The organism is Micromonospora sp. C31 (assembly GCF_018070575.1).
Taxonomy (GTDB): domain Bacteria; phylum Actinomycetota; class Actinomycetes; order Mycobacteriales; family Micromonosporaceae; genus Micromonospora.
This window is the reverse complement of record NZ_JAGPXN010000005.1, coordinates 1-57,671: the sequence shown is the minus strand read 5'-3', so window position 1 is coordinate 57,671 and position 57,671 is coordinate 1. Positions and strand designations below refer to the sequence as shown.

Annotated in this window: 38 protein-coding genes, 1 tRNA gene and 2 pseudogenes (1 of these 41 running past the window's edge); 23 read left to right on the top strand and 18 right to left on the bottom strand. The window is 71.3% G+C overall.

Going from position 1 to position 57,671, the window contains the following annotated elements; genetic code table 11:
* Both KBX06_RS09120 and KBX06_RS27695 read right to left on the bottom strand, forming a co-directional pair.
* Positions 1-1,203: the start of a fibronectin type III domain-containing protein gene (locus tag KBX06_RS09120; protein WP_374225597.1), read on the bottom strand. The gene continues 1,431 nt to the left of window position 1, outside the view; 1,203 of the gene's 2,634 nt are visible here — the first part of the coding sequence; it begins with the start codon at positions 1,201-1,203; its stop codon lies off the left edge, out of view.
* Positions 1,204-1,359: 156 nt separating this feature from the next.
* Positions 1,360-3,609, bottom strand: a complete 2,250-nt coding sequence (locus KBX06_RS27695) for a tetratricopeptide repeat protein (protein ID WP_307854530.1) — start codon at positions 3,607-3,609, stop codon at positions 1,360-1,362.
* A gap of 221 nt (positions 3,610-3,830) precedes the next feature.
* On the opposite strand from KBX06_RS27695, the gene KBX06_RS09110 reads away from it, so the two are divergent.
* A tRNA-Leu gene (locus KBX06_RS09110) sits at positions 3,831-3,914 on the top strand.
* Here KBX06_RS09110 and KBX06_RS09105 read toward each other — a convergent pair.
* Entirely contained in the window at positions 3,896-4,198 is a 303-nt protein-coding gene (locus tag KBX06_RS09105) for a hypothetical protein (RefSeq protein ID WP_210833800.1), read from the bottom strand. The two genes, KBX06_RS09110 and KBX06_RS09105, sit on opposite strands and share 19 nt — an antisense overlap.
* 50 nt (positions 4,199-4,248) lie before the next feature.
* Positions 4,249-4,632: a zinc ribbon domain-containing protein gene (locus KBX06_RS28685; RefSeq protein ID WP_210833799.1), complete on the bottom strand. Its 384-nt coding sequence runs from the start codon at positions 4,630-4,632 to the stop codon at positions 4,249-4,251.
* On the opposite strand from KBX06_RS28685, the gene KBX06_RS09095 reads away from it, so the two are divergent.
* The 4 genes and pseudogenes from KBX06_RS09095 to KBX06_RS09080 all read left to right on the top strand — a co-directional run bounded on the left by KBX06_RS09095 (position 4,599) and on the right by KBX06_RS09080 (position 8,074).
* Positions 4,599-5,198, top strand: a complete 600-nt coding sequence (locus KBX06_RS09095) for a hypothetical protein (RefSeq protein ID WP_210834215.1) — start codon at positions 4,599-4,601, stop codon at positions 5,196-5,198. The two genes, KBX06_RS28685 and KBX06_RS09095, sit on opposite strands and share 34 nt — an antisense overlap.
* Positions 5,199-5,303: 105 nt before the next feature.
* The gene (locus tag KBX06_RS09090; protein WP_247685542.1) at positions 5,304-5,687 is read left to right on the top strand and encodes a hypothetical protein; all 384 of its coding nucleotides are present in this window, start codon (positions 5,304-5,306) and stop codon (positions 5,685-5,687) included.
* A 552-nt stretch (positions 5,688-6,239) separates the two neighbouring features.
* Complete coding sequence (locus KBX06_RS09085) at positions 6,240-6,788, top strand: DUF1062 domain-containing protein (protein WP_307854529.1); 549 nt, start codon at positions 6,240-6,242, stop codon at positions 6,786-6,788.
* 174 nt (positions 6,789-6,962) lie between these two features.
* Positions 6,963-8,074 (top strand): annotated as a pseudogene (locus KBX06_RS09080) (transposase).
* A gap of 333 nt (positions 8,075-8,407) precedes the next feature.
* Here KBX06_RS09080 and KBX06_RS28435 read toward each other — a convergent pair.
* On the bottom strand, positions 8,408-11,764 hold the full coding sequence (locus tag KBX06_RS28435) for a cellulose binding domain-containing protein (RefSeq protein WP_307854528.1): 3,357 nt from the start codon (positions 11,762-11,764) through the stop codon (positions 8,408-8,410).
* A 333-nt stretch (positions 11,765-12,097) separates the two neighbouring features.
* On the opposite strand from KBX06_RS28435, the gene KBX06_RS09070 reads away from it, so the two are divergent.
* Positions 12,098-12,928, top strand: coding sequence for an NAD(P)-dependent oxidoreductase (locus KBX06_RS09070; protein WP_210833796.1), 831 nt, complete (start codon positions 12,098-12,100; stop codon positions 12,926-12,928).
* Here the strand turns inward: KBX06_RS09070 and KBX06_RS09065 are convergent.
* A complete protein-coding gene (locus tag KBX06_RS09065) occupies positions 12,925-13,839 on the bottom strand; it encodes an IclR family transcriptional regulator (protein WP_210833795.1) in 915 nt (304 codons plus the stop codon). The genes KBX06_RS09070 and KBX06_RS09065 overlap by 4 nt on opposite strands.
* A 220-nt stretch (positions 13,840-14,059) precedes the next feature.
* On the opposite strand from KBX06_RS09065, the gene KBX06_RS09060 reads away from it, so the two are divergent.
* From KBX06_RS09060 to KBX06_RS09025, 8 genes are all read left to right on the top strand, one after another.
* Positions 14,060-15,298: a sugar ABC transporter substrate-binding protein gene (locus KBX06_RS09060; protein WP_247685541.1), complete on the top strand. Its 1,239-nt coding sequence runs from the start codon at positions 14,060-14,062 to the stop codon at positions 15,296-15,298.
* 128 nt (positions 15,299-15,426) lie between these two features.
* Positions 15,427-16,308: a carbohydrate ABC transporter permease gene (locus KBX06_RS09055; protein ID WP_210833793.1), complete on the top strand. Its 882-nt coding sequence runs from the start codon at positions 15,427-15,429 to the stop codon at positions 16,306-16,308.
* Between the two features lie 110 nt (positions 16,309-16,418).
* Positions 16,419-17,246 carry a carbohydrate ABC transporter permease gene (locus tag KBX06_RS09050; RefSeq protein WP_210833792.1) on the top strand — a complete coding sequence of 276 codons (828 nt, stop codon included), beginning with the start codon at positions 16,419-16,421 and terminating at the stop codon, positions 17,244-17,246.
* A 76-nt stretch (positions 17,247-17,322) separates the two neighbouring features.
* Positions 17,323-18,294, top strand: a complete 972-nt coding sequence (locus tag KBX06_RS09045) for a 5-dehydro-4-deoxyglucarate dehydratase (protein WP_210833791.1) — start codon at positions 17,323-17,325, stop codon at positions 18,292-18,294.
* 34 nt (positions 18,295-18,328) lie between these two features.
* Positions 18,329-19,597: a glucarate dehydratase family protein gene (locus KBX06_RS09040; RefSeq protein ID WP_307854527.1), complete on the top strand. Its 1,269-nt coding sequence runs from the start codon at positions 18,329-18,331 to the stop codon at positions 19,595-19,597.
* A complete protein-coding gene (locus KBX06_RS09035) occupies positions 19,591-20,742 on the top strand; it encodes a hypothetical protein (protein ID WP_210833790.1) in 1,152 nt (383 codons plus the stop codon). Before KBX06_RS09040 ends, KBX06_RS09035 begins: the two co-directional genes overlap by 7 nt.
* On the top strand, positions 20,735-22,138 hold the full coding sequence (locus KBX06_RS09030) for an aldehyde dehydrogenase family protein (RefSeq protein WP_210833789.1): 1,404 nt from the start codon (positions 20,735-20,737) through the stop codon (positions 22,136-22,138). Before KBX06_RS09035 ends, KBX06_RS09030 begins: the two co-directional genes overlap by 8 nt.
* Positions 22,135-22,902 (top strand): sugar phosphate isomerase/epimerase, encoded by a 768-nt coding sequence (locus KBX06_RS09025; protein WP_210833788.1) that lies wholly within the window; start codon positions 22,135-22,137, stop codon positions 22,900-22,902. The genes KBX06_RS09030 and KBX06_RS09025 overlap by 4 nt, the downstream gene beginning before the upstream one ends.
* 597 nt (positions 22,903-23,499) lie before the next feature.
* Here KBX06_RS09025 and KBX06_RS09020 read toward each other — a convergent pair.
* Positions 23,500-24,360, bottom strand: a complete 861-nt coding sequence (locus tag KBX06_RS09020) for a hypothetical protein (RefSeq protein WP_210833787.1) — start codon at positions 24,358-24,360, stop codon at positions 23,500-23,502.
* A 143-nt stretch (positions 24,361-24,503) separates the two neighbouring features.
* Here KBX06_RS09020 and KBX06_RS09015 point away from each other — a divergent pair, with 143 nt between their 5' ends.
* A complete protein-coding gene (locus KBX06_RS09015) occupies positions 24,504-27,548 on the top strand; it encodes a BTAD domain-containing putative transcriptional regulator (protein WP_210833786.1) in 3,045 nt (1,014 codons plus the stop codon).
* A gap of 343 nt (positions 27,549-27,891) precedes the next feature.
* Positions 27,892-31,080 carry a penicillin acylase family protein gene (locus KBX06_RS09010; protein WP_210833785.1) on the top strand — a complete coding sequence of 1,063 codons (3,189 nt, stop codon included), beginning with the start codon at positions 27,892-27,894 and terminating at the stop codon, positions 31,078-31,080.
* Here the strand turns inward: KBX06_RS09010 and KBX06_RS28430 are convergent.
* The 4 genes and pseudogenes from KBX06_RS28430 to KBX06_RS08990 all read right to left on the bottom strand — a co-directional run bounded on the left by KBX06_RS28430 (position 31,068) and on the right by KBX06_RS08990 (position 35,776).
* Positions 31,068-34,184, bottom strand: coding sequence for a hypothetical protein (locus KBX06_RS28430; protein WP_307854526.1), 3,117 nt, complete (start codon positions 34,182-34,184; stop codon positions 31,068-31,070). The genes KBX06_RS09010 and KBX06_RS28430 overlap by 13 nt on opposite strands.
* Positions 34,185-34,327: 143 nt before the next feature.
* A complete protein-coding gene (locus tag KBX06_RS09000) occupies positions 34,328-34,639 on the bottom strand; it encodes an N-acetyltransferase (protein WP_210833784.1) in 312 nt (103 codons plus the stop codon).
* Between the two features lie 37 nt (positions 34,640-34,676).
* Positions 34,677-34,922: pseudogene (locus tag KBX06_RS28680) on the bottom strand (ATP-binding cassette domain-containing protein); the annotation flags it as partial.
* Positions 34,923-35,041: 119 nt separating this feature from the next.
* Positions 35,042-35,776, bottom strand: coding sequence for a phosphotransferase enzyme family protein (locus KBX06_RS08990; protein ID WP_210833783.1), 735 nt, complete (start codon positions 35,774-35,776; stop codon positions 35,042-35,044).
* A gap of 184 nt (positions 35,777-35,960) precedes the next feature.
* On the opposite strand from KBX06_RS08990, the gene KBX06_RS08985 reads away from it, so the two are divergent.
* A complete protein-coding gene (locus KBX06_RS08985; protein ID WP_210833782.1) occupies positions 35,961-36,773 on the top strand; it encodes a nucleotidyltransferase domain-containing protein in 813 nt (270 codons plus the stop codon).
* Positions 36,774-37,069: 296 nt separating this feature from the next.
* On the top strand, positions 37,070-41,107 hold the full coding sequence (locus KBX06_RS08980; RefSeq protein WP_210833781.1) for a S8 family serine peptidase: 4,038 nt from the start codon (positions 37,070-37,072) through the stop codon (positions 41,105-41,107).
* A gap of 173 nt (positions 41,108-41,280) precedes the next feature.
* Here the strand turns inward: KBX06_RS08980 and KBX06_RS08975 are convergent, their stop codons facing one another.
* The 7 genes from KBX06_RS08975 to KBX06_RS08945 form a co-directional block, all read right to left on the bottom strand.
* Positions 41,281-42,471 (bottom strand): M20 family metallopeptidase, encoded by a 1,191-nt coding sequence (locus KBX06_RS08975; RefSeq protein WP_307854525.1) that lies wholly within the window; start codon positions 42,469-42,471, stop codon positions 41,281-41,283.
* Positions 42,472-42,526: 55 nt separating this feature from the next.
* The gene (locus tag KBX06_RS08970; RefSeq protein ID WP_305798280.1) at positions 42,527-43,336 is read right to left on the bottom strand and encodes an amino acid ABC transporter ATP-binding protein; all 810 of its coding nucleotides are present in this window, start codon (positions 43,334-43,336) and stop codon (positions 42,527-42,529) included.
* A complete protein-coding gene (locus KBX06_RS08965) occupies positions 43,333-44,187 on the bottom strand; it encodes an amino acid ABC transporter permease (RefSeq protein WP_210833780.1) in 855 nt (284 codons plus the stop codon). Before KBX06_RS08965 ends, KBX06_RS08970 begins: the two co-directional genes overlap by 4 nt.
* A 120-nt stretch (positions 44,188-44,307) precedes the next feature.
* On the bottom strand, positions 44,308-45,252 hold the full coding sequence (locus KBX06_RS08960) for a transporter substrate-binding domain-containing protein (RefSeq protein WP_210833779.1): 945 nt from the start codon (positions 45,250-45,252) through the stop codon (positions 44,308-44,310).
* 100 nt (positions 45,253-45,352) lie between these two features.
* Positions 45,353-46,288, bottom strand: a complete 936-nt coding sequence (locus KBX06_RS08955) for a MurR/RpiR family transcriptional regulator (protein WP_307854524.1) — start codon at positions 46,286-46,288, stop codon at positions 45,353-45,355.
* 166 nt (positions 46,289-46,454) lie between these two features.
* Positions 46,455-47,891 (bottom strand): pre-peptidase C-terminal domain-containing protein, encoded by a 1,437-nt coding sequence (locus KBX06_RS08950; RefSeq protein ID WP_210833778.1) that lies wholly within the window; start codon positions 47,889-47,891, stop codon positions 46,455-46,457.
* Positions 47,892-48,065: 174 nt separating this feature from the next.
* Complete coding sequence (locus KBX06_RS08945) at positions 48,066-49,319, bottom strand: cyanophycinase (protein WP_210833777.1); 1,254 nt, start codon at positions 49,317-49,319, stop codon at positions 48,066-48,068.
* Positions 49,320-49,972: 653 nt separating this feature from the next.
* On the opposite strand from KBX06_RS08945, the gene KBX06_RS08940 reads away from it, so the two are divergent.
* The 5 genes from KBX06_RS08940 to KBX06_RS08920 all read left to right on the top strand — a co-directional run bounded on the left by KBX06_RS08940 (position 49,973) and on the right by KBX06_RS08920 (position 57,126).
* Positions 49,973-50,536, top strand: a complete 564-nt coding sequence (locus tag KBX06_RS08940; RefSeq protein WP_210833776.1) for an alpha-L-arabinofuranosidase C-terminal domain-containing protein — start codon at positions 49,973-49,975, stop codon at positions 50,534-50,536.
* 170 nt (positions 50,537-50,706) lie between these two features.
* Positions 50,707-52,191 (top strand): family 43 glycosylhydrolase, encoded by a 1,485-nt coding sequence (locus KBX06_RS08935; RefSeq protein WP_210833775.1) that lies wholly within the window; start codon positions 50,707-50,709, stop codon positions 52,189-52,191.
* Positions 52,192-52,424: 233 nt separating this feature from the next.
* A complete protein-coding gene (locus tag KBX06_RS08930; protein WP_307854523.1) occupies positions 52,425-53,834 on the top strand; it encodes a family 43 glycosylhydrolase in 1,410 nt (469 codons plus the stop codon).
* 102 nt (positions 53,835-53,936) lie between these two features.
* Positions 53,937-55,607 (top strand): RICIN domain-containing protein, encoded by a 1,671-nt coding sequence (locus tag KBX06_RS08925; protein WP_374225596.1) that lies wholly within the window; start codon positions 53,937-53,939, stop codon positions 55,605-55,607.
* 76 nt (positions 55,608-55,683) lie between these two features.
* Entirely contained in the window at positions 55,684-57,126 is a 1,443-nt protein-coding gene (locus KBX06_RS08920; RefSeq protein WP_374225595.1) for an RICIN domain-containing protein, read from the top strand.
* The last annotated feature ends 545 nt before the right edge of the window (positions 57,127-57,671 follow it).

Here is a 57,671-nt window from a genome sequence, read left to right as displayed (position 1 = left end):
CGGCGGCGGGTCGCCGCCGAGCACGTCGTTGGCGTACTTGTCGACCTCGCGGACCTGGTGCCTGTCGTCGACGACCTGCGCGGTGGCCGAGTCGGGAGCGTTGATGAACAGGTGGTTCTCCCGCACCTCCAGCTCCAGCGGCCCGGTGCCCCGGCCCCGGACGGTGTCGACGAGCTGCCCGCCCGAGTCGAAGGCGTAGACCGTGCCGGACGCCTCGTCGGCGCAGTAGTAGCGGCCGGCCCACGCCACGGCCGGGCTGAGCTCGTCGCCCGTGCCCGGCACGGTGAACGCCCGCACCGCGCCGCCGTCGTCGACGACGTGCACCCGCCGCTCGCCGGGTACCGTCACGGGCACGTCCGGTCCACTGGTGCGCGCCGGCAGCGCACCCGGCGCGGTCATCGTGAGCGGGGTGGTGCGGACCTTGCCGCGCTGCACGGTCACCAGCGCCCCGGCGGTGCGGTCGAGCACCGCGACGCCGTCGTCCAGGGTGGAGACGACCAGCTCGTGGCTGGCGTCCGCGACGTCGTACGTCTCGACCTTCTTCGGGCTGAGGCCGCCCCCGGCGGGGGCCGCGGACGCGGGCGCGGAGGGCAGCGGCGCGGCGGTGACCGCCGAGACGGTGCCCTCGCTGGGCACCGCGATCCAGAGGCGCCCCTCGCCGTCGAAGGACCCGCCGGTGATGCCCGGCGGGTAGCGCAGCGGCTCGCCGACCGGCGTCAGCGACCGCGGGTCGAGCTGCCGGACGACACCCTGCACGGCGTCGACGACGAACGCCGCGTCCTCGTGCAGGGCGACGTTGACGCCCAGCCCCGGGGTCGTCCGGGTGGTCGCGGTGATCTGGAGGGTGGCCAGGTCCAGTGAGCTGACCTGCCCGGTGTTCAGGTCTCGCAGGACCAGCAGCCGGTCGGTCTGGGTGACCTGCACCGGGTGCCGGCGGGCGCCCGGGATCCCGACCCGGGTGTCGACCCGCGCGGTGATCCCGTTGACGCGGGCCAGCTCGCTGCGCGCGGCGCTCCACAGCCAGGAACTCGCGTCGTGGCTCGCCACCGCGTTGTCCGCCGCGCCGAGGCCGTGGATGGTGAGGCCCATGGCGGCCAGCAGCGCGGCCACGGTCGCGATGGTGACGACTCCGCCGCGCATCCGGCGGGGCCGGCGACGCGGGGGGCCGGTGCCGGCGTGCCCGGCGTCATCGATGGTGGCCACTACCGGCTGCCTCCCGTGTCGTCGCTGGCAGGTGGCGCGCCATGTGCGGCGACCCTCCCCTGAGCCGGCTGCCATCATATGGCCCGGTCGGGGGCGGGGGAACCCGCACCGTCCCTCTGTGGATACCCAGCGTGTGCGCCACGCCGCGATGGCCGGTCAGCTCGACGGCGTGTCGCCCTCCCGTTCCGTGCAGACCTGCCCCGACGTGGCGAACGAGTCCGTCGAGTAGACCGCGAGCACCGTGAAGCAGTAGTCCACCCGCGAGTTCAGCCCGTTGACCGTGTAGCTGGTCTGGCCCGGGTCCACCGTGGCCAGCACGCCCAACGTCTGCCCGGCCCGACCGCCGGCCACCATGAAGGGGACTCCGCCACCCGCCGGGTCCGTCCACGTCAGGGTGATCGTCGCCGACCCGTCCTTCAGGGTCAGCCCGCCGGGCGCAGGGCCGGCGGCCGACGCGGACGGCAGGGCGGCCGACGGCGCGGCGGGCCCCGTCGGCGCCGCCGCGTCCCGGCTGAACACCAGCACGCCCACGCCGATGAGTGCCACGGCCAGGACCGCGATGACCACCGCGGCGACGACCGCCGTCCGGTTCCGGCCGCCCTCCTCGGGCTCCGGCCCCATCGCGTACGCAAGCGGCGGGCGGAACGCCGACGCCTGCTGCTGCGCGGGGTGCCCGGCCGTCGACCGGGCCCGTCCGGGCTGCGCCTCCATCGGGAACGTCTCGTCGATGTCGAGGTACGCCGGCGGCAGTTCGTCGACCGGATCCCGTTCCGGCTCCGCCCGCTCCACCTCCTCCCGCTGGCGTTCCCACTCCGCCCGCGGCGGTGGCACCACCGACGGTGGGGGCGGGACCGGCGGCGTACTGACGCCCCGCGGCGGGGCGCTGACCGGTGGGCTGCTCGTGGGGTGGGCGGGCGGCGCGCTGACGGGGGGCGCCGATGGGGCGCTGACCGGTGGCGCACTGGTCGGCGCGGCGTGTGCCGCTGCCGGTGGCGTGCCGGGCGGTGGCGCCTCGGTCGACCGGGCGGGGCTGACCGGAGTCGGCGCATCCGGTCCGGCGGAAGTGCCGGCGGCGCGGGCGATCTCCTCGGCGAGCAGCGGTTCGATCTGCCTGACCTGGATGGTCGGCTCGGCCCACCCGGGTGCCGGCCCCGCCGGACGCTCCGGTGCCGGGGCCGTCGCCTCCGGCAGGGGTGGGCGGGGGGCGTCGACGGCCTGGTGCCGCGGCGCGACGGCGGGTCCGGTCGGCGGCGTCACGGCCCTGGCCTGCGCGGACTCGGCGTCGGTCAGGGAAGGGGCGGATGGCTTCGGCGGGGCCGACGGCGCAGCCCTGGGGGCCGGAACGACCGGGGCCACCCCGGCCGTCGCCGGCGGAGCGGGGCGCGGCAGCGCCGGTGGTTGGGGCGGCCCGGAGGAGGGCGCCCAGGCAGACTGCGACGACGCCGGTACGGGGCGTTGCGTCGGGACGACCGGGGGTGGCGGCACGGGCGCCGACGGCACCTGAGGCTGCGGCGGTGCGGCGGTGGACGCCGACGGCACGACCGGGGACGGCGGTACGGGCACCGCCGGGGTGTGCGGCGGCTGCGCGGGGGCGGCCGACGCGGCCGGAACCTGGGCGGCCCAAGGCGGCGCCGGGTACGGCTGCGGCGGTGCGGGCGGCACCTGCGGTGCGTGGCCGGCCGGGTGCTGCGGCTGCGGGGACGCCGCAGGGTGCGCCGCCGGGGCGACCGGGGTGGCACGTCCCACGCCGCGCACGCCCGCACCGGGTGGAGGCGACGGGATCTGCGGGGGCGTCGGCGCGGCTGGCAGGCCGCCCGCGACGTGCGGCGTCGGCTGCGCGGCCAGCGGCTGCGGGGGGCCGACCGCGGTCGGCTCGTGCGGCCGCCAGGCGGTCGAGAGCACCGCCAGCGACATCGTGGGCTCCGAGAGCGCCGACATGTCCGGTCGCGCGGCCGGCGGCGCGGGCTGCGGGGCGGGGGCGGCGTCGCCGAGATACTGCCTGGCCGTGCGTACCGCCGGATGGTCGACGCCGAGCACGGCGGGCCCGAGGGTGGCGACGCGGGTGTAGTTGCGGCGGGCCTCGTGCCGGTTGCCCAACTCGTCCGCCACCGCGGCCAGCTCGAAGGCGAGCGCCAGCATCAGCGGGTCGGACGGTGGCCAGAGGCGTTCGCCGGCGGCGAACGCCTCCTCCAGTACGCGTCGGGCGCTAGCCGGGTCGTCCGCCTCCCGGTGCAGGTGGGCCAGCAGGTGCGCGGTGCTCAGCACATCCGGGTGGTCCTTGCCGTACGGCGGCCGGGCGTAGCCGACGGCGTCGGTGAGCAGCCGGCGGGCGGAGGTGAGATCGCCCGCGGCGCGCAGGGCGAGGGCCCGGTGCTGCACGGCGGCCAGGGGAGAGGGATGGGACACGTGGCCATGCTGCCGCGCGAGGTCCGTCGGACGCTACCCAGGCCCTCCGGTCTGTCATGGTTCGCCCGGGGCGGGAACCAGTCCGACCTGCACCGACTCATCGGCCGGAAGTCGATGTGCATGATCCACCCGGGCCGTGTACAGTAACTCCCCGTGCGGCCCACCAGGGCGGCCGACGGGTGGATGGTCACCTCGGTCGACACGGTAGGCTGGACGAGCAGGTCCGGGTGGCGGAATGGCAGACGCGCTAGCTTGAGGTGCTAGTGCCCGTATAGGGCGTGGGGGTTCAAGTCCCCCCTCGGACACGAACCGAATCCCAACGGTGCGCGGCAAGGTCAACACTTGCCCGCACCGTTTGTGTTTCCGGCTCGTACGACAGGTGCAGTCCGAGGCTGCGGTAGACCTCCAGCTTGTGTTCCGGCTCTGCGTCCCGCAGGGCGTCCACGAGGTCTCCGAGTTCCTCGACAACGGTGATGATCTGATCCTCGCTGAGGCGAGCGGGTGTGCGGGGTTCTTCCTCGGCCGGCGCTTGGTGGCGTTGCATGGCGCGTTGCCGTTCTGCCTGGGTCTCGGCGATCCAGCCGGCCACCACGGCGGGGTCAGCGCCGGCGTCGAGTGCCGCGCGGTAGCGAGAGAGCTTTACGTCGCATTCGGCGACGCTAAGTCCTTCTGGTGTGACTGCGGACCGCGGCTGGCATGTCGGTGTGGGCCTGGTCGAGGAGCATGGCGATGGTGTGCCGGCGGTGCAACGGCCCCGAAGCCCTGGACCAGCCAGGTATCCAAGGGGTCTATCAGAACGTCTTCGCGCATGATCACGTTGCGGGGGTGGTCGACCTTGTTGGTTGGGGCGTACTCCTGCGGGAAGCGGCAGCGGTAGTAGGCGACGCCGTGGGAGTGCTGCCCCCGCATCTTCCGGCCGCAGATGCCGCAGTGAACCAGGCTCTTGAAGATGTAGGGGTGGCGGGATCGGTGGGTGCGCTTCGGCGGGGGTGGCTCAGATCGAGGTACCGGCCGATCGCACACTGCCTGTCACCGCTGTCCCCGGCGAAGACGGGTGGCAGCACATGCGGATCGCGTTCAATGACTCGCCGGTGGCCGACTCATGGGTGTTCGGGGAACTCGGGGTCGATCATGCACGATTCGTCTTTGTCGACGCGGACGCGCTGAGCTGTTGGGAGCATCTCCGGCCACTGGACGGGCTGGCCGACCTGGTCCTCTTGGGCCGCGACCAGGAGCAGGTCGCCGCTGAGTTCGGCGCGCCCCGGCTCGGCGATCCGGCCGACGTCGAGTACGGATGGGTGGACCTGCCCGTCAAAGACGCATATCAGCGTGGGCTGGCCATCGAGCAGCGGCGCAACGAACCCGGCGGGCCGAAATTTGCGTTCGACTTCCGCCCGCACTCGCATCATTGGCAAATGATGAGGGCGGTCAGGGAGTCCGATCACGAGGCCGGGGTGATCCGGGTCGGCGAGGCGGACATCCTGATGGCGATGACCTCAGTCGGTGACGGCTTCTTCCCCGTCCATCTGGACGTGGATGCCGATGGCCTGCCAGTCGCCCTGCGCATCGATATCGCCCGCGAGGACTGAGTCGACGTCGGCGAACACTCGTCCGGTCCCCCGGATTCGACGGCGTACGGGGATTCATCCGGTACCTGGGGACATCAACCCGTACGCCGAGAGCGGCAATAGCGGATGCTGACCGCCGCCCTCGCTGATGGGATGATCATCGGCATGGACGCGAGGCCGCTGAGTCAGCGAGAGCGAGCGGTGCTTGAGGCGCTGCTGGCTGTTGAATTCCCAGGCGTTGAAACCCTGCGGCGCCAGGCGAGGGAAGTGGTCGTCGTCGGCACGTGCGGCTGCGGGTGCCCGTCCATCGACTTCCAGCACGGGCACAGCCTCGGGATGGCCATAAGAGTCAATGCGGGCGTTCGAGGCTCCCATGACGGTCTGTTCCTATACACGATCGAGGACCGCCAGCGGGGGAAAGTCCTCGGCGGCATCGAGTGGGTCGGCGTCGAGGAGACGGATCCAGATGAGCTTCCATCGCCCGAACTGCTCGACATCCGGGCTGCTTGATTCGCCAGCCCACCCACCGCTCGCTCATCGGCAGATCCGCGAAATGTCCCGAGAGGTCACGGCTCAGTCTGTGTTGCCGAACCATGCTACGTCCACCCGTCACCTGTGCGCCGCCGCGCACGGTCGGCGGCATGAGCGTGCAGCCGACCTGGCCTTCAAGCTGCCCGGGGAAACGCTGCTCGACGACCTCGGCCACGGCTTCGCTGTCGCCGCTTTCCCGCCACCGTGAGTAGGGCACGGTCTTGGTCTAACGAGATCCCGACGTGCCGGCCTCGCAGGCGGATCGCTGTTCGAGCCGGAAAACCGTTTGAGTCCTCCTTCCACGTTCCCGTAGGTTGCCGATGCCCCGTCGCAGCTAGGACAGAGGACAAACCGCGTGACCCCGCCCGCTCTTTAGACCTGACGCCTTCTTCCGCGCATCTACAGGCCGACCCTCCCGTCGGTTCTGCCGGGCTGCCCGCGTGCGCCCGTCCATGCAGCGTTTGAGGCCGCGCGCAATCGGCCTCGTGTCAGGTCTTCAGAGAGATCATCATGTCTTCACAACCTCATACTGTGCTGCCCTGGATCGTTCGCCGAACCAGGCTGCCTCTGCTGTCGTTGCGGTGCGTGGACTGCCGGTCGGAGTCGGCTACCACCGGCGGAGGCAGGTTCCGCGTCAACGCCAACGGCAAGCTGCTGGACGTGTGGCTACTGGTCCGTTGCGTCTCCTGCAATCGGACGAGCAAACTCACCGTGCACGAGCGATCGTCCGTCAGATCCCTCGATCCGGCGTTACTCGACGGTTACCACGCCAACGATCCAAAACTCGTGGCGGCCACGCTGCTGGATCCGCTGCTCGCCCGGCGCAACCGGTACACCCTGGACTGGCAGGGGGCCTGGCATCTGGACACCCCGCCAGCACAGTTCGACGAGGCGTGGCCCCTGCAGGTGGAGGTCGACTTCCAGGATCCGGTGCCGGTCCGCCCGGAGCGGCTCATCGCGCAGGGGCTCCACCTCAGCAGAAACGAGGTACTGCGCCGGATCAAGTGTGATATTTCCCTGCGCCGTCCGACGAGCACCGGATTCACTTTTGTCGTGATGATGAGGGACTCGACGAACTAATTTGCACTCCCAGCGGTGCGAGTCGCAGCCGCTACCACGTCACATACGCATACAGCGGGAATCAGAAGTGGGGACATGGGCCGGCTCGCCTATGTCCCCACTTCCGGTCTGTGAATCTAAAGGTGTTTCCGGCCTCACCTGCCGGGCGTTGTGCCTGGTGAGGAGGGTGCCGTGATGACCGCGACACTGAACGACCAGACCGGACGGAAGAAGCGGCCCGAGCCGTCGGCCGAGGCGAAAGCGGCGGCCGAGTTGGTCCGGGCGGCGAAAGAGCAGGGCCTGTCGCTGACGGGCCCGGACGGGCTACTGAAGCAGTTGACCAAAACGGTCCTGGAGACCGCGCTGAACGAGGAGATGACCGAGCACCTCGGCTACGCCAAACACGACCAGGCCGGCGCCGGCGCGGGCAACATCCGCAACGGCAGCCGGCCGAAGACAGTGCTGACCGATGCGTCGGGGCCGGTGCAGATCGACGTGCCGCGGGACCGGGCCGGCACCTTCAGCCCGCAGATGTCCGCAAGCGGGAGCGCCGCCTGTCGGGCGTCGACGAGGTCGTGTTGTCGCTGTATGCCAAGGGCTTGACGACCGGGGAGATCAGCGCTCACTTCGCGGAGATCTATGGCGCCTCGGTCAGCAAGGAGACGATCTCGCGGATCACCGGGGCTGTGGGCCGGCACCGGTGGTGAAGGCGCGAAGTTCTGGATGAGTGTGCTGACCGACCTGCGTAACCGGGGCGTCAAGGACGTGTTCTTCCTCGTCTGCGACGGCCTGAAGGGCCTGCCGGAGGTGGTCACGAACGTGTGGCCGCAGACCTGCGTGATCCACCTGATCCGCAACACCTTCCGCCTCACGTCACGCAGGTACTGGGACGAGTTGAAGCGCGACGTCAAGCCGATCTACACCGCCGTCAACGCGGACGCGGCCAGAGCGGCGTTCGACGAGCTGGCGGAGAAGTGGGGCGGCCGGTATCCGGCGGTGATCCGTCCGTGGGACAACGCCTGGGCCGAGTTCATCCCGTTCCTCGACGACGACCTGGAGATCCGCACCGTCATCTGCTCCACCAACGCGATCGGATCACTGAACGCCCGCTACCGGCGGGCCGTGAAGGCCCACGGCCACTTCCCGAACGAGCAGGCCGCGTTGAAGTGTCTGTACCTGGTGACAAGGTCCCTGGACCCCACCCCACCGGAGCAGGCAGGACCCGATGGACGATGCGCTGGAAACCCGCGTTGAACGCCTTCGCCATCACCTTCAGCGACCGCTTCCCGGCCGCTGAAACCTACTAACCAAGATCGCCGGAAACACCGTTGGCGAGACAGGCCCGCCGGCGACAGGCACGAGGGTGTGCAGCGGCACCGGCCGAGGTGACCAGCGCAGGTTGAAGGCCAGCTCGCCGGTGCATCCAGCGATCGCCGGTGCTTCCTCGCGTGACACGCGTTCCGCCTGCCGGACGATCCGGCAGGCGGAACGCGGCGCCGACGTGCATGGCACCTCAGGGGCAACTGCCCATCGAGCGGACGGGGTCACCCGGTCCTGCAGGCGGCGGGCTTCCGGCCGGACGACATCGAGGAGAGAGGTCAGGCCGGGAGCCCGTTGGATCCGCGGTGCCGAAGGTCGGGTTACCCGGTGGTGGGGATGTTGGTCAGCCCGTTCACCGCGTTGGTGACGGTGTTCGAGGAGTACACGACGTTGGGGTTGGAGGTGCATTTCGACGTCGAGGTGACGTAGATGGCGTACCGGCCGACGCCGCCGAGGTCCGACGTGTTGTTGCGCCAGGTGTTGCCGCAGCCGTAGCCGTCGATCAGGTTGTGCGTCTCGTAGCCGTTGGCGAAGGTGCCGGGCGTGCGGAAGGTGCCGGTGTTGCCTTCGATCAGATAGCCGTTGCCCTTGACGTCGACCCACGAGTCGGCGGAGTTGGATCCCGAGATGCCCTGCCCGTCGAACCGGTTGCCCCGGATCACGCCGCCCACGGTTCCCTCCTTGGCGTCCACGTGCTCGGCGGCGACGTTGGGGCCGATGGTGTTATTGAGCACCTGTACCCGGTCCGAGCGGTCCATGCCGCCGGAGTTGCCGTGGCAGCCGAAGTTCGACCTGGCGGAGCCGATGTAGACGGCCTCGCCGTAGCCGGCCTGCACCCGGCCGGTGTCCCTGATCGTGGAGTTGCGGATGACGCCGTCCGCGGAGGAACGGCGGAAGTGCACCGCTTCCTCGTCGGTGTGGTGCACGTACACCCCGTCCATCGTCACGTGGTGGGAGTTGTCGAGCACGATGCCCTTCTTCGACTGGGCCACGGTGAAGCCGGTCAGGTTCCAGTACGGCGCGTTGGACAACCAGAGGCCGTAGCCGGAGTCCCAGCCGGCGGTCGGCGCGGGGCAGGACGGGGCGGTGCCGGAAGGGCCGTCGTTGACGAGGACCGCGGTCCTGGGGCCGGTCAGCGTGATCCTGGCGGAGGCGGTGCCGGCCTGCTGGGTGAGGAACATCCCGCGATAGGTGCCGGATGCGAGCCGGATGGTCTGGCCGGGCCTGGCGGCGGCCAGGGCGGCCTGGAGTTGGGCCGCCGTGGCGACGTCCACGATCGACCCGCTGGGCGGCGGTGCCGTCGGGGACGGCGACGTGGTCGGCGGCGTGGTCGGGGACGGCGACGTGGTGGGTGACGGCGACGTCGTCGGGGCCGTGCCGTTACAGGGTCTTCCGTTGATGGTGCAGTTGAGGGGGAGGCCGGTGCCGGAGGCGTTGAAGCCGAAGTCCTCGGAGGCGCCGGGGGAGATGTCGCCGTTGTAGCTGAGGTTGGTGAAGCGGTAGTGCTGCCCGGTCTGGGTGCGCGTGGCACTCCACGACTTGGTGATCGTGGTGCCGCTGGGCAGGTCGAACTCGACGACCCAACCGGTGGTCTTCGTACTGCCGTTGTTGGTGATGACGTAGTCCGCGCCGTAGCCGCTGCTCCACGAGGAGGTCTTGACGAGCTTCGCGGTCAGCCCGGCGGACGGGGGCGCCGTGGTCGGCGGCGCCGTGGTCGGCGGTGCGGTGGTGGGCGGTGCGGTGGTGGGCGGCGGGGTGACGCCGCCGACCCGGGTCAGGAACAGCGACGGCCCGTTGTCGGTACGGGTGGCGTCGACGCCGTGCCCGCCGGTGTAGTCGCGCTGCTCGTTCTGCGCCCAGTCGGCGATCGGCGTACCGTCGATGTCGAGGTGGCGGTAGCCCGTGCCGCTCCAGCCGAACTGGTAGATCCGGGTGCGGTCTGGGTAGTAGGCCGTGTAGGGGGCGGTGTTCGAGCCGAGCTGCTTGCTCATCGCGTTGTTGAAGAAGACGTTGCGGGGACCGGTCGCGCCGGACCACTTGACCGCCTTCTTGCCGGCACCCCACCAGATCGGGAACCAGTTGGAGTTGTCCGGTCCGCCGCCGCCCTCCTCGCCGCAGTTGGCCGAGCAGTTGGCCGAGCGGTGGGCGTACGGAATGCGTACCGTGTTGAGCTCGAAGAGGTTGTGGCGTTCCCAGCCGCCGTGCAGGTTGAGGTCGGAGTCGAAGTCGTTGCCGATCACCACGTTGCCGGACGCCGACCACTGGAACGTGAAGTGGCGCAGGTTGCGCGAGACGTTGCCGGCGTAGAGCGAGTCCCAGACCCGGGAGCCGCGGAAGTATCCGTTGCCCCCCTTGCCCTTGTTCCATGCCCCGTCGAGGTGGTTGTCGACGATCTGGAGGTTCTTGGCCTCCTCGGTGACGATCGGGTGAGAGCCGGTCATGTCGGTCCGGATGCCACGGACCCACGAGTTGGCAACCCACTTGAAGACTAGGCCGTGCATCTGCGCGGCCGGGTCGAGGTTGCCGTAGTTGTGCTTGGCGTCCGCCGGGGACAGCCCGGGAATCTCCTGAGTGAGGAAGAGGGACTCGATGCCCACGCCGAGGACCGGGTCGACCAACGGCGCGGCCTTTGAGGCGTACACGGTGCCGTCGATCGCTGCCGAGCCGTCCGACGTGGAGTTGACGGGTACGTCGTACTCGAGCGGCTTGTCGAGGGTGATCGTGCGGTTGTTCGTGTCGGCGGCGGTGATCGTGAAGAGCTGCTGTCGCATGTGCAGGTTGAGCAGCGGATGTGAGGTGGGCAGCGCCTGCTGCTGGGCGTAGAAGTTCATCGAGTTCGCGGCCCGGATGTTGACCAGCGCGCCGGCAGTCAGATTGATCATGGAGGCGTTGCTGGCCAGGTGCACGACGGTGTCGCCGGCCCGCGCCGCGTACGCGGTGTCACCGGACTTGCCACGCAGCGCGACCCCGGCCTTCCAGTGCACGTTCACCGTGCCTTCGAAGATGTCCTTGCGGTTGGTCGGGGCGGCGGCGTGATCGCTGGCGTAGCTGGTGTGCACGCCTCGGGACTGCACCCGGAACAGGCCGCGGCCCGGCCAGAGCCAGCCGCCCTTGCCCTGCCCGAAGGTCATCGCGTCCTCGTCCCAGTCCGATCCGTCGGGGGTGAGGGTGTCGTAGCGGGTGTTCGCGTCCGGCCGGTAGACGACCCGGGTGCCGGTGGTGGGGTCGGATCCCGCGCCGCGGATGACGAGGTAGTCGGCGTCGACGTGCAGTTCCCGACTGACGTTGAGCACCCCGGCGGGCAGGCTGATCAGGCTGAGCCGGGTGTAGCTCGCGCTGCCGGAGCAGTTGGACCTGACCGCGTCGATCGCCGCCTGCAGGCCGGCGGAGTCGTCGACCCCGTCACCGGGGCGTACCCCGAAGGTGCCGGAGAGTTCGGCGGGGGTCACCTGGCAGGCGGCGTCGGAGTTGAGCTGACCGCTGCCCGGCAGGGCGGTGCCGCCGCGGTATCCGGCCCGGCTCCAGTTGTAGAGCCCGTTCAGGGGAGCCCGGCGGTTGGCGGAGGAGAGGTCGAGCGCGAGCGTCGCGTCGGCCGACGCGACGCTCGTCGAGGGGGACTGCTGGCCGGTCGCGGCGAGCGCGACCGGCATGGTGGCGAGGACCGCGGCTGTGCCCACCAGGGGCACGAGCCAGGGTACGCGGGAACGGGACACAGGACCTCCGGGTGTATGTCGCCGTCGGAGAACCGGCGGGGACGGCTGAGCGTTGGGGTCAGGCTTGCGGATGGCGCGCCGGACATCGACGAGGGTTGCTGGTCAGTTAACTGAACGGTCGCCAACCCGTCAATACTTGTCTGCTCTGTAACATGGCTGCCACGTATGTGGACAGCGGTCGTTAGTCGTCTACGTACGTGGACGACGTACTGTGGTCGAGATGCAATCCTCATATCGGAACCCGCAGGGTTATGCTGTGGCGCCCCGATTCCACGACAGACCAACGGGAGGCATGGCATGGCGAAGGAACGCATCCTGATCACCGGAGGGGCCGGAAAGGTGGCGACCCTGCTCCGGCCACTGCTGGCTCGCCCCGGCCGTACGCTTCGGCTGCTCGACGTCAGGCAACCAGAACCGACCACGGAACCTGCCGACGGTGGGGAAGAGGTGGTGGTCGCCTCGGTCGACGATCTCGACGCGATGGTGGAGGCCTGCCGCGACGTCGACGCGATCGTCCACCTCGGGGGGCAGAGCCGTGAGGCCGGCGTCGAGGAGGTGCTCCGGCTCAACGCGTACGGCACGTACTGCGTGCTGGAAGCGGCCCGGCGCACCGGCGTGAAGCGGGTGGTGCTCGCGTCGTCGAACCACGCGGCCGGCTTCCACCAGCGGCAGGGGGCGCCGGCGGGTGGTCTGCCGGCGGACGCGCCCGGTCGACCTGACACGTTGTACGGGTGGAGCAAGGTGGCCGCCGAGGCGGCCGGGCAGCTCTACGCCGACCGCTTCGGCATGGACGTGGTCTGCCTGCGGATCGGGCTGTGGTTCCCCCGGCCGCCGGGGCTGCGCGGCCTGGCCCTGTGGTTGTCCCCTGACGACGGGGCGCGGCTGGTGGAGGCCTGCCTGACCGCCGACTCACCCGGCTTCCGCATCGTCTGGGGGATCAGCCGAAACACTCGCCGTTGGTGGTCGCTGGCCGAGGGCGAGGCCATCGGCTATCACCCGAAGGACGACGCGGAGAAGTACGCCGACGAACTCGTCGCCGCCCACGGCGAGCCCGACTTCGACGCCGACCCGGTGCTCGACCGGGTCGGCGGCCAGTGGTGCGACGTGCCGCTCGGTGAGCGTTACTAGCGAATCCCCTTTCGGCGGAGGGTGGCGGCGAGCCGCTGGGTGTGCATCACCACCGCTTTGACCACCCGGTCCAGTTCCTCGCCGTCGGCCAGCTGGGCGGGCATCGAGCAGGAGATGGCGTCCGTGGCCGGGATCCGGTAGCCGACCGGAGCGGCCACGCACGCCACATCCTCGGTGCCCTGCTCCCGTTCGAAGGCCCAGCCCCGCTGCCGCACCGCGTCGAGTTCGGCGTGCAGCGCCGCCCGGTCGGTCATGGTGTGCGCGGTGGCCTTCTCCAGGTCGGCCGGGAGGATCTGCGCCACCTCGTCGGTGGTGAGTTCGGCGAGCAGCGCCTGGCCGAGGGCGGTCAGGTGGGCCGGCAGGCGCCGGCCGACCCGGGAGACGATCCGGACGGAGTCGCGTGACTCCCGGCTGGCGAGGTAGAGCACGTGCGCGTCGTCGCGTCGGGCGTAGTGGATCGTGTACCCGACCTCTGCGCGCAGGTCCTCCAGCGCCTCGTTCGCGTACGGCAGGGCGCGGTCGCGGTCGAGGTAGGCGGTGCCGGAGAGCAGCGCGTGCGGCCCGACCCCGAACGCCATTCCGGTGTCGTCGGACTCCACCCACTTGAGTTCCCGCAGCGTGCGGACCAGCGCGTGCAGGCTGGAGCGCGGGTAGCCCATCCGTTCCTGTAGCTCCGAGATGGTCAGGCGGGTGGGCGATGCGGCCAGCGTCTCGAGAATGCGCACGGTGCGCTCGGCGGACTTGACGGGGGAGGACTCGGCCGAGGCGGTGGCAGGGCCAAGCCCGACCGCCCGCCCGTTCCTTCCTGTCCGTCCGCTTTCCTGGGCGCCGCCGCGCTGGCTGGGACCGTCCTGGCGGTCAGCGTGGTCAGCGCCGTCGGGTCGTTCGATGCGCGAGCGGTTGCGGGGCATGGCTCCACCCTGACGGTCATTTGTTTCCGGCCTGTTGACCGCCATGGTACCGGAAGCTAACTTGTTGATGCCCGAGTGACACAAACCAAGAAAGCTTCCACATATGTAGACAGGAGGCAGTCTCGTGGCTGTCCGTCCAGGCTCATCCAGATTTGTGGCCCTGTTCGTCGTCGCTGTAACGGCCCTGGGGGTGACCGCCTGTGGAGCTGACGGCTCCGACATGGGGCAGGACACCAAGGCGCCGCTGGAGATCTGGGTCCGCAAACCCCCGGGAGCGACCGAACAGACCGCCAAGGCGCTGGCCGCCAAGTTCACCGAGACCAGCGGCATCCCCACCAACGTCACCGCCCTCTTCGAGGACTTCGAGACGAAGCTGCAGCAGGCCGCCGCGCAGAAGCAGCTTCCCGACATCGTCATCAACGACACCGGCCAGCTCGGCACCCTTGTCAAGCAGGGCCTGGTCCGCGAAGTCGACCGCACCGACATCGCCGGCGCGCAGAGCCTGACGCCGGTGGCCTGGGACGCCGCCAAGGCGGCGGACGGTAAGCACTACGCGGTGCCCTTCTCCGCCCAGTCGTTCGCCCTGTTCGTCCGCAAGGACTGGCGGGAGAAGCTCGGACTGCCCGTACCCACGAGTTGGGCCGACCTCGACACGCTCGCCACCGCCTTCACCACCGGGGACCCGGACGGCAACGGCAAGGCCGACACGTACGGCTACGCCGTACCCGCCTCCACCAAGCGCGGCTACACCGCCTGGTACTTCTCCAGCTTCCTCTGGGCCGGCGGTGGAGATTTCCTCAACGGCAGCCCGGGCGCCTTCACCCCCGGTATCGCCAACCCCGAGTCGGTAGCGGCGGTCGACTGGTTCAAGGCCCAGTTCTGCACCGCCAAGACCGTCGCGCCGGGCGCGGTCACCATGGAAACCACCCAGGCGCACCCGGTGTTCGAGACCGGCAAGGCCGGCATCTACCTCACCGGGCCCTACAACATGGCCCGCTTCGACAAGAACCTCGGCAAGGACAGGTACGAGGTGGTCCCCGCGCCGCCCGGCCCGAGCGGCAAGGCCGCCTCACTGGCCGAGGGGGAGAACGTCTACCTGATGGCCGGCTCCGACAACCAGGCCGGTCAGCAGAAGTTCGCCGAGTTCGCCGTCTCCGTCGAGGGGCAGACCATCGGGATGGCCGGCGACACCGCCGGCAACTTCGTCCGCCTCCCGGTGAACGCGGAGGTCAAGCTCGCCGACGTCCGTACCGATCCCCGGTGGCAGACCTTCGACGAGATCTACCGGACGGTCGGGCGGTACGTCCCGGCGGTGCCGGAGTGGACGCCGTTCCAGCAGAGCGCAGCCGAGGCGATCAACGCGATCGTCGCCAACTGCGGCTCCGACACCAAGGGCGAACTCGAGAAGCTCGCCGCGACGTTCGCCAACGAGTTGACCAAGCAGGGAGTGAAGGCGTGAGTGGGACCCGGGCGGCACCGGCCCGGCAGGGTGCGCCGGTGCCCGCCGCGCCGGGCCGCCCGGGCCGCTCGCCAGCTACGCCGGTCCGCCCGGGTCCGCCCGATGGGCGCGGCGGGCTCCCGGTAGGGATGGTCGGCCCGGTCAAGCGGCACCTGGTGCCCTGGCTCTTCCTCGCTCCCGCGCTGCTCATCTTCACCGCCTTCAAGTTCGTGCCGATGGCCCGGGCCGTCGAGATGAGCTTCCACGACGTCCGCCCCTACCTCGGCGACCAGTGGGTCGGTCTGGCCAACTACCGGCAGGTGTTCACCGATGACGCCTTCCTCGCCGCGATCTGGCACACGGTCCTGCTCGCGGTGGGCCAGACCGGCGGCTCGATCCTGCTCGGGCTCGGGCTGGCGCTGGTGCTGGAGGGCGCCACACGAAACTTGTGGCTCGTGCGGACCGCCGTGTTCCTGCCAACGATCGCGGCGATGGCCGTGGTCGCCGAGGTCTGGCGCATCCTCTACTACCCCGCCCCGGACGGCATGGTCAACGGACTGCTCGGCTGGGTCGGGCTGGGCCCGTCACAGTTCCTCAACGCCGAGGACACGTCGCTCTGGTCGGTCATGGCGGTCGGCATCTGGCGAGGCGCACCGTACGACATGATGATCTTCCTCGCCGGCCTGGCCGGCGTCGACCGCGCCCTGTACGAGGCCGCGGCCGCCGACGGCGCCGGGCCGTGGCGACGGCTCTGGCACGTCGCCTTCCCGGCGCTGCGCCCCGTCTTCGCCATCCTGATCACGCTGGCCGCCATCCGCGGGTTGCGGGTGTTCACCGAGATCTTCCTGCTGACCAACGGCGGGCCCAACGGCTCCACGGAGGTCCTGATGACCCTGATCTACAAACTCGGCCTGGAACGCAACGAACTCGGCGTGGCCGCGGCCGGGTCGATGGTGCTGCTCGCCGCGACCGTCGTGCTCACCCTCGCCGTACAGGCGGCGCGGCGTGGCGACCGGGGAGCAGCCCGGTGACCGCCGATACCACCGCACGTCGGGCCGCGTCCCGGGCCGGTGCACCACGTCGCCCCGGTACCGGAGCACAGCGCCCGCAGCGACTCGACACGGCACTCGGATTCGCCGCGATGTCCGGGCCGGTCGCGCGGATCGTGCGCTTCCTGCTCTACGCCGTGCTCGTCGCCGTCTTCGCCGGCCCGCTGCTGGCCCTGCTGGTCAGCGCGTTCACCCCGGTGCCCGATCCGAGCCGGTTGACGCTGTTGCCGACCCGCCTCACCCTGGACAACTTCACCGCCGCGATCGAACGCGACGTGCTGCTCTACCTGCTCAACTCGTTCATCGTGGTCGGGGTCGGGCTGCTGCTGCAGATCATGGTGAGCATCTCGGCGGCGTACGCGCTGGCCCGCAAGCGGTTCCCCGGCATGCGGCTGGTCTTCCTGTTGATCCTCGCCACGATGATGCTGCCCGAGGAGATCCTGGCGATCCCGCTGTCGCTGGTGCTCGCCGACGTGCCGGTGATCCACGTCAACCTGGTCGGCAGCCTGGTCGGGATGATCGTGCCGGTTGCCGCCTGGGGCTTCTCCATCCTGGTCATGACCGAGTTCATGCGGGAGATTCCCGTGGAGCTGGAGGAGGCCGCCCGTATCGACGGTGCCGGCGACCTGCGGATCTTCTGGTCGGTGGTCCTGCCGCTGTGCCGACCGGCGCTCGGCGTCATCGGCATCTTCGGCTTCACCATGATCTGGGACCAGTACATGCTGCCGCTGCTGGTCGCCCAGGACGCCAGTCAGTTCACCCTGCCACTGGCGCTGCGCACCCTGCGCAACGACGAACAGGTCGGCGTCGGCGTCCTGCTCGCCGCGTCCCTGCTCGCCCTGCTGCCCTCGGTCCTCGTGTTCCTCGCCATGCAGCGGCAGTTCATGCGTGGCCTCACCTCCGGGGCGATCAAGGGCTGACCCCGAACGCCTTCCGGGCCGTCGTCCTGAGCCCCACCCCGCGCTACCCCTCGAGACCGCACAGACAAGGATTCCCATGCGCCTGCACGGCCTGCTCTCCTTCCCGCTGACCCCGTTCACCTCCGACGACACCGTCGACCTCGCCGTGTTCGCCGAGCACGTCGCACAGCAGGTCGCCGCCGGCCCGTCGGCGCTCTTCGTGGCCTGCGGCACCGGAGAGTTCACCGCCCTGCACCGCGACGAGTACCGCGAGGTCGTCAGTACGGCGGTGCGGGTGGCCGGGGGCCGGCTACCGATCTTCGCCGGCACCGGCGGCGGACCGCAGTGCGCCCGGGAATTCGCACAGATCGCCGCCGACTGCGGCGCGGACGGTCTGCTGCTGCTGCCGCCGTACCTGGTCACCTCCACCCCCACCGGTCTGGTGCGGCACGTCGCGTACGTCGCCGGCGGCACCCCACTGCCGATCATGGTCTACCAACGGGCCAACGCCCTGCTCGACCCGGCCGCCGCCGTCGCGCTGCTCGACATCCCCACCGTGACCGGAGTCAAGGACGGCCGCGGCGACGTCGACGCGATGCTCCGGCTGGTCACCGCGGTACGGACCAGCGGCCACCCCCGCGCCGGCGAGTTCGGTTTCCTCAACGGGCTGCCCACCGCCGAGTTGTCCGTGCAGGCGTACGCGGCGATCGGGGTGGAGAGCTACTCCTCGGCGGTGCTGTGCTTCGCGCCCGACATCGCCACCGCATTTCACCGGGCGGTGCGGACCGGCGACGACGAGACGGTGACCGCCCTGCTGGCCGAGTTCTACCTGCCGCTGGTGGCGCTGCGCGACGAGGTACCGGGCTACGCCGTCGCGCTGGTCAAGGCCGGTGCCCGCCTCAACGGCCTGCCGATGGGCCCGGTGCGTCCCCCGCTGGTCGATCCCAGCCCCGCGCACGTCGAGCAGTTGGCGGGGATCCTCGACCGTGGTCGTAGCGTGCTCGCCCGGCTGAGCCCGGGTGATGCCCCGGAGTCCGTCCACGCCGCCCCCGGGCCGGTGGCGGCGTGACCGGGCCGCGTGCGGGTGAGTCGAGGAGACTGCCGTGCCCGACCTGCTGACCGTCACCGGCGTGACGGTCACCCCTGTGGCCTTCCCCGATCCGCCCCTGCTCAACTCGGCCGGCGTGCACCAACCGTGGGCACTGCGCGCGATCGTCGAGGTCCGCGGCACGGACGGGCTGGTCGGCCTCGGTGAGACGTACGGTGACGCGCCGCACCTTGCCCTGCTGCGCCGGGCCGCGGCCGAACTGACCGGTCTGGACGTGTTTGACGTCGCCGCGCTGACCCGGCACGTCGCGGCTGCGGTGGGGGCGGCCGACACCCCCGACCGGCACGGCCTCACCGGCGGCTCCAGCACCGCGAAGACCCTGGCCCGGGTGCTGTCCCCGTTCGAGGTCGCCTTCCTGGACCTTCAGGCGCAGGCGATCGGCCGGCCGGTGTACGCGCTGCTCGGGGGCAAGGCCCGGGACGAGGTGCCGTTCGCCGCGTACCTGTTCTACAAGTGGGCGGCCCACCCCGCAGCGGAGCCGGACGAGTGGGGCGGGGCCGTCGACCCGGACGGCATCGTGGCCCAGGCCCGGAGAATGGTCGACAGGTACGGCTTCCAGTCGATCAAGCTGAAGGGCGGGGTGCTGCCGCCGGAGGAGGAGATCGCGGCGATCCAGGCGCTACGGGCCGCGTTCCCGGAACACCCGTTGCGGCTGGACCCCAACTGCGCGTGGACCGTCGACACCTCGCTGCGGGTCGCCGAGCAGACCGCCGGCCTGCTGGAGTACCTCGAGGACCCCACCCCGGGCATTCCGGGGATGGCGCAGGTCGCCGCCCGGGTGCCGATGCCGCTGGCCACCAACATGTGCGTGGTGTGCTTCGCCGACCTGCCGCAGGCGGTGGCCCGGGGCGCGGTCGGGGTGATCCTCGCCGACCACCACTACTGGGGTGGCCTCACCGCGTCCGCGCGACTCGCCAGCACCTGCCAGACCTGGGGCATCGGCCTGTCGATGCACTCCAACAGCCATCTCGGCATCAGCCTGGCCGCGATGACGCACCTCGCCGCGGCGACCCCGAACCTGGCGTACGCGGTCGACACACACAGCCCCTGGCAGTGCGGCGCGGACGTGGTCGAAGCCCCGTTGTCCATCGTCGACGGGGCCGTGACGGTGCCGGACACCCCCGGCCTGGGGGTCACCCTCGACCGCGACGCCCTCGCCCGGATGTCCGAGGACTACCAGCGGTGCGGGATCCGCGAACGGGACGACACCGCCTACCTGCGGCAGTTTCAGCCCGCCTACGAGAAGCGGAGGCCCCGATGGTGACCGTCGCCGGACACGCCTATCCCTGGGACGTCATCGGCGACCCGTCGTTCCCCGACCGGGTACGCGATCTCGGCCTGACCGGCGTGACCCTGGCCGCCAGCTACCACTCCACCCGGGCGGCGACCCCGTTGCACCCCCGGCACCAGCTCGTCGACGCCCGCTGGGCCGCCCTGTACCGCCCCGTCCGCGACCGCGTCTGGGCCGCTCACCGCCTGCGTCCCGGGGTTGCCGAGTGGACGACCGAAGCGGACCCGTTCGGCGTCGCGGCCGAGGCGTTGCGCCGTGCCGGCGTACCGGTCACCGCCTGGATCGTGCTCACCCACAGCACCCGGTTGGGCAGCGCCCATCCGGATCTCGCCGTCACCAACTGCTTCGGCGAGCGCTACCCGTACGCGCTGTGTCCGGCGAACCCGGAGGTGCGAGACTACGCGGCGGCGCTCACCGCCGAGGCGGTGCAGGACGCCCCGGTGGACGCGGTGTCCCTCGAGGCGTGCGGCCAACTCGGCCTCGCCCACCTGGGGCACCACGAGAAGACCGACGACGCGTGGACGCCCGATGCCGCGCGGCTGCTGTCGATCTGCTGCTGCTGGGCGTGCCAGTCGGCGTGGCGGGAGCGAGGGCTCGACCCGGGCGAGGTGATCGACAGGCTGCGTGCGGCCGTACGCGCCGAAGCCGCCCGTGGCGCCGACCCGTCGCCCACACCGCTCCCCGAGCAGATGGCCGACCTCATGCTCGACACTCGTCACGCGACCACCGACGCGTTGCGGACGCAGGTGCTCGCCGCGCTGCGGGAGGTGCTCCCGCACGCGCCGGTGACCCTGCACGCCAACCCCGACCCCTGGGCCACCGGCCCGTCACCGGGGCTCACCCCGACCGCTGCCGGCGACGTCGACGCGCTGCTCGTACCGGTCTGGCCCACCGTGCCGGCCAGCGCCGAGATCGTGACCCGCGCCGCCGGGAGCGGTCGTCCGGTCGACGCGTACGTGACCGTCCTCCCTCCGGCCGCCCCGGACGCGCTCGCCGACCATGTACGGCGGCTACGCGACGCCGGGGCCACCCGGTTCAGCCTCTACCACCTGGGCCTCGCGCCGGCATGGCGCCAGCGGCTCTTCGTCGAGATCCTCAAGGCGGTACAGAATGACTGACCCGCAGACCATCCACGAGTACGCGACCCGCGCCGCCGAGGCCGCGCGCGTGTTCGCCACCTGGACCGGCGTCCAGCGTCGCGACCTGCTGCACTGCTGCGCGGACACGCTCGCCGCCGCCGAGGACCGTATCGTCGCGGTCGCCGCCGCGGAAACCGGGCTGACCGTGGCGCGCCTCGCCGGTGAGCTCGCGCGCACCACCGGCCAGCTCCGCCTGCTCGGCGACTTCGTGGCTGCCGGTCGGCACCGGGAGAACCTCGTCTCACCGGGTGCCGCGCCGAACGGAACCGACGTGGTCGCGGTACCGGTCCCGATGGGGCCGGTGGCCGTCTTCGCCGCCTCCAACTTCCCGCTTGCCTTCGGTGTGGTCGGTGGGGACACCGCGTCCGCGCTCGCCGCCGGCTGCCCGGTGGTGGTCAAGGCGCACCCGGCCCAGCCGCGGACCTCACGGTTGCTCGCCGAACTGCTGGCCGCCCCGCTCGACGTCGCCCCGCCGGGCACCTTCGCCCTCGTCGAGGGAGGACCGGAAGTCTCGCTCGCACTGGTCACGAGTCCGCCGATCCGAGCGGTCGGCTTCACCGGGTCGCTGCGCGGCGGCCGGGCGTTGATGGACGCGGCGGCGGGTCGCCCCGACCCCATCCCGGTCTATGCCGAGATGGGCTCGCTCAACCCGGTGCTCGTGCTGCCCGCTGCGGCCGACCACGGGCAATGGGCGGCGGCCCTGGCGGCGGCGGTCACCGCCTCGGTCGGGCAACTGTGCACCAAGCCCGGACTGGTCCTGGTCCCCGCCAATCCGGCCGGCACGGCACTGGCCGCCGCGCTCGCGGCCGCCGTCGTCGCGGCACCGACCCACCCGATGCTCACCGGCGACATGGCCGCCGATCATGCCGGTTGGCTGGACCGGGCCGCCGACCTGCCCGGCGTGACAGTCACCAGCGCCCCGCCGCCGGACGCTGCGGGCCCGGAGCACGCCCGGATGCCGCGACCGTTCGTCGTTGAGGTGACCCCCGATGAGCTCAGCGGCGAACTTCTGGAGGAGCACTTCGGGCCGGCGGTCGTGGTCTGCCCGGCGCCCGTCGAGGCGTACCCCCGGCTGGTCGCCGGGCTGGCGGGCAGTCTCACCGCGACGCTGATCGTCGATGACAACGACCCGTCGGACCGCGACCTGGCCGTCGCCCTGCTGCCGGCCCTCGCCGAGCGTGCCGGCCGGATCGTGGTCAACGGAGTGCCGACCGGAGTGGCGGTCTGCGACGCGATGCACCACGGAGGGCCCTGGCCGGCGACCTCGGCGCCCTGGTCGACCAGCGTCGGCACCGCCGCCGTGCGCCGGTTCCTGCGTCCGGTGGCGCTGCAGGGCGTACCCGCCGACCTCGCGGCCACGGTGTTCCCTTCATGACCCTCCGACCCGGCCTGGTCTCGGTGACCTTCCGGCACCTCGCGCCCGTCGAGGTGGTGGCCCTCGCCCGGCTGGCCGGACTGGGCGGCATCGAGTGGGGTGGCGACGTGCACGTGCCGCCCGGCGACGACGAGACGGCCCGGCGGGTCGCCGCGCTCACCACGAGCGCCGGGCTGGAGACCGCCGCTTACGGGTCGTACTACCGGTTGGGTCACTCGGCAGCCGAGGGCCTGTCGCCCGAGTCGGTCGTGCGGACGGCCGGGCTGCTCAACGCGCCCGTCGTCCGGGTCTGGGCCGGGCGCCGGCCCAGCAGCGAAGCTGACGCGCTCTACCGCGCCAGGGTGGTCGAGGACGCGCGGCGCATCGCCGACCTGGCCGGGGCCGTGGGGCTCACCGTCGCCTTCGAGTATCACCGCAACACGCTCACCGACACCCGCGAGTCGGCGGTGTGGATGCTGGAGGCGCTGGCCGGCCTGCCGGTCCGGACGCTGTGGCAGCCGCAGCCCGAGCGGGACCTCGCCGAGAACCTCGCCGACCTGCGCGCCGTGCTGCCGTACCTGGCGAACCTGCACGTCTTCGCCTGGACACCGCAGCGTCGGCGGTTGCCGTTGCGCTGCCACCACTCCGACTGGGTGGCCTACTTCGCCATGGCGAAGACCGCCCCGGGACAGCGGTACGCGTTGCTGGAGTTCCTCGTCGACGACGACCCCGACCTGCTGGGTGCCGATGCGGCCACCCTGTGTCAACTGGTGGCTGACGCCTGACCGGCGGCCCGGGACGCGCGGGACGCCGGGTCTCGGCGAGAAGCTCCGGGCGGATCGCGGTGAGGCGGCGGACTTGGGCACCGGCGCAGCCATTGGGTGATCCGGTGGGCGAGGCTCGTCACGGACCGCAGCGACCGCGTCCGCCGGCTCGATCTCCATGCTCACTCCATCGATACGCCTAAAGACGAGCTGCATCGCTGGCGTGAAGGTGCATCGGCCCTGCTTGTTGGCGTCGGCGGCACGCCGGTTCCGCCCTCGGCACCCCTCTACCCAGAGACCTTCGAGGGCATAACAGGCCAAGATGTCCCTTGTGGCCAGAGCTACGTCACGCCCCCGGGGTGAATGGAAACCCCGCTTGCGCTCCGACGATGAGGTCTGGCAGACGCTGGCCGCGCTCGCGACCGTCGCGCCGGGCGCGTCGTCGGTCCGGGCAGGGGCCGCGCGATGATGTGCCACGGGAAGCCGGTCCCGCGACCTGGGCCTGGCACCGGTCGAACGGCGACGGGCCGCAGGTGGTGGATGCCACCTGCGGCCCGCCGGCCTCTTGCTGTGCGGTTGGTCGTCGCCATCGACCCTGGGAACACCATGGCCGTGCGCTCAGGCGCAGATCGCCTGGATGGCCAGGCCGTCGCTGGGCACGCCGGTCAGCGACAGGCGGACCGCTCCGAGGTCAGCGTCCATGTAGAGGGAGTTCAGGAAGGTCTGACCGGCCGAGCCGGCTCCCGTGGCTCCACCGACCGAGTGCACCTGCTCGGTGCCCGAGCAGACGTGGCTGGCCGAGCTGACCCCGGTCTGCACCGATCCTTCGGCCGCCGCCCCAACCGGGTTGGCGCAGATGGCGTACGTGGTGACCTGCCAGTTGCCCGAGTAGGCGCCATCTTCCGCAGCGGCGGCCCGGGCGACGTCCAGAGGGCCGGAGGCCCGGGACATCTGCAGGCCGACGCTGCCGAAGCCGCCGCCGGCGAGGCTCGCTCCGCTGCCGATCACCCGCTGGCCGCTTGGGCAGCCCGCGGCGGTGCTCCGGGGCGAGACCGAGGAGTAGCCGGAGCCCTGCGCGACGATGGTGTACCCGGGCACTGAGGTCGCCGGGGCGCAGATGGCGTAGCCCTCCAGTGCCCAGTTGCCGCTGATCCCGCCCGGCGGTTCGTCCGCCCAGACCTCGTACCGGTCGGTCTGGCCGGAGCCGCTGACCGGCTGCAGGTGGCTCAGCCGGATCGACCCCGCCGCCGGGCCGCTCACCCGGGCGCCGCCGCCGATCACCCGCATCCCGCTCGGACACTCGGCTGCCCGGGTCTTCGGTGACTGTGAGTCCGTCGCGGTGCTGACGTGGGTGGTCCGGATCAGGCCGCTGACCGCGGCGGCGGGGGTGGTCGCGACGAGTTGGGCGGCCATACCGATCGGCAGGGTGGCGAGCAGCGCCGTCACGCGGAGACCGGTCCGACCTTGTTTCGTGTTCATGGCTCCTCATTTCGTATGGATCGAGGTGACTGGCTCGTGCCGTCGACGTCGAATGTGCTCCGTGGACGTTCGGAGAATCTTCGGCAGTCGTTAAATTGGCTGCTCAACCCCGTGGTTCGGTGGATGCTGCAGAGATGGGCACGGTGCGTATTCCATCCGGTACGGATCCGGCCGGTCCGTCGCGTCCGGAGACTCAGGTCGAGCTGCTGGTCCTCGGTGAGGTGGCGGTGCGGGTCGGCGGCCAGGATGTCGACCTGGGACATGCCCGGCAGCGCTGCGTCCTGGTGGCCCTGCTGGTCGACGCGAACCGGGTGGTCCCCACCGAGCGGCTGCTCGACCGGGTCTGGGGAGAGCGGCAGCCGCAGCGGGCCCGCAACGCACTCTCCGCGTACGTCTCCCGGCTGCGTCAGGTGCTCGCGCCGGCCCACCAGGTGGAGATCGTTCGCCGGGCCGGCGGCTACCTGCTCCGGGTCGATCCGGCCCTGGTCGACCTGCACCGTTTCGAACAGTCGATCATGCGCGCCCGCGCCACCACGGTGGCCAGGCACCGGTCCGGGACGACCGGCCCGCCCGAGCCCGGCGCGTTCCGATCCGAAGACGATCCGGCGGCCCTGCTGACCCAGGCGCTGTCGCTGTGGCACGGTGAGCCCTTCGGCACCCTGCGGACCGCCTGGCTCGACGCGGTCCGGACGGCGCTGATCGCCAGCCACCACGCCGCCCAGCTGGACCTGGTCGACCTGGCGTTGGCCGTCGGCCGGCACGCCGACCTGCTCGGAGAGCTGACCGCCCGAGCCGCGGAGCATCCTCTCGACGAGCGGATCGCCGGTCAGCTCATGCGGGCCCTCTACGGCGCGGGACGCCAGGCCGAGGCACTGCGGCACTACCAGCTGGTCCGTACCCGACTCGCGGAGGAGCTGGGCACCGATCCGGCGGCGCCGTTACGGCAGACGTACCACCAGATCCTGACCGCGGATCCGGGCCTGGGGGTGGCGGCCGTGCCGCACCCGGCCCCCGCGACGCCGAGGGCTACCGTCGTCGCGCCGGGAGTCTCGCCCGCGACGTTCGTCGCCCAGGCCGGGCCCCCGCCCCGTCAGCTGCCGGCCCCGCCGCTCGCCTTCACCGGCCGGGTCGAGCAACTCGCCGAGCTGGACGCCATGCTTGCCGAGCCGGAGGCCGGCGGGGAAGTGACCGGGAGCGGAGAGCCGGGGGCGGTCGCCGGGCCGGGTGGGTTGGCGCGGGTTCCCCTGACGGTGGTGGTCGGCCTTCCGGGCGTTGGCAAGAGCACCCTCGTGCTGCACTGGGCACACCGGACCGCCGCCCGGTTCCCCGACGGACAGCTGTACGTGAACCTGCGCGGCTTCGACCCGGCCGGCTCGATCCTGGAACCCGCCGAGGTCGTACGCGGATTCCTGGCGGCTCTGGGGGTCGCGCCACAGCGCGTCCCGATCGGATTGGCCGCGCAGACCGCCCTCTACCGCAGCCTGGTCGCCGGCCGACGGATGCTGGTGCTGCTCGACAACGCCCGGGACCCCGAGCAGATACGCCCGCTCCTGCCCGGAGCCCCGGGTTGCGTCACCGTGGTGACCAGTCGTGGACAGCTCGACGGCCTGGTCGCCATCGAGGGGGCGCGGCCGCTCACCCTCGATCTCTTCACCGTCACGGAATCACGACGGTTCCTGGCGCAGCGGCTGGGGCAGGCCCGGGTCCGAGCGGAACCCGCAGCCGTAGAGAAGATCATCGCCCGGTGTGCCCGGCTGCCCCTCGCGCTCGCCATCGCCTCGGCGCGGGTGGTGGTGAACCGGGCGATCACCCTCACCGACCTGGCCACGGAGCTGGCCGGGGCCGGGGCCAGCCTCGATCCGTTCGACGGTGGCGACCCGGCCGCCGACGTCCGGGCCGTCTTCTCCTGGTCGTTCCGCGCGCTCACCCCGGCCGCCGCCGAGCTGTTCCGGCTCATCGGGCTGCATCCAGGGCCGGAGCTGGGGGTGGCAGCCGTGGCGAGCCTGGCCGGCAAACCGACGTCCGCCATCCGGCCTCTGCTGGCCGTCCTGACCCGTGCGAATCTGGTCACCGAACACGCTCCCGGCCGATATGTGCTGCATGACTTGCTCCAGGCGTACGCCGCCGAGCAGGCCGAGGTCGAGGAGCCGGCGGCGAACCGGCGGGCCGCGACCCGGCGTCTGCTCGAACACTGCCTGCACACCGCGTACGCCGCGGACCGGTTGCTGTATCCGCACCGGGACCCGATCCTGCTGGCCGACCCGGCGCCAGGGGTGGTCCTCACTCCTCTGGCCGACGGCGTGGCGGCGATGCGGTGGCTGGTGACCGAACACCGGGTGCTGCTCGCCGCGGTCGACCTGGCGGCGCGGGACGGCTGGGACCGGCACGCCTGGGAACTCGCGTGGAGCCTGACCAGCTACGTCAACCTGCGGGCGCTCTGGCACGACCAGGTCGCCGTGCAGGGTGCCGCGATGCCGTCGGCGGTCCGGCTGGCGGACCGGGCGGCGCAGGCGCACCTGCACCGTAACCTGGGCCGGGCGCTGACTCAACTGGACCGTCCGGACGAGGCTCAGCGGCACCTGGCGCAGGCCCTCGAGCTGTTCGTGGCCGTCGGGGACCGGGCGAACCAGGCGCAGACCCACGTGAACATCGCCCGGGTGCTACAGCAGCAGGGCCGGGACCGGGAAGCGCTCTCCTACGACCTGCGATCGCTGGAGCTGTACCGGCTGGCCGGGCATCTGGCGGGTCAGGCCCGGGCCTTGAACAACATCGCCTGGATCCGGATCCGGCTCGGCGAGCACCATCAGGCCCGAGAGTTGTGCCGGCAGACGTTGCGGCTCAACGAGGAGATCGGCAACCGGCACGGGGCGGCCACCAACTGGCGTACGGCCGGCTGCGCGGAGGCGGCGACCGGCGCCCACCACGAGGCGATCGTCTGCCACGAGCGGGCACTGCGACTGTTCCGGGAGATCGGGGACCGGGGTGGCGAAGCGGAGGCGCTGGTCGGCCTCGGTGACGCCCGGTACGCCTGCGGCCAGGTCGAGGCGGCCCGGGAAAGCTGGGCGGAGGCGCTGGCGCTGCTGGAGGAGGCAGGCCATCCGGACGCCGCCGCCGTCCGCGCCCGCTCCGCCGGGTCGATCGTGGGGTTGGCGGAGAGGGAGAACTTTCCCGTCTCTGCTGACCCGTGATCCGACCACGCGGCGCGGTGCGCGACCTCGTTCAGCAGTCGTGTGGCGGTTGCGCCAGCCGTTCCACGAGCGCCGACGGCGCGTCAGCGAGGAGTCGCGGTGGGGGTGGCGACGGCGCCGCCCCCACCGTCATGTCCGGGAGCGACGCCAGCGGGGCCGAAAGGTCGGCATTGGCGGTTGGTGAACGACTGCTATCCCGGGCGGGGGTCGGCCGTCGATCATTGCCAGGAGATAGATATGAGTCATTCTCGCCTCCGGGTGGAACGCCCGGCGCGGAGGGCGAGACGTCGGCACCGCAGCCGGGCGTACCGAAGGCCGACTCCGCGTCCCCGGAGGAACTCTCATGCCCCGTCCCCCACTCCGCGCCCGGCTCGCGGCGCTCACCGCCGCCGTCCTGACCGCGAGCGTCCTGACCGTCACCCCGCCGTCACCGGCGTTGGCCGCCGCCGGCACGTTCGCCGCCAACGACTACTGCCTCGGCCAGTGCGCCGACATCCTGCCCCCCGGGCAGAACGGCAACGCCACGCTGGCCGCCATCCTGGCCCACCAGGCGCTCGGCACCCGCCCCGCGCACTCCAGCGACCAGCTCGACGAGTACGCGAACCTGGTCTACAACTACGCCGGGCTGACCGACGAGCAGATCGCCCACTTCTTCAATGACGCCTCCTTCGGCGTCCCCGCCGGGCGGGTCGAGAGCACCGTCTCGCCGCGCGCCGACGTCACCATCGTGCGGGACAAGGCCACCGGCGTTCCGCACGTCACCGGCACCACCCGTGCCGGCACCATGTTCGGCGCCGGCTACGCCGGGGCCCAGGACCGGCTCTGGGTGATGGACCTGCTGCGGCACGTCGGCCGCGGCAACGTCACCTCGTTCGCCGGCGGCGCTCCCGGCAACCGGGAACTGGAGCAGAGCGTCTGGGCCAACTCGCCCTACACGGAGGCGGACCTCCAGGCCCAGGTGGACGCGCTGCGTACCAAGGGCGCCCGGGGCCAGCAGCTCTACACCGACGTGGTCGACTACATCGCCGGCATCAACGCCTACATCGACAAGTCGATCGCCGACGACAACTACCCCGGCGAGTACGTGCTCGCCGGCGCCGGCAAACCGAAGCACTTCACCACGACCGATCTGATCGCCACCGCCGGTGTGATCGGCGGCCTCTTCGGCGGTGGCGGCGGCAGCGAGATCCAGTCCGCGCTGGTCCGGGTGGCCGCCCGGGCCAAGTACGGCGCAGGCGAGGGCGACCGGGTGTGGGCGGCGTTCCGGTCGCAGAACGACCCGGAGACCGTGCTCACCCTGCACGACGGGCAGAGCTTCCCGTACGGCGCGACGCCGCCCGGCGCGACCAGCGCGGTGCTCCCCGACGCCGGCACGGTGGTCGCCGAGCCGCTCGCCTACGACCAGACCGGCGGGGCCGCCGCGCGCACCGGCGCCAGCACCGCCACCCAGGGGCTGATCGGCGGCCTGGCCAACCTGCGCGCGCACGGCATGTCCAACGCGGTCGTGGTCTCCGGACGGCACACCACCACCGGCAACCCGGTCGCCGTGTTCGGCCCGCAGACCGGCTACTTCGCCCCGCAACTGCTGATGCTCCAGGAGTTGCAGGGGCCGGGCATCAGCGCGCGCGGCGCCGCGTTCGCCGGGCTGAACCTGTACGTGCTGCTCGGCCGCGGCCAGGACTACGCCTGGAGCGCCACCTCCGCCTCGCAGGACCTCACCGACACCTACGCGGTGCCGCTGTGCACCACCGACGGCAGCGCGCCGACGCTGCGCACCAACCGCTACCGTTACCACGGCCAGTGCCTCGCCATGGAGACGCTGGAGCAGCGCAACTCCTGGTCGCCGACGCTGGCCGACTCCACCCCGGCCGGCTCCTACACCCTGCGCGCGCTGCGCACCAGGTACGGGCTGGTCGCCTACCGGGGGCTGGTGAACGGGCAGCCGACCGCGTTCACCAAGCTGCGCTCCACCTACCGGCACGAGGCCGACTCTGCGATCGGCTTCCAGGCCTTCAACGACCCGTCGGCGATGGGCGGCGCGGCGGCGTTCCAGGCGTCCGCCGCGAACGTCGGGTACGCGTTCAACTGGTTCTACGTCAACTCCACCGAGGCGGCGTACTTCAACTCCGGCTCGAACCCCGTCCGTCCGGCCACCCTCGACCCCAACCTGCCGGCGAAGGCCGAACCGGCGTACGAGTGGGTCGGCTGGAACGCGGACACCAACGACGCCACCTACCTCCCGCTCTCGGCCCACCCGCAGTCGGTCGACCAGGACTACTACGTGAGCTGGAACAACAAGCAGGCGCGGGACTTCGGGGCGGCGGACGGCAACTTCAGCTTCGGCTCCGTACACCGTGGTCAGCTGCTCGACGGCCCGGTGCGCGCGGCGATCGCCCAGCGCAAGCTCGGCCGCGCCGACGTCGTCAGGATCATGGCGGACGCGGCGGTGACCGACCTGCGCGGCCAGCAGGTCCTCGGCGACCTGCTGCGGGTGCTCGACAGCGCGCCGGTCACCGATCCGGCGCTGGCCGACGCGATCGGCAAGCTGCGGGCCTGGCGGCAGGCCGGCGCCCGACGGGTGGAGACATCGCCCGGCTCCAAGGTCTACCAGCACGCCGACGCCATCCGGATCTTCGACGCGTGGTGGCCGCTGCTCGCCTCGGCGCAGTTCCGCCCCGGGCTCGGGCCGGACCTCTACGCCGCGCTGGTGGACGCCATCAAGGTCAACGAGGCGCCGTCGGGCGGCCAGAACGGCGGGCGCGACGGCGCCGCGAGCTGGGCGTCGCAGGGCCAGGCGCACAAGGGCTCGTCGTTCCAGTACGGCTGGTGGGGCTACGTCGACAAGGACGTACGCACCGTGCTCGGTGACCCGGTGGCCGGCGGCCTCGGGCGGGGGTACTGCGGCGGCGGCGACCTGGCCGCGTGCCGGACGGCACTGCTCGGCGCGCTCGGACAGGCGGCGGCCGTGCCGGCCACCACCGTCTACCCGGGCGACAAGTCCTGCTCCGCCGGCGACCAGTGGTGCGCCGACTCGATCGCCCACTCCGGGCTCGGCGGCATCACCCACCCGGTGATCGCCTGGCAGAACCGCCCCACCTACCAGCAGGTCGTCTCGTTCCCGGCACGCCGGGGCGACGACGTCACCAACCTGGCCCAGGGTCGCCCGGCCACCGCGTCGAGCACCCAGTTCCTGACCAGCCACACGCCGAACAAGGCGGTCGACGGCAGCCTGAGCAGCCGCTGGGCCAGCAGCTACAACGACAACCAGTGGCTCCGGGTCGACCTCGGGGCGGCCCGCACCGTCAGCCGGGCGGTGCTGCGCTGGGAATCCGCGTACGGCACGTCGTACCGGATCGAGGTCTCCGGGGACGGCAGCTCCTGGACGCCGGTGTTCGCCACCACCACCGGCAACGGCGGCGTCGACAACGCCACCTTCGCCCCGGTCACCGCCCGCTACGTGCGGGTGTACGGGGTCAAGCGGGCCACCTCGTACGGGTTCTCGCTCTACGAGTTCGAGGTCTACGGCCGGTGACGTCGAAGGCCGGCCGGCGGGAGCCCTCCCGCCGGCCGGCCGAGTGACAGGAGCAGGCCGGCGGCGGCGAGGGCGGCTCCGGCGGCGGCCGTGTACGCGGGGAGTTGCGCGGGGATGCCCAGGTGGACGGTGATGCCGAGGATGCGGGACAGGCCCCAGGGCAGCAGCGCGAGCTGGTCGTTCCACACCGTCAGCGCGCGTTCCAGGCCCACCACCGAGACCAGGGCGGACAACACGCCGAGGGGTACGCCCGCGGCGGTGAGGGTCAGCCCGATGGCGCTTGCGCGGCGCAGGCCGTACCGGTCCCGCAGGACCACGGCGGCGGCCACGAACAGCCAGCAGAACGCCGCGAACGCGACGGTGACGTACGCCGCGCGCAGACCCGGCGCGGTCCAGAAGGCGAACCAGTACCCGCCCGGTCCGCGCCCGGCGAGCGCGGCCAGCAGCAGCACGCTGCGCAGCAGCGCGACGCCGCCGACCACGGCCCACAGGTGGAACGGGTCCCGCCGGCCGACGACGAGGCGTACGACCAGGGCGAACAGCGCCCACCCACCGAGGGTGACCAGCAGGTGCGCCGGCGCGGCGAACCAGGTCAGCACGAGCCGGCTCGCCACCAGCACCACGGCCGGGACCAGCCACACCAACACCCGGTCCGCCCGCGCCCCGGGCGTCGGCAGCGCGGCGACCCGCCACGGCCGGAGCGCGCCGAGCAGCAACCCGCGCGCGGCGGCCGCGCCGAACCCGCGCCCGCGCAGGCCGAGCAGCACCGCGAGCAGGATCGACCCGAGCAACGTCCGGGCCGCCCAGGCCATCGCCGGGTCCCGGTCCGCGCGCCGCGCCCCGAGGTCGGCGGCGGTGAAGTTGTACGCCGGCAGGTCCAGGTCGGCGCCGTAGCGCTGCCGGTGCGCGTCGCGTGCGTCGTGGTACGCCGCCGCGGCCCACCGCCAGTCGTGGCGGGCGGCCGGGGAACCGGTGTCCAGCCACTGCGCGTGCCGCAGCACCATGGCCCGGTACGCCCCCAGCGTCTCGAACAGGTCGACCTGGTAGTCGAGCGTCGCGGTGAAGCGTCCGCGCAGTTCGGCGTCGCGCCAGGTCGCCGGGTCGGTCGCGGCGACCAGGTCGCGCATGCGCCGGGCCAGCGCGACGGCCTGCGAGCCCTCCTCGATCGCCTCGTCGACGTGGCCGCCGGTCACCGCGTAGATGCTGTCCAGCGCGGCGGAGTCGCCGGTCAAGATGTCCCACTCGAAGATCCACATCATGGGCGGTGGTTCCAGCCCGAGCGCCCGCACCGACCGGTCGGCGTACGGGCCGATGTAGAGGCCCTTGGTGACCGCCTGCCGGGACAGCGCCATGGCCTGCCCGATCGTGGCGACGGTGGCCGGGTCGCCGGAGAACGTGCGGTACGCCCAGTCCGCCGTGACCTGCGCCGGGTCGGCGTTCGGGTCCCAGGCCAGCCGGCCGACGGCGTACGTGTTGAGGTCGTAGAGCTGCCAGAAGCCGGCGCGCAGGTGCAGCGACATGGGCCCGGCGTGCAGCGGCCCGCCGTCCTGGGTCCAGTTCCAGACGCCCTCGACGTTCGGGTTCGCGGCGAGGAACGCGCGCAGCGCCTGGCGGTGCAGTGGGCCGAGGTCGTTGGGCAGCGAGCCGAACGCCTCGAACTCGCGCCGGGCCTGGAACTCCACGATGCGGCGGTGCCCGCCGCCCAGCAGGGTGCTGTTCAGCGGCAGGTGGCTGTAGAAGTCGCCCAGGGTGTACTTGGTGGACACGATCAGGTGCGGGTCGTCGAGCCCGCCGAGCACCTGCGCGTACGACTCCGGGTCGGTGTGCAGGTCGCCGACGGCGCCGACGCCCACCGTCCAGGTGCGGAAGATGATCTCCTTGCCGGCCCGGCCGGCGGTGTCCAGCAGCGCCCGCAGCATCGCGCGCACGGACGTTTCCGTGGTGACCGCGAGCCTTGACGAGTAGTCCCAGCCGGTCCCGGCGTACACCTCGCCGCCCTCGCCGACGCGGACCATCAGGCCGTCGACGAACGGCATGCTCTCGAACAGCTCGGCCAGACCGGCCTGGTAGACCGCCCACAGCCGAGGGTCGGCCACGTCGAGGCCGCCGACGGTCCGCGTCAGGTACGCCTCCAGCGGAGGCGACACCGCGAGCATGTCGGTCAGCAGGAAGACCCGCACGCCCATGTCCTCGGCGTACCGGAAGACGGGGCCGAACGCCGCGACCATCGCCCGCGCGCGGTCGACGTGCGGGTCGCCGGGCGGGTAGACCGCGCGCCCGTCGCCGACCTTCGCGAACGTGACGTACTCCAGGAAGCCGGGCACGACGATCCCGTTGAATCCCTGCGCCACCGAATGGTCGACGAACTGCCGGAACTGCGCGTCGATGCGGGCCACCGCGGCGGCGTCCACCCACGGCGCGCCAGGCAGCACCGCCGATGCGACCACGTCGGTGTTCAGGCCGTAGTCGTCGCCGGCGGCGAAGGCGGCCGGGTCGGGCTCGCGCCCCACCGAGCCCGCGTCGGTCAGCCGCAGGCCGAGCCGGGGGACGACCACCCGACCGGCGTCCGCCGCGGGGAGCGCGTCGGCACCGGAGCGGATCCGGTCGGCCAGCCGGTACATCCCGGCTGCCACGCCCGCGACGTCGCCGCCCTGGACGGCCAGCTCGGCGCCGTGCACGTCGAGCCGGTACGACTCGGGCGCCCCGCCGAGGGCGGCCAGCACGCCCGCCCGCAGCGTGGTCACCGCCGACAGGTCCCCGGCCGCGCCGGTGCCCGGCGCGGCCGTCGCGGACCCGGCCGGGCGCGGCGCGGCGGCGGCGAGCACCGGCCGGGGCAGGCCGCGGGAGACGACCGCGTCGGCGACGGCAGCCGCGGCCTTCCTGACCCGCGGCTCGTCGGGCACGACGAGGGACGCCAACGGCGGGACCGGTGCGGGCGTCCGCGCCGGCGCGGCGACGGCGTCCTCGCGCGGCACGGCGGCGGGGGCGTGGCTCAGCCCCAGCGTGTCGCCGACCCCCCAGGCCACCGTCGCGCCGAGCGCCAACAGGACCGCCGCGGCGACGAGCAGCGGGTACGGCCTGCGGGCCCGAGCAACGCGATTCACGCTCGCATGGTAGTGGCCCGCCGGCCCCGTCCTCGACGGACGGAAGCGCTCCCTCAGCCGCCAGCGAGCTGTGGGCCCGGCGCGTGCCCGGCTGGCCGTCGGGTCGACCGCCAGGCGGAGAAGGGCTCAACGCCTGGTGGCGTTCATCGGCGTGAGTGCACCGGCAGCGGGATCTCGAAGAGCACCGTCTGGTGGGTGTCCGGGCGCCCGTCGCGGGCGTCGTGCACGGGTACGGCCACCGACCGCCAGAATCCCTCGGCGCCCTCGATCCGGGTGTCGGTGTGCAGGTACAGCGCCCGGTAGCTGTCCTGCGCGGCGACGAACTCGACAGCCCGGTCCACCAGTGCCCGGGCCAGTCCCCGGCGCCGGTGCTCCGGCCGGACGTACACCCGGAACAACTGGGCGGGCATGACGCTGCGGGCACCGACGAGGTGCTCGGGCGCGGCCTGCCGCACGGTGTAGTCGCCGACGAGGTGTCCGGTCGCAGATCAGCAGCCGGGGCCGGGCCAGCAGGGCGCGGGCCAGGGCGGCGCGTTGCAGTTCCCCGCCGGAGAGCCGCTCGGGGTGCCGGCCGGTGAACTCACCGGTGAGGCCCACCCGGGTGAGGACGGCCTGCGCCGCCTGGCGGGCCGTCGCCGTCTCCAGGGCACACAGCCGTACCGCGACCCGGGCCACCTGGTCGAGCAGGGGCAGGAACGGGTGGAAACTGGCCCGGGGGTCCTGGAAGACGTACTGCACGGCGGCCAGGTCCGCCCGGCTGCCACAGCGCCGGGTGTCTCAGATCATGAGCACGGCTGGACGCGTGGCAGCAGAGGTGCGCACTGGGCTGCCGACAACTCCGCTCCTCGAACGCGTTCTCAGGCCGCTCGAACTTCGGCGAGCCGCCTGACGGCGTACTCGTCGTCCCAGCAGACGGCGGCTTCCCACGCGGCCGACGCATGCCCGGCGATGTCGAGCGCGCCGTCGTCGAGGCCGGCGGCGTTGCCGGGCAGCACGAGGTCGAGGTCGGGGACGCCGACGTGCGACTCGTCCCAGTCGATCAGCGCGACCTGACTCGCGGTCACGCGGACGTTGCCAGGGTTGGCGGGGTTGCCGTGGACGACGCATGTCCGGCGTCCGGCGAGCCGCGCCCACGCTGCTCGGCATCGAGCAACGCTCGCAGGGGGCATCGCGCCGAGGTCGATCTTGGTCCCGGTCTCGGCGTGCAGGAGGTCGATCGACGACCGCCAGCCCGGGCGCTGCGGCCAGCCCCGCGTCAGCCGGTGCAACTCGCGCAGCGTGCCGGCCACGCGACGCCAGTCGGCCTGCGTCTCGGGCGGCCCGCCATCCAGGTAGGTCATCACCACCAGACCGTCGGCGAACAGCCGCCCGTCCGTGGTCGGGATCGGGACCGGCACGGTCATACCTGCACGGTCGAGGTGCTGGAGAAGCCCGGTCTCCCACGCAAGATCAGCGTCGTTCCTGGTGCCGAGACGACCGACCGCGAGGCGCCCGTCGACGCGCACGCTCCACACGTCGTTGGCGACTCCGCCAGCGAGCGGTTCGATGCGAGCGGCGTCTTCACCCCACCGCCCGAGTGCCTCCCACCCCATCTGCCGGATCGTACGGGGCTCCGAACATCACCGTTGCCGACACAGGTGGTGCCTACGCGTTCCGGCGTGGCCGTCCGGCCCCCGCTACCCGGATGGCGGCGTCGTTGGCCGGTGCGGGTCGCGTCAACGGCTACCCGGGGTTTACTCGGTGGCGGGCTGGCGGGCCGCAGCGCAGGATGACCTGGTGGCACCACCCGAGATGGTTCTGTCCGATCTTCGCGACGCGTGGAGCCCTGCGCTTGCTGGTGAACTCCTGGGCCTGTACGTGCACGGCTCGCTGGTGACCGGCGACTTCGCCGAAGATCGCAGTGACCTCGACCTGCTCGCGGTACTCGACAGCGACCCGGACGAGAACCTCCTCGCCGTGCTCGCCGGACTGCACACCGACCTCGACCGGCGACACCCGCAGTGGGCCGGCAGGGTCGAGGTGGAATACGTGTCACTGGCTGCCGCCCGCGACGCCGCGCGCGGTGGCACCGGCCGGGACCATGTCATCGCCCGGGTCAGTCCCGGCGAAGTGCTGCACCTGTTACCTGCCACCACTCACCGCCTCGTGACCTGGTCTGCCGTCCACCAACACGGCCGCAGCCTGCTGGGCCCCCCGGCCGACGTCCTGCTACCCGCCGTCGACCCCGACCGCGTCCGCTCGGCTCTGCTGGACCACGTCCGCGACTGGCCGGCCTGGGTGACCCAGATGAACACCTCCGGCGCCCAGTCCTACGCGGTGCTCACCCTCTGCCGGGCCTTCCAACGCCTCCGACACGGCCAGCAACTGTCCAAGCGGCGGGCCGCCCACAAGACCATCTGCTCCCACCCCCGATGGGCGCACCTGATCATCTGGGCACGCGACTGGTGGTACAACTCCGGCCCGGACACCGACCCCGGCAGCACCGACGACGTCCAGGCATTCGTGACCGAACTCAGCGCCACCATCCTGGCCTCGGAACATGCCGTTTCCGGCCCGTCGCCCAGAGACCGTGGCCTGCCGGTCCGTTGATCGATAGTTCTAACTGCTTCGTTGACCCGCCCTACGGCCTGCCGTAGCGTTGCCGATCAATGTCGGCCATGGGACCACCGACATCATCTCTAGGAGCAACGTTGGCCATCCCTGGATTTTCCGTGCCCAGACGCAGGTTGGCAGCCGCTGTTGCTGCCCTCGTGGCGGCAACAGTCAGTGTGGTGGCGGTAGGTGACCCCACCAGCGCCGCCCCACCGTCCACTTCGAAGACCGGCTCGTGGATCGTGCGGCTCGACGAACCGTCGCTGGCCGCACACCAGGCGAGATCCGGCAGGATGAACGCCAGATCGGCCGAGGCCCGCACCTACACCGACCGGCTCGCCGCCCGGCAGTCGGAGGTCGCCAAGCTGATCGGCAAGCGGCTGGGCCGCAAGGTCACGGTGACCAGTTCCTTCCGAAACGTACTCAACGCCATCGTCATCAAGGCGGACGCGGCGGAGGCCGCGAAGCTCGTCAAGGTGGCGGGCGTGGCCGCGGTCGAGCCCGAGGAGGTGTACGAGCTCACCAGCGACGCCAGTCACGAGATCATCGGTTCGCCCGCGGTCTGGGCGGGCGAGACCGGCCCGGAGCTGGCCACCAGGGGTGAGGGTACGGTCGTCGGCATCCTCGACAGTGGCATCAACGCGGGCCACCCGGCCTTCGCCGCCACGGACGGGGAGGGCTACACGCACACCAACCCGTACGGCCGGTACCTGGGGGTCTGCGACCCGACGCACCCGAACCACGACCCGATCTGCAACGACAAACTGGTCGGCGCGTACAGCTTCGTGTCGGGTAACTCGGCCCGGGACACCAACGGCCACGGCAGCCACACCGCCTCCACCGCCGCCGGCAACCGGCATCAGGTGACCCTTAAGTACGGCCCGGACCAGCCGGTGCGGACCGTGCAGGGTGTCGCGCCGCGCGCCAACGTGGTGATGTACCGGGTGTGTGTCGAGAGCTGTCCGGTCTCGTCCATCCTGGCCGGTATCAACCAGGCCGTCGTCGACGGTGTCGACGTGCTCAACTACTCCATCTCCGGGGCGGACCGGCCGTGGACCGACTCGGTGAGCCGGGCGTTCCTGGAGGCGTTCGGGGCTGGCATCTTCGTGGCGGCGTCGGCCGGCAACAGCGGACCCGGTGCCGGTACGGTGGCGCACACCTCGCCCTGGAACGCCTCGGTCGCCGCGACCACCACCGACCGTACCTGGGTCAAGTCCCTGTCGGTGGTCGGCCCGACGCCGGTCCCGCCGGCGCTGGCGAACCTGACCGGCTGGCCCGGCTTCGGTCCGGGCAACTCCAGCCCGATCGACGCCGAGCTGCGCTACTCCGGCGAGGTGGGTACGGCGACGGGCTGCTCCGCGTTCCCGGCGGGCTCGTTCGTCGGGGCGATCGCGTTGATCCCGCTGGGCACCTGCACCTCGGCCGCCAAGATCACCAATGCGGCCAACGCCGGTGCCGCCGCGGCCGTCCTGTTCGAGCGGCAGCCTGGTCCGCCGGTGTTCCTCTCCGGCGTGGAGAAAACGACGATCCCCGCGATCAGCGTCACCCAGGCCGACGGTGAGGCGTTGCAGAGCTTCGCCACCGCCACCGTCGAGCCGGTGACCGCCCGCCTGGGCGCCGCCACGGAACTGGCCCGCGACGCTGGCAGTGCCGACCTGGTGGCGTGGTTCAGCTCCCGAGGCCCGAGCGACTACGACCTGCTGGCCCCGACCCTCGCCGCTCCCGGGGTGAACATCCTCGCGGCCTACCGTGAGGTCGACGGGGACCCGAACCAGTACAACATCATCCGCGGTACGTCGATGGCGTCGCCGCACGTGGCGGGCGCCGGAGCGCTGCTGGCCGCGCTGCACCCGGACTGGTCCCCGGCGCAGATCCGCGCCGCGCTGGCCGGTACCGCCGACCCCGAGGGCGTACGCGAGGGATCCGGCACCCCCGCGGACCCGCTGGACGCCGGAGCGGGTCGCCTCGACCTCGCCGCCGCCGGCCGGGTCGGCCTGGTGATGGACGAGTCGTACGCCGACATGCTGGCGGCCAACCCGGCCACCGGCGGTGTGCCGCGCGAGCTGAACGTGCCGTACCTGGTGAACCAGCAGTGCAACCTGTCCTGCTCGTGGACCCGTACGGTGACCAACGTCGCCGACGCCACCGCCACCTACTCCGCGGCGGTGACGGTACCGGCGGGGCTGACGGCGACGGTGACCCCGGCGACGTTCACCCTCGCTCCCGGTGCGAGCCAGCAGATCACCGTCGACCTGAACGTCTCGGGCAGCTCCGGCGGCAGTTGGACCTTCGCCGACCTCCGGGTGACCACCGACGGCCACCACGCCAACGGCGCGGCCATCGCCGGGGTGCACTACCCGGTGGCGGTGATCCCGGTGGCTCCGGGAATCACCGTCGACCCGACGAAGCTCGAGGTGACGCAGAAGCCCGGCCTGTCCACGACCCGCAGCGTCACGATCCGGAGCACCGGCAACGGCGCGCTGAAGTGGCAACTGGCCGGCGGTGACGGTTGCGTCCTCCCCGACCAGGTGGACTGGCTGTCGACGGACACCACGTCCGGCACGCTCAACCCCGGCAGCTCGACCCAGCTCCGGTTCACCCTGGATTCGACGGGCAAGGCACCGGGCAAGCTGCAAGCGACGCTGTGTGTGGCGAGCAACGACCCGGCCAAGCCGCGCATCCCGGTCACGGTGACCCTCGTCGTCTCCGACCTGCCGACCATGGAGGTCACGCCGGAGCTGGCCGTGAGCCAGCCGGCGGGGACGGTCACCGGCACGAAGCTGACCATCGGGAACACCGGTACCGCGCCGCTGGAGTGGACCATCGGCGAGGCGCCGGTCGTCGCGAACCGGACCACGCTCGCGACCACCGACCCGAAGCGACGCGAACTGCTGCGCAACGGCGTCCTGCTGGTACCCAACACGGCGCTGCCCGGCGTGGCGGCCTTCGACCCGCAGGACGGTGACCTGCTCGAACCGGCGTTCATCACCTACCCGCCGGAGACCGAGGTGGACCTGGGGACGACCACGCACATCATCCTCAACCAGGCACAGGATGGCTTCCTGGTTTCGTCCCAGAGCACCGGTGCCGTCTACTCGTTCGACCTCGACGGGAAGTACCAGGGGGTGCACGCGCCGGCCGGTGGACCGAATCCGGGCATCATGGGCAACGTCCGAGGCATGACGCTCTCGCCCTCGGGCACGCTGCTGGTGGCCTCCGGCAGCGGCAACAAGGTGGTGGAGTTCGACGCCGAGGGCAACCACCTGCGTGACCTCATCACGTCCGGCTCCGGTGGGATCTCCGGACCGTGGTACCTCACCTTCCGGGAGAACGACCTGCTGGTCTCCGCCAGCGGCGGCAACATCTACCGGTACGACCACTCCGGTCAGCCGCTGTCGGTCTGGGAAGACACGATCAACTTCCCGCAGCAGATGTACCAGCAGGAGAACGGCAACATCCTCGCGGCGGCCTTCTCCAGCCCGCCGGGCGTCTGGGAGATCGACCCGAACGGCGCACCGGTCAACCGGTACACCGGGGCGCTCAGCAACCGCGGGGTGCACCCGCTGGGCAACGGGAACATCCTGACCACCAACAGTGGCGGGGTGCACGAGATCGATCGCGGGTCGGCGCTCGTCGAGACCCCACTCGCCACCAACGGTGCCCGCATGATCAGCGAGATCGCGCGGTCCCAGCCGTGTGACGAGCCGGCCGACGTGCCGTGGTTGCGGGTGGACACACCGAAGGGCAAGACCCTGGCGGGTGGCAGCAGCAAGGTCACCGTCCTGGTCGACTCCACCGGGCTCAAGCCCGGGGCGCACGAGGCGCATCTCTGCGTCGCGGGCAACGACCCGGACAGCCCGCTGCTCGGCGTACCGGTCAAGGTCACGGTCACCGACCAGGCGTGTGCACGTACCATCACCGGAGCTCACCCGGGCCCGCTGACCGCGTCGGCCGGGCTGACCTGCCTCGCCTACGGGTCGTCCGTCGCCGGCAAGGTGACCGTGGCACCGGGTGCCAGCCTGCACACCAACGGTGCGAACATCGTCGGGGCGGTCTCGGCCGAACGCGCTGCCGGTGTGGAGCTGTCCGCAACGGCCGTGGTCGGCGCGGTCGACCTGAAGAGCGGGACCGGCCCGCTGTCGCTGACCGGCAACCACGTGACCGGCCTGGTGTCGCTGACCGGTAACAACACCGGCCCGGCAACACCGTTGGTCTCCGGCAACACCGTCGTCGGGCCCCTCAAGTGCAGCGGTAACGAGCCGCCACCGGTCAACGGTGGCGTGCCCAACACGGTGTCCGGAGTAGTCACCGGGCAGTGCCGTGGCCTGTAGCCGATAGCTCGACGCAAGCACCAACCGCCGGATGGCCGGGCACCCGCCCGCCATCCGGCGGCTTTTTGGGCCGCGTACCGGCCGGGACCCGGGGTCAGCCCGCGATGCCGGACACAGGGCGACGGGTCCGCGCGGTTGCGTCGCCGTGAGCGGGACCGAAAGCGCCGCCGTGGTCAGCCCGGGTCGGCCCGGCTGACCTCGTCGATCAGGCCGGCGAGCAGCGCCGTCCGGGGTACGACGGAGTCCAGGTCCAGCCATTCCAAGGGGCTGTGGTCGTTGCCACCGACCGGGCCGAGCCCGTCGAGCACCGCCGCGCCGGCTTCGGCGAGAAGGTTCGCGTCGGCGCAGCCACCGGTCGCGGTGTGTGAGACGGGCACGCCGAGCCCGGCGCCGACCTTCGCGGCGAGGTCGGTGAGCCGCTGCCCGGCCGGCCCCAGCTCCCAGGGTGGGGTGGGGGCGTGCACGGTCACCTCGGCGCGCACCCCGGCGACCCACGGCTCGGCGACCAGGCGGCGGATCTCGGCGAGCGCGGCCTCGTACTCCCGGCTGTGCCAGGCACGCAGGTCGACGAGCATGCGGGCCCGGTCCGGGACGACGTTGGGCCGGTCGCCGGCGGTCAGGTGACCGACGTTGACGGTGACCCCCGGCCACCGGCCGTTGAGGGCGTCCAGGGCGACGGTCAGCCGAGCGGCCGCGAGCAGGGCGCTGGCTCCGCGTTCCGGTTCGATGCCGGCGTGGGCGGCCCGACCCCTCAGGGTGACCTCCAGGTCGGCGACGCCCTTGCGCGCCGACACCAGGTCACCGTTGTCGCGGGCGCATTCCAGGCAGAGGGCAACGTCGGCAGCGGACCCGAGGGTACGCAGCAGCGGCCGGCTGCCCGTCGATCCGATCTCCTCGTCGGGGGTGCAGACCAGCACCAGCTCGGCGTACTCCGTCCGGTCGAGCGCGGTGAGGACCTCGACGGCGGCCAGGCCCGCGAGCACACCGCCCTTGTCGTCGCTGACCCCCGGTCCGTACGCGCGGCCGTCTTGCACCCGGAACGGACGGGCGGCGGCCGTGCCCGGCGGGAAGACGGTGTCGAGGTGGCCGGCGAGCAGGATCCGCCGGCGGCCCCGGCCACGGTGCCGGCCGATCAGCACGTCGCCGAGGGGCCGGCCGGACGGGTCGGCCACCGGTTCCCGCTCGACGGCCATGCCGGCTTCCAGGCACCAGGTCTGCATCAGGTCGGCGACCTGCCGCAGGCCGTCCACCTGTCCGGATCCGGAGTCGATGTCGACCAGTCGGGCGAGTCGCTCGTGGTAGGGGGCCAGGCGGTTCCCGGCCGCCGCGAGCAGTTCCGCACCGTCCACCACTTTGCCGCTCACGGTGCCTGCCTTTCGTTCGCGACTGCGGGGCTCCGCTTCGCTGCGCTCCTCGCGCTCACAGGACCTTGTCCAGGAAGGCGCGGGTGCGGTCGTGTTTCGGGTTGCCGAGCACTTCGCCCGGTGTGCCCTGCTCGACGACGCAGCCACCGTCGAGGAACGCGACGGAGTCGGCGACCTCACGGGCGAAGCCCATCTCGTGGGTGACCACGACCATCGTCATGCCGTCGGCGGCGAGGCCCTTCATCACGTCGAGGACGTCGCCGACGAGTTCCGGGTCGAGCGCCGAGGTCGGCTCGTCGAAGAGCATCAGCTTGGGGTGCATGGCCAGTGCGCGGGCGATGGCCACCCGCTGCTGCTGCCCACCGGAGAGCTGAGCCGGGTAGCTGTTCGCCTTCTCGGCGAGACCCACCCGTTCCAGCAGGGCCGTCGCCTCGGCGCGGGCCTGGTCGCGGGGGGTGCCGAGGACACGTACGGGTGCCTCGATGACGTTGCCGAGCGCGGTGAGGTGCGGGAAGAGGTTGAACCGCTGGAAGACCATGCCGATGTCGCGGCGGCGACGGGCGACCTCGCGGGCCTTCAGCTCGTACAGCTTGTCGACCTGGCGACGGTAGCCGACCAGTTCACCGTCGACCCAGAGTTGGCCGCCGTCGATGCGTTCCAGGTGGTTGACGCAGCGCAGGAAGGTGGACTTGCCGGAGCCGGAGGGCCCGAGCAGGCAGGCTACCTCGCCGGGGGCGACGGTCATGTCGATGCCCTTGAGGACCTCGACCGGCCCGAACCTCTTGGTGACGCCCTCGGCCCGCACCATGGGTTCGGCCCCGGCCTGGCGGGTGGGGCTGATGGCGGTGTCGGTCTGGGTGGTCATCGGACTCCTCCCCGGGCGAAGCCACGGCCGAACCGCCGCTCTATCGCCCACTGGCCGGCGGACAGCAGGCTGACCAGCGCGAGATACCAGATCGCCGCCACGACGAGCAGCGGGATCACCTTGTAATTGCCCTGGTAGACGGTCTGCACGGCGGTCATCAGGTCACGGCCGGCGATGATCGACACCAGCGCGGTGGACTTGAGCATGGTGATGGTCTCGTTGCCCATCGGCGGGATGATGACCCGCATCGCCTGGGGCAGGACGACCCGGCGCAGGGTGAGCGCGGGGCTCATGCCGAGGGCCGCGGCGGCTTCGGTCTGCCCGGTGTCCACGGCGAGGATGCCACCCCGGATGACCTCCGCGGCGTACGCCATCTCGTTGAGCGACAGGGCGAGGACGGCGGCGACGGTGCCGGTGACCACGACGCTGGTCGGTTTGTCGAACAGGACCAGGTCGGTGAACGGCAGGCTGAAGGTGATCCGGGGGAAGAGCGCGCCGAGGAAGCCGAAGAAGATGATCTGCACCAGCAGGGGAGTGCCCCGGAAGACCCAGATGAAGGCCCAGGAGACACCCCGCAGTACGGGGTTGGCCGACAGGCGCATCACCGCGAGCAGGACGCCGCCGACGGTGCCGAGCACCATGGCCAGCAGGGTCAGCCAGAGCGTGGTGACCACGCCGTCGAGGATGTAGTCCTTGAAGAGGTATTCGCCGATGGTGGCGGGTTCGAGGTTGGGGCTGTCCAGCAGAGCCCGGAGGAAGAGGGCCGCCACGCCGACCACGAGGATCGCGGTCAGCCAGCGTCCGTAGTGTCGTACGGGGACGACCCGTACGGTCTCGGTGTCGCTCGTCATTGGGTCGCCTCCAGCGGGGGACGGGTGCAGCGGTCGCCGGGCGCGCCTTCCGGGCCCGCCCTCACGGGGTGTCGAAAGGGCGCCCGGCGACCGCGGTTCAGGGAGTCGGCTCCGCCGGGGTCAGTCGATGGCCTGGTCGATGGTGGCCTGCTTGACCGCGATCGGCTCCTGCTTCCACCGGGCGAGGATCTTGGTGTAGGTGCCGTCGTCGATGAGCGACTGCACGGCAGCCTGGTACGCCTGGGCGAGTTCCTTCTGCGCCTTCAGGAACCCGAAGCCGTTGGGGCTGGCCAGCCAGCCGTTCGGGGCGGACGGGTCCTCGACCAGGTCGGCCTTGCCGGCCAGGGCGGGGGCGACGTCCACCAGATTGACCTTGGTGGCGGCGACCACGTCGACGTTGCCGGCGATGAGGGCCTGCACCGCCTGCGGGTTCTCCGGGTACTCCTTGACCTCGACGGCTCGGCCGGCGCAGTCGGACCTGCTGTACTCCGCGAGGTTCTTGGCCTGGTTGCTGGCCTTCTGCACGGCCACCTTGCGCCCGCAGAGGTCGGCGACGGTCTGCACGCCGAGCGGATTGCCGGTCTTGACGAGGAAACCGGTGCCGGAGGCGGAGTAGTCGACGAAGGTGGCGACCTGCTGGCGCTCCTTCTTGTCGGTGATGCCGCCGGCGATGGCGTCGTACTTGGCGGCCTGGAGGCCGGGCACGAGGCCGTCGAAGGGCTGCTGGGTGAAGGTCGCCTTGATGCCCAGCCGGGCCGACGCGGCCAGGAACAGGTCGTGGTCCAGACCCTTGAACTCGTCGGTGCGGCCCTCGGTCTTGAAATCGATGAAGGGTTCGTACGGGGCGTTGGTGGCGACGGTGATGGTGCCCCGGTCCCGGATGTCGCCGGGGACCTTCCGGGCGAGGGTGGCGTCGGTGGTGACCTCACCGACGCCCTCGATGGTGACGGAGACGGTCGTGACCTCGTCGCCGGAGCCGGCGGCGGTGGAGTCGCCGCCGCAGCCGGCGGTGACCGCGAGGAGGGCCGAGGCCACGGTGGCCAGGGTGAGGTGACGGATGCGCATGGGGTGTCCTTCCGGGTGCCAGCCGAACCAGCACCCGGACTGTAACGCACATTACTATTTCGGTGGGGTTACAGTTTTCTGTAACGAGCTTCCGGCGCTCTCAGCTTCCCCCGTACGTCTGCTGGGCCTGCTCCATTGCCTTCAGGCGCTTGCCGGCGACCGGCCCGAGACGGTCGATCAACGCCGCCACCAGCGTCTCCACCAGCGCCAACGTGGGCACGAAGCTGTCGTACGGCGACGGCGACTCGACCCGGCTGGGCAGCACCACCTCGGCCAGGCCGGCCACCGGGGAGAGCCACCGATCGGTGAACAGGAGCACCCGGGCACCCCGTGCGGTGACCTCCCGGGCCAGGGCCAGGGTGGGCTCCTCGTACCGGCGGAAGTCGAAGAGGACGAACAGGTCCCGGCGGCCCACGTCGACGAGCATGTCGGTGCGCTCCACCGGCGTGGACGGCAACAGGCGGCTGCCTCCGCGCACCTGCATCAGGTGCAGCACCAGGTAGTGCGCGAGCAGACCGGAGAACCGGCCACCCGCCGCCGTCACCCGCAGGTGCTGGTCGGCCAGGAGGCGGACCGCCGCGTCCAACTCGCCCTGCGGCAACTCGGCCAGCGTCCCGGCCACGGCCTCCGGCAGGCTCGCCGCCGCCCGGGGCAGCGCACCCTCCGGCCGACCGCCGGTCCGCTCCGCCGCCCGGTACGCCGTCAGCGGCGACGTCTCCCGCTCGGTGAGCTCGTCGCGCAGCGCGCGCTGGAACTCCGGATAGCCGCCGAACCCGAGCCGGCTGAGGAACCGCAGCACGGTCGGCGCGCTCACCTCGGCCCGCTCGGCCAGCGAGGCGACCGTGCCCAGCCCGGCGGCCGGGTACGAGGCCAGCAGCGCACGCGCCACCCGACGTTCGGCCGGGCTGCACTCACCCAACCGCTGTCGGACCAGGGCGGCCACCCCGACTGCGGGCGGCTCGACGGCGGCGTCGTCGGACAGGTGTTCCGAACCGGCACCCGTGCCCGGCTCACCAGCGATATCGAAGGTCGACACGCGCTGAGCGTATCCGCCGCTCCTGCCGGCCGGCTCCGACCCGGAACGGGCGAGGTGTCCCCGCCGCGCACCACCCGCCCGGAGGATGGTCCCGGTGGTCAGACCACACGGGCCGAGGGCGCGCCCGCCCCGGGGGTGAGGAGGGCGCGCCTTCGGCCGGGTGGGATCAGGACTTGGCGACCGTGCAGGCGTAGTCGGCCGTGCCGGACCCGGAGTACGCCTCCACCTCGACGTAGTAGGTGGCCGACCCGGACGACGTACGGGTCAGCGAGACCGACTCGTCCGCGCCCGCCCCGTCGTTGACCGACCGGGTCAGCGTGCTGCCGGTCGAGCTGAGCAGGTAGAGGTCGGCGTCGTACGCGCTCGGGACCGCGCAGTCGACGGTGAGCGTCTGGCCACTGGTGAGGCTCACCTTGAAGTAGTCCCGGTCGCTGCCGCTCTTCATGTCACCGGTCAGGGTCAGCGGGTAGCTGCGGCCGCTGACGTCGTTCGCGGCGGTGCGGCTGTCGTTCGGCTCGACCTCGGCGTACGCGGAACCACCCCCGGGCGGGGGCGGGGTTGTCGAGCAGTCGGTGACCGGCGTACCGCTGTAGAGGTTGCTGCTCGGCACCCCGTTGGTCACGCTCTTCAGGTAGTAGCCGCAGGTGGGACGGTTGGCGAAGTTGTAGGTCTGGCCGTTCGCGAGCTTCCAGATCTTGAAGTTGGAGTACGTCAGCGGCTGCCCGGAGACCGCCACCTCCGGCTGGTGGTCGCCGAGGACCACGTACGCGTTCGAGCCGCTCAGCGTGGCCATCCCGGACTTGTCGATGAACAGCGACGCGCCCTCGTTGACCCCGACGCCCCAGGCCGCGCCTGCGCTGGTGCGACCGTCCTTGACGGCCCGCGCGACGAACGCCATCGTGCGACCCATCCGGTCGCGCTCCTGGAAGTGCGAGTCGTTGACGGTGTTGGCGTAGTTCGCCCAGCGGAACATGCCGGTGGTGAACGTCAGCGACCGGTCGTACGGGTCGTCCAGGGCGATCGCCGACGTGGTGCTGGCGGCGCACGCGTCGTACACGATGTCGCTGTTGATGTGGTGGCCGGCGCTGCCGCCGCCGACGCCGCCGCCCTTGGCCACGACGGACTCCACGGACGCCTCCAGCGCCGTGCCCTTCCATGCCGCGTAGGAGCACTGGTTGCCGCCGGCGAAGTAGACGAACTCGGCGTTGCGGATGTCGGTGTTCACCTGGCTGTTGTTGCCGTCGTTCTTGGCGGTCAGCGTCAACGTGGTGCAGGAGTTGACTCCGGCCAGGCCCATGATGTCGTCGCATTCCGGGGTGCCGCCGTCGGACGCGGCGACGACCGCCACGTCGATCGTGCCGCTGGCACCGCGGATCGCGTTGATCGCCCGCGTCATGGTGGCGGACACGACGCCGCCGGAGCCGTTCATCGTGTACGCCGGGCCGGACCAGCTCGCCCGGCTCACATCGGTGGCGCTGCCCTGCCGGTCGCGGATGACCTGGGCGTGCGCCGCGGTCACCCCGATCGGGGAGAGGGTCGCGACGAGGCTCGCGGCGGTCAACAGCGCGAGACGGGTACGCAGGGGGTTGCGGACAAGGGACATGGGCACCTCCGAGGGGCCACGGATCGATGAAACAGAAGTTACATCGATTAGGTTTCCTGCTCAACACGTAATCCCTGTTACATTCTGATGACGTGTTCCAGCTCCACGCACGACTGCGGAAGGGCCGCTCGACAGGCGTCGAACGGCCCCTCCTCACTCTCTACCGGACGGGGCCTACCGGGCGGCGATGCCGATCACGACGCCGGTGAACGAGGTCGACCCACCGGCCCGGAACGCGGCGAAGCCCCGTCCCCGGGTCAGCGTCGCCTCCCACCGCGGGTCGTCCTCGTACGACACGTCGGACACCGACACGCAGCCCGCGTTGTCGATCAACGCCTCGGCGCCGGTGACGAGGCCGTAGTTCCAGAACACGTCCCCGGTGGGCGTCACGTCGCAGCCCGGCGCCCCGCTGACCCGCTGCTTCGACCGGGCGATGACCGGCTGCCAGCGCTCCGAGCGGTACTGGTCGCCCTCGGTCAGCCGGGTCCAGCGCACGCCCCCGACGCCCCAGACGGGAGTACGGGTGGTGCGCGCCCACCGCAGGTCGAGCACGGTCACCCCGCGCTGGCCGAGCACCCGTAGCTGCTGGTGCCGCGAGCCGACGCCGGTCACCTCCAGCGCGGTGTTCTCGTCCAGGCCGAAGACCCGCTTGTTGCGGGTGTCGGTGGCGAGCCGGATCGACCGGGCCTCGCGGCCGCGCCGGGAGAAGTGGGTGTCCACCAGACCGTCGCGGAAGAAGCCGAACCCGCCCTTCGGCAGGTACCCGAGGACGCTGGAGTCGTCGAAGTAGCCGGCCTTCGACCCGTCCCGCAGGCCGGGGTCGACCGACCCGCCGGTGATCATGTCGCGGCCGGCCATGATCTGCGCGCCCGCGCTGGTGCCGGCGACGACCGCGCCCGCGCGCAGCTTGCGCCGGACCGCGGCCAGCGCCGCCGAGTCGCGCTGCGCCCGGCCCCGGGTCATCGTGGTGACGTACCGGTACTGGTCGCCGCCGCCGAAGAAGAAGCCGGTCATCGAGTTGATCTGGGCCACCACGGCCGGGTCGTCGGCCTTCTCGGGGTGGTCGACGTCGATCGGGATCCACTGCGCGTCGGCCACGCCGTACGTCTTGAACAGGTTCGCGTAGTAGTCGCCGTTGCAGACGCTGTTGTTGCAGTCCGGGGTGTCCGCGTCCGGATCCTCCGACGGGGTGGGTGCCGCCGCCGTGAAGATGCCGATGCGGGCCCTGCCGGTTCCGCCGGCCAGCCGGACGATGTCGCCGTAGATGGTCGCGTTGTCGTCGGCGAGCGCGCCGCCGACCAGCACGAGGCTGCCGCCGGAGCGGTGGGACGACGAGGTTGCCGAGGCGGGGACCGCAGCCAGGGGGACGCTCAACGCGACCGCCGTGCACGCGCCGACCCCGAGGGTCAGCAGACGCTTCAAGGGCATGACTCTTCCTCACTGGAGACCGTGAGGGCGGGCCGACGTGAGCGTACGACAGAACACCCACCCCGACAACGGCCGATCGCGACCGCTCGTCGACGGGTGGGTTCGGCTCACCGGCGCGGCAGACAGGACCGGTCCCCGCGGTGGTCGGCGCGTCGACGATGCCGTGGGTGCGGGCCGCGCCTCACCAGGCTCGGACAACCCTGGCCGTCACCCGCCGGACACGAGGCGAACGAGCATGTTCGATGTCCTGGCGCTTCAGATGGATCGCTAACGTTGGTCCGCAATACGAGCTTAACGATGAGAACACACTGCTCCTGTGTCAGCGTGGCGCCGCAGAGCTGCCCGCGCGGCGGACCATCCACCGTCAGAATCGCGGAGGCCTGAACCCGTCATGGTGCACCGGTGCTCGTGGTGGCTCAGGGGGATGGTCGCGGCGATCCCACGTATTGGTGTTATCGCTAACAGTCTGCCCGCGAAGAAGGTGATGTCCTAGAGGGAGGGCATGGTCGACGCCAGCCTCGCCGACACTACCGCCTACGGAACGACGGACTTCTGCAACGGGCCGGGCAGCGGGAAGTGCGCCACGTACCTGGCCGCGGGGTGGGGGCCCAGCTCTTCTTCGGCGGCCAGAAGGTCAACGAGGCGAAGCGCCGGTGGTCGACGCGGTCGCCACCCACGACGCGGCGATGGGTGGGGTGGCGGTCTTCGTCGTCTACCGCGACCGGACCGTACCGATCGAGCTGACCATCGATCTGAGTCGCTTCGGTCCCGTGGTGCGGACGGTGGAGGCGTCGACCCTGTCCGACGACGACGTTCGTGCGACCAACACCGTGGATCAACAGGAGTGGGTCGTCCTGCGACCCAACCGGCAGCTCTCGGTCCACACCAGCGGCGTGCAGGTCGTGTTGCCGCCGGTGTCGTGGACGGCCGTGCGGCTTCCGTGGAACCGACCCACTGACAGCTCCCCGGCACGGCTGGACTTCGCTTTGGCGGCTACGCCGACCGAAGCGAAGTCCAACCGGCTGTGCGCTGAGGGCGTCGATGAGTGTCCCGCCCTGTCGACGAGCCGTGCACGACCCGCTCAGGAAACGCTTTCACGGTGGCTGGGTGACGCCGCGCTGCGCAATTCCACGCTGGCTCAAAGAATGTGGATCAACGCCAATAGCTTGACATCCATCGATGTGAACGCAAACATTTTACGTGTAACGCGGTGGTAATGCCGCTGTCACGTCCCTCGGCGGGCGCCTGCTCCGCGTGCGAGGCGGTCGCCGAGGTGGGCGCCGTCGTCGAAAGTGACGAACCACCGCGCGTCGTCACGGCGGCGATCATCACCGGGATCGAGGGCTCGGTGTCCGGGCGGTCCAGGCAATCGAAGGAGATTTCGATCATGGATGTGGATCCGGTGCCGCGGGTGGGTGCGCGGCGGCGTGGGTGGCGGGTGGGGTTGGCCGCGGGTGCGGCGGTGTTGGTGGCGGGTGCGGGGGTGGTGTTCGGGGTGCCGTCGGCGTCGGCGGCGACGGTGGACACCTCGGCGTCGTACGTGTTCGTGAACCGGCACAGTGGTAAGGCGATGGATGTCTATGACTGGTCGACGGCGGAGAGCGCGCCGGTGAATCAGTGGGCACGTAATGATCTTGCGGTGCAGCAGTGGCAGTTCGTCGATGCCGGTGGTGGGTACTACAAGGTGCGGTCGCGGCACAGCGGGAAGGTGCTGGAGTTGCCTGGTGTCACCGATGGCACCCAGTTGGTGCAGACCAGCGACCGGGGGGCGGCCGCGCAGCAGTTCCGGTTGCTGGACTCCGCGGGTGGGTTCGTGCGGTTCGTGAACCGGCAGTCGAGCAAGGTCGTGGATGTGTGGGAGTGGTCGACGGCCGACGGTGGCCGGTTGGCCGGCTATTCCGACGTGGACGGGGCCAACCAGCAGTGGCAGTTGGTGCGCCTGGGCGGCGGAACACCCACCACACCGCCTCCGCCGACAGGTAACCCGCCGGCGTCCTACCCGCAGCCCATCAGGGTCTCGGGAGACATCGGTGTCCACGACCCGACCGTGGTCAAGCGGCCCGACGGCACCTACCTGCTCGCGCACACCGGCAACGACATCGCGCTGAAGACCTCGACCGACCGGGTCGCCTACCGCAACGCCGGCGCCGTCTTCCCCGGTGGCGCGCCGTGGACCACCACGTACACCGGTGGCGCGCGCAACCTGTGGGCGCCGGACCTGTCGTACCACGACGGCCGCTACTACCTGTACTACTCGGCATCGACCTTCGGCTCCAACCGCTCGGCGATCTTCCTGGCCACCAGCACCACCGGCGCGTCCGGAAGCTGGACCAACGAGGGCCTCGTCATCGAGTCGCGGACGTCGGACAACTTCAACGCGATCGACCCGAACCTCGTGGTCGACGAGCAGGGCCGCTGGTGGCTGAGCTTCGGCTCGTTCTGGTCCGGGATCAAGATGATCCAGCTCGATCCGGCTACCGGACGTCGGCTCGGCACTTCGATGCAGAGTCTCGCCGCCTACGGTCCCGGCATCGAGGCACCGGTCGTGGTCAGGCGCGGTTCCTGGTACTACCTGTACGTCTCGTTCGATCGCTGCTGTCAGGGTGCCAGCAGCACGTACCGCGTCATGGTAGGCCGGTCGGCGAGCCCGACCGGGCCGTTCGTCGACCGCGCCGGTCGGGACATGCTTTCCGGCGGGGGCACTCAGATCCTCGCCTCGCACGGCAGTGTCCACGGCCCCGGCCACCAGGCGTTCCTCGCAGACTCTGACGGCGACTACCTGTTCTACCACTACTACGCCGACAGCGGCGCGTCGCTGCTCGGCATCAACCGCGTCGGCTACGACGCCGCTGCCTGGCCCTACGTGTACTGACCCGGCTGATTCCGGTGGGCGGGCCCGCGCCTGCCCACCGGGATGCTCCGCACCCTCGAACCCCGCACTCGGGCTACGCCGAGCTGTATGCCCGCACGCCCACCTCCGCTGACGACGATCTCGCCCAACTGGGAGGACACATGCACCCGTCCCACCGAGTCACCAGCCGCGCTGTCGGCACGGAGCGCGCCGGTCACCGGAGGACTCGGCACCTGCGGTCGGTCCTGGCCGCGGTGCTCGCGACACTCGCCGTGGCGGCCGGCCTTCCGGTGGCTGGCCCGGCGCAGGCCGCGCCATCCGTGAACTACACCAACCCGCTGGCGACCCAGCGGGCCGACCCGCACATCGTCAGGCACACCGACGGCTACTACTACATGACCGCGACGGTGCCGCAGTACGACCGGATCGTGCTGCGTCGGGCCACCACGCTGCAAGGGCTCGCGACGGCGGCGGAGACGACGATCTGGCGCCGGCACACCAGCGGGGAGATGGGCGCCCACATCTGGGCGCCGGAGATCCACTTCATCAACAACCGGTGGTACGTGTACTTCGCCGCAGGCCGGACCGACGACGTGTGGCGGATCCGGATGTACGTTTTGGAGAACGCGAACGCGAACCCGCTGGTCGGGTCGTGGACCGAACGCGGCCGGATCACGACCCCGTGGGACACCTTCAGCCTGGACGCCTCGACCTTCGTGGTGAACGGGGTGCGCTATCTGACCTGGGCGCAGCAGGAGCCCGGCATCTCCACGAACTCGAACGTCTACCTCGCCCGGATGGGCGCCAACCCGTGGCAGATAACGGGCACGGTGACCAGGCTCGTCGTGCCGACGTACGACTGGGAGACCCGCGGCCACCGGGTGGCCGAGGGGCCGGCGGTGATCCAGCGCAATGGCCGGGTCTTCCTGACCTACTCGGCCAGCGCCACGGACGCCAACTACTGCCTCGGCATGTTGAGCGCCTCCGCCGGCGCGAACCTGCTCGACGCCGCCTCCTGGAGCAGGAGCTCGACCCCGGTGTTCGCCAGCAACGCGGCCACCGGCCAGTACGGCCCGGGCCACAACTCGTTCACCGTCTCGGAGGACGGGCAGAGCGACATCCTCGTCTACCACGACCGCAACTACCGCGACATCAGCGGCGATCCGCTCAACGATCCGAACCGGCGGACCCGGATCCAGAAGCTGTACTGGAACGCCGACGGCACCCCGAACCTCGGCATTCCGGTACCCGACGGGGCCACCCCGGTCCGGCTGCGCTCGCACGACCTGAGCACCAGCTACGTCCGGCACTACGACCACCGGGCGCGCGTGGAGCCGAACGTGGCCAACCTGGCCGACTCGCAGTTCCGCATCGTCGCCGGCCTCGCCGGCGCGGGGTCGGTGTCGCTGGAGTCGACCAACTTCCCGGGCTACTACCTGCGCCACCGCGACTTCGCCCTGTACGTGGAGCAGAACGACGGCTCGGCCCTCTTCGGCGCTGACGCGAGCTTCCACCGCCGGTCCGGCCTGGCAGCCAGCGCCGGGCTCTCCCTGGAGTCACAGAACTTCCCGGGCCGATACGTCCGCCACCGCGGCGGGCTGCTCCACGTGGAAGCGGTGAGTTCGAGCGCCGAGCGTGCCTCCGCCACCTTCCACCTGGAATAGCCAGCCACCCACCTGAATCAGCCATTCATCGGCTCAGGTGACCGCGGTTCTCGGCCACGCCGGTTGCTCGCCCCGAGCCCTTCGATCAAGCCAGGAGGAACGATGCCCCTGAAAACCATGAGAAGACCGTTCAGCGGTGGAGGGATCCGCCGAGGCCGGCGTAGCGGCCTGGCGCTCGCCATGATCACCGCGCTGGCCGGCGCGGCCGGTGTCGCTGTGGTCAGCGCACCGCCGGCACAGGCGGCGACCATCGACACCAGCGCCTACTACGTACTGGTGAACCGACACAGCGGCAAGGTCCTCGACGTCCGGGACACCTCGGCGGAGGACGGCGCCGTGATCCAGCAGTGGTCCCGCAACGACGGCGAGTGGCAGCAGTTCCAGTTCGTCTCCTCCGGCAGTGGCTACTACCGCCTCAAGGCTCGGCACAGCGGCAAGGTCGTCGACCTCTGGGAGTGGAACGTCGCCGACGGCGCCGAGTACCGTCAGTGGCCCGATCTCAACGCCACCAACCAGCAGTTCCAGGTTCTCGACTCCGACGGCGGTCATGTCCGGCTGATCAACCGCCATTCCGGCAAGGCGCTGGAGGCATGGGAATGGTCCACCGCCGACGGCGCCCGAATCAGTCAGTACACCGATCTCAACGGTGCGAACCAGCAGTGGCAGATGGTTCGGGTGGGTGGCGGGGGCACTCCGACCACGCCGCCCCCGGGCACCGGTTGTGGCAGCGGGTCGACCAACGCCGAGGCCGTGCTGAGCGGGAGCACCTGGACGGCCCGTAACGGCTCGTCGACGGTCTATTCGGGATCGAGCATGCTGTCCGCGATGCAGGCGGCGGTGAACTCGCTGTCGGCGGGCCGGACGTCGAAGCAGCGGGTGGTGGTTCGTGGCTCCGGGTCGATGAGCGCGGGTTCGCGGTTGTCGCTGCCGTCGTACACGACCCTGGCGGTGTGCGGCACGATCAACGTCACCGGGTCGGGTTCGGGCGACCAGGCGCCGGTGTACTCGCGCGGCACCACGGACGTCGAGGTGCAGAACCTGACGCTGACCGGGTCGCCGTTGTACGGGATCTTCATGCGTAACGTGAACAACCTGACCCTGGGCCAGATCGACATGCGGGTCTCCTCCGGCCTGGGAGTGCGTATCGACAACCACGGTGGGGACCGGGCGGTGAAGGTGCGCAACGTCCGCATCGACAACGTGTACGTCTCCGGGACCGGTGCGCACGGGGTGGAGACGTACGGCGTGGACGGTCTGACGGTCGGAACGGTCACGGCGCGCAACACCGGCTACTCCGGCCTGCTGCTGAACGACACGATCAACGCCACGGTCGGCACGGTCGACGCGCAGGGCGCCGGCACCGGGACCGGATACGCGGCGTTCCGCATGGCCAACCGCAACGGCCGGGTGGGTAGCTCGTACCCGACCAACATCCGGGTCGGCAACGTGATCGCCTCCGGCGGTGGCCGGGGGATCTTCTGCGTGTCCGAGTCCGGCGGCGCGGTCATCGACCGGGTGACGATCTCGAACACGGGAAACAACGCGATCCTCGTGGAGAACTGCTACAACGTCGCCATCGCCGGGGTGTCCGGGACGGTGACGGGCGGCGGCGAGGTGAGGATCTCCTCGCGGACGGAGTTCCCGATCTCCTCCGGCATCCGTTTCCAGAACCTGACGGTCAGCGGCACCAACATCACGCAGAGTCCCTGCGGCGGGGCGAACAACACGATCAGCAATGTCACCAGGATCAACTCGACGCTGAACTGGTGTTGAGCGGTGGTGCGCCGCGCCGGCCCGACGAAGCATTCCCAGTGCTCACCCTTCACCATCGACGAGAAGAGGAAGTTCTGTGGCGAACACTCTCACCAATCCCGCTGATGAGCGCCCGCGGCACCGCTGGCGGTCCATGATTGCCGCCGCCGGTGCCCTCGTGGTCGGCGTGGTCGGCGTGGTGATCGCGTCGCCCCCGGCCCAGGCCGCGGTCATTGACACCAACGCCTACTACGTGCTGGTCAATCGGCACAGCGGCAAGGTTCTCGATGTCGCCGACACCTCGACCGCCGACGCCGCACCCATCCAGCAGTGGTCCCGCAACGACGGTGCCTGGCAGCAGTTCCGGTTCGTCAGTTCCGGCAGCGGCTACTACCGGTTGCAGGCCCGGCACAGCGGAAAAGTGATCGATCTGTGGGAATGGAACACCGCCGACGGCGCGGAGTACCGGCAGTGGTCCGATCTCAACGCGACCAACCAGCAGTTCCAGGTCCTCGACTCGGACAGTGGCTACGTCCGGCTGATCAACCGGCACTCCAACAAGGCCGTGGAGGTGTGGGAGTGGTCCACCGCCGACGGCGGACGGATCTCCCAGTACGCCGACCTCAACGGATGGAACCAGCAGTGGCAACTCATTCCCGCCGGTGGTGATCCTGGGACGCCACAGAGCGGTCTGGTCGGTTGGGCCACCCAGAACGGCGGTACCACCGGCGGCGGTAGCGCCGCCCCCACCACGGTGACGAGTGCGTCCGCTCTCTCCAGCGCGCTCGGCTCGTCCAGCGCTGCGGTCATCCGCGTGTCCGGCACGATCTCCTGCTCCGGCATGCTGCGGGTCCGGTCTCACAAGACGATTGTCGGCAATGCCGGAGCGACCATCTCCGGCTGCGGGTTCACCGTCAACGGCGACCGCAACGTCATCATCCGTAACCTGAACTTCCGCAACTGGAGCGACGACGCGATCAACGTCGAGCAGTCGGCCACCAACATCTGGATCGACCACAACAGCTTCACCGGCGGCTACGACGGCGCAGTCGACATCAAGCGCGGATCCGACTTCGTCACCGTCTCCTGGAACCGGGTCTACGGTCATGACAAGTCGATGCTGCTCGGCCACAGTGACAGCAACGCCAGCCAGGACGTCGGACGCCTCCGGGTCACCTACCACCACAACTGGTTCGACGGCTCCAACCAGCGCCACCCGCGGGTCCGCTTCGGCAACCCGGTCCACGTCTACAACAACCTGTACAGCAACGTCGGCGGCTATGGCGTCGCATCGACGATGAATGCCGGGGTGCTCGTCGAGGGCAACTACTTCGAGAACACGGCCGATCCCTACCATCTGGGGGAGGGCTCGTCCGGTCCCGGTTCCCTGGTCGCCCGCAACAACTGCTTCGTCAACTCGGGCGGCGGGCAGGCCGGCGGCAGCGTCGCCGCCATCCCGTACCCGTACCAGCTCGACACCGCCTGCAACGTGAAGTCCATCGTCACGGCGGGCGCCGGGGCCGGCCGGATCAGCATCTGATCCGGCGCCGCTTCGAACGACCACGACACCAGCAGGGCCGGGCCGTTCCCGGATCTCCGGAGGGTCCGGCCCGGCCGTCGGTGACGGGGGAGGGGCGTACGCCTGGACCCTGTCCTGGCGCTGCTGGTGGTGACGGGCTCGGCGGGCTTGCCCACGCAGGCCCGGTCGGCGCGAACGCCAGTGGGATCGGCCGGCCGGACGCCACCTTCCGCGTCCCCTGATCCCCGTCGATCCGTGTGGCTGCTGAAGACGTGGCGGTGGCTGTCGCCTACGGAGTAGGCGCGCTCAGGCGATGGCCTGAGTTGTTCGGGACGACCGCCCGTGGTTCGGGGTCGGGTTGCGTCCACGGGTATGGATGGACGTGCTGTGGACGCGGGGGGGGGGGGGGGGCCCGGGGGGGGGCCCCGCCCGGGGGCCGGGGGTGGGTCGGGTCAGCCGACCAGGACTTCCTTGCTGGCGACGTTGCCGCCGGCGTCGGCGACAGCCTCGGCGACCTGGCCGTCCTTGGCGTTGAAGTCGCCCAACGCGGCCTGCAGCTCCTCCTG

Coding starts and splice junctions, on each gene's coding strand:
- KBX06_RS09020 (WP_210833787.1), bottom strand. CDS start 24,360: ATGAACACGAAACAAGGTCGGACCGGTCTCCGCGTGACGGCGCTGCTC.
- KBX06_RS08925 (WP_374225596.1), top strand. CDS start 53,937: ATGCCCCTGAAAACCATGAGAAGACCGTTCAGCGGTGGAGGGATCCGC.
- KBX06_RS09060 (WP_247685541.1), top strand. CDS start 14,060: ATGGGGCAGGACACCAAGGCGCCGCTGGAGATCTGGGTCCGCAAACCC.
- KBX06_RS09070 (WP_210833796.1), top strand. CDS start 12,098: ATGGCGAAGGAACGCATCCTGATCACCGGAGGGGCCGGAAAGGTGGCG.
- KBX06_RS08950 (WP_210833778.1), bottom strand. CDS start 47,891: ATGTCCCTTGTCCGCAACCCCCTGCGTACCCGTCTCGCGCTGTTGACC.
- KBX06_RS09025 (WP_210833788.1), top strand. CDS start 22,135: ATGACCCTCCGACCCGGCCTGGTCTCGGTGACCTTCCGGCACCTCGCG.
- KBX06_RS09055 (WP_210833793.1), top strand. CDS start 15,427: ATGGTCGGCCCGGTCAAGCGGCACCTGGTGCCCTGGCTCTTCCTCGCT.
- KBX06_RS09050 (WP_210833792.1), top strand. CDS start 16,419: ATGTCCGGGCCGGTCGCGCGGATCGTGCGCTTCCTGCTCTACGCCGTG.
- KBX06_RS08965 (WP_210833780.1), bottom strand. CDS start 44,187: ATGACGAGCGACACCGAGACCGTACGGGTCGTCCCCGTACGACACTAC.
- KBX06_RS08980 (WP_210833781.1), top strand. CDS start 37,070: ATGAACGCCAGATCGGCCGAGGCCCGCACCTACACCGACCGGCTCGCC.
- KBX06_RS08960 (WP_210833779.1), bottom strand. CDS start 45,252: ATGCGCATCCGTCACCTCACCCTGGCCACCGTGGCCTCGGCCCTCCTC.
- KBX06_RS09045 (WP_210833791.1), top strand. CDS start 17,323: ATGCGCCTGCACGGCCTGCTCTCCTTCCCGCTGACCCCGTTCACCTCC.
- KBX06_RS08990 (WP_210833783.1), bottom strand. CDS start 35,776: ATGGGGTGGGAGGCACTCGGGCGGTGGGGTGAAGACGCCGCTCGCATC.
- KBX06_RS08945 (WP_210833777.1), bottom strand. CDS start 49,319: ATGCCCTTGAAGCGTCTGCTGACCCTCGGGGTCGGCGCGTGCACGGCG.
- KBX06_RS09035 (WP_210833790.1), top strand. CDS start 19,591: ATGGTGACCGTCGCCGGACACGCCTATCCCTGGGACGTCATCGGCGAC.
- KBX06_RS09065 (WP_210833795.1), bottom strand. CDS start 13,839: ATGCCCCGCAACCGCTCGCGCATCGAACGACCCGACGGCGCTGACCAC.
- KBX06_RS08935 (WP_210833775.1), top strand. CDS start 50,707: ATGGATGTGGATCCGGTGCCGCGGGTGGGTGCGCGGCGGCGTGGGTGG.
- KBX06_RS09010 (WP_210833785.1), top strand. CDS start 27,892: ATGCCCCGTCCCCCACTCCGCGCCCGGCTCGCGGCGCTCACCGCCGCC.
- KBX06_RS09030 (WP_210833789.1), top strand. CDS start 20,735: ATGACTGACCCGCAGACCATCCACGAGTACGCGACCCGCGCCGCCGAG.
- KBX06_RS09090 (WP_247685542.1), top strand. CDS start 5,304: ATGCTGACCGCCGCCCTCGCTGATGGGATGATCATCGGCATGGACGCG.
- KBX06_RS08970 (WP_305798280.1), bottom strand. CDS start 43,336: ATGACCACCCAGACCGACACCGCCATCAGCCCCACCCGCCAGGCCGGG.